The sequence below is a fragment of the Rhodovulum sp. ES.010 genome, assembly GCF_900142935.1.
In the GTDB taxonomy this organism is placed as follows: domain Bacteria; phylum Pseudomonadota; class Alphaproteobacteria; order Rhodobacterales; family Rhodobacteraceae; genus Rhodovulum.
Genome location: NZ_FSRS01000001.1, coordinates 948,179 through 1,002,881 on the forward strand (window position 1 = coordinate 948,179; position 54,703 = coordinate 1,002,881).

Annotated in this window: 53 protein-coding genes, 2 tRNA genes and 3 pseudogenes (1 of these 58 only partly in view); 31 read left to right on the forward strand and 27 right to left on the reverse strand. The window is 67.2% G+C overall.

Going from position 1 to position 54,703, the window contains the following annotated elements; all coding sequences use genetic code 11:
* The first annotated feature begins 47 nt into the window (after nucleotides 1-47).
* From BUR28_RS04750 to eno, 3 genes are all read left to right on the forward strand, one after another.
* Nucleotides 48-461: a Fur family transcriptional regulator gene (locus BUR28_RS04750; protein ID WP_074219086.1), complete on the forward strand. Its 414-nt coding sequence runs from the start codon at nucleotides 48-50 to the stop codon at nucleotides 459-461.
* Nucleotides 462-527: 66 nt separating this feature from the next.
* Nucleotides 528-1,403, forward strand: a complete 876-nt coding sequence (locus tag BUR28_RS04755) for a DMT family transporter (protein WP_074219087.1) — start codon at nucleotides 528-530, stop codon at nucleotides 1,401-1,403.
* A gap of 45 nt (nucleotides 1,404-1,448) precedes the next feature.
* Nucleotides 1,449-2,723, forward strand: a complete 1,275-nt coding sequence (eno, locus tag BUR28_RS04760) for a phosphopyruvate hydratase (protein ID WP_074219088.1) — start codon at nucleotides 1,449-1,451, stop codon at nucleotides 2,721-2,723.
* Between the two features lie 28 nt (nucleotides 2,724-2,751).
* Here eno and BUR28_RS04765 read toward each other — a convergent pair whose 3' ends face one another.
* The gene (locus BUR28_RS04765) at nucleotides 2,752-2,943 is read right to left on the reverse strand and encodes a hypothetical protein (RefSeq protein WP_074219089.1); all 192 of its coding nucleotides are present in this window, start codon (nucleotides 2,941-2,943) and stop codon (nucleotides 2,752-2,754) included.
* Nucleotides 2,944-3,331: 388 nt separating this feature from the next.
* Here BUR28_RS04765 and BUR28_RS04770 point away from each other — a divergent pair, with 388 nt between their 5' ends.
* Nucleotides 3,332-3,766 carry a cupin domain-containing protein gene (locus BUR28_RS04770; protein WP_074219090.1) on the forward strand — a complete coding sequence of 145 codons (435 nt, stop codon included), beginning with the start codon at nucleotides 3,332-3,334 and terminating at the stop codon, nucleotides 3,764-3,766.
* An 18-nt stretch (nucleotides 3,767-3,784) separates the two neighbouring features.
* Here BUR28_RS04770 and BUR28_RS04775 read toward each other — a convergent pair whose 3' ends face one another.
* A complete protein-coding gene (locus tag BUR28_RS04775; protein ID WP_074219091.1) occupies nucleotides 3,785-4,906 on the reverse strand; it encodes an anhydro-N-acetylmuramic acid kinase in 1,122 nt (373 codons plus the stop codon).
* Nucleotides 4,907-4,972: 66 nt separating this feature from the next.
* On the opposite strand from BUR28_RS04775, the gene tyrS reads away from it, so the two are divergent.
* Nucleotides 4,973-6,226 carry a tyrosine--tRNA ligase gene (tyrS, locus tag BUR28_RS04780; protein WP_074219092.1) on the forward strand — a complete coding sequence of 418 codons (1,254 nt, stop codon included), beginning with the start codon at nucleotides 4,973-4,975 and terminating at the stop codon, nucleotides 6,224-6,226.
* Nucleotides 6,227-6,383: 157 nt separating this feature from the next.
* Here tyrS and BUR28_RS19870 read toward each other — a convergent pair whose 3' ends face one another.
* Nucleotides 6,384-6,533 (reverse strand): hypothetical protein, encoded by a 150-nt coding sequence (locus BUR28_RS19870; protein ID WP_175566893.1) that lies wholly within the window; start codon nucleotides 6,531-6,533, stop codon nucleotides 6,384-6,386.
* A 45-nt stretch (nucleotides 6,534-6,578) separates the two neighbouring features.
* On the opposite strand from BUR28_RS19870, the gene BUR28_RS04785 reads away from it, so the two are divergent.
* On the forward strand, nucleotides 6,579-7,511 hold the full coding sequence (locus tag BUR28_RS04785; protein WP_074219093.1) for a lipid II:glycine glycyltransferase FemX: 933 nt from the start codon (nucleotides 6,579-6,581) through the stop codon (nucleotides 7,509-7,511).
* A 166-nt stretch (nucleotides 7,512-7,677) separates the two neighbouring features.
* Here the strand turns inward: BUR28_RS04785 and BUR28_RS04790 are convergent, their stop codons facing one another.
* On the reverse strand, nucleotides 7,678-7,995 hold the full coding sequence (locus tag BUR28_RS04790; RefSeq protein WP_254813686.1) for an FmdB family zinc ribbon protein: 318 nt from the start codon (nucleotides 7,993-7,995) through the stop codon (nucleotides 7,678-7,680).
* 33 nt (nucleotides 7,996-8,028) lie between these two features.
* Here BUR28_RS04790 and BUR28_RS19875 point away from each other — a divergent pair, with 33 nt between their 5' ends.
* Complete coding sequence (locus BUR28_RS19875; protein WP_074219094.1) at nucleotides 8,029-8,490, forward strand: hypothetical protein; 462 nt, start codon at nucleotides 8,029-8,031, stop codon at nucleotides 8,488-8,490.
* Nucleotides 8,472-9,149, forward strand: coding sequence for a purine-cytosine permease family protein (locus BUR28_RS20740; protein WP_074219095.1), 678 nt, complete (start codon nucleotides 8,472-8,474; stop codon nucleotides 9,147-9,149). Before BUR28_RS19875 ends, BUR28_RS20740 begins: the two co-directional genes overlap by 19 nt.
* A 50-nt stretch (nucleotides 9,150-9,199) precedes the next feature.
* On the opposite strand, the gene BUR28_RS04805 is transcribed toward BUR28_RS20740, so the two are convergent.
* Nucleotides 9,200-10,389, reverse strand: a protein-coding gene (locus BUR28_RS04805) for an IS3 family transposase (protein WP_139307446.1) whose coding sequence is annotated in 2 segments (ribosomal slippage) — nucleotides 9,200-10,137 and nucleotides 10,137-10,389 — 1,191 coding nt in all. Because the reading frame shifts where the segments join, the coding sequence is not laid out codon by codon here.
* Between the two features lie 156 nt (nucleotides 10,390-10,545).
* Between BUR28_RS04805 and BUR28_RS19880 the strand changes: the two genes are divergently transcribed.
* From BUR28_RS19880 to BUR28_RS20555, 6 genes and pseudogenes are all read left to right on the forward strand, one after another.
* Nucleotides 10,546-10,944, forward strand: a complete 399-nt coding sequence (locus BUR28_RS19880) for a purine-cytosine permease family protein (RefSeq protein ID WP_074219096.1) — start codon at nucleotides 10,546-10,548, stop codon at nucleotides 10,942-10,944.
* A gap of 52 nt (nucleotides 10,945-10,996) precedes the next feature.
* The gene (locus BUR28_RS19885; RefSeq protein ID WP_175566894.1) at nucleotides 10,997-11,110 is read left to right on the forward strand and encodes a histidine kinase dimerization/phospho-acceptor domain-containing protein; all 114 of its coding nucleotides are present in this window, start codon (nucleotides 10,997-10,999) and stop codon (nucleotides 11,108-11,110) included.
* Nucleotides 11,111-11,425: 315 nt separating this feature from the next.
* A pseudogene (locus tag BUR28_RS20545) lies at nucleotides 11,426-11,632 on the forward strand (sensor histidine kinase); the annotation flags it as partial.
* 221 nt (nucleotides 11,633-11,853) lie between these two features.
* Nucleotides 11,854-12,405, forward strand: a pseudogene (locus BUR28_RS20550) (response regulator); the annotation flags it as partial.
* Nucleotides 12,395-13,054, forward strand: coding sequence for a response regulator (locus tag BUR28_RS04835; protein WP_139307484.1), 660 nt, complete (start codon nucleotides 12,395-12,397; stop codon nucleotides 13,052-13,054). The pseudogene BUR28_RS20550 and the gene BUR28_RS04835, both read left to right, overlap by 11 nt.
* Nucleotides 13,055-13,067: 13 nt before the next feature.
* A complete protein-coding gene (locus tag BUR28_RS20555; RefSeq protein ID WP_139307485.1) occupies nucleotides 13,068-13,241 on the forward strand; it encodes a helix-turn-helix domain-containing protein in 174 nt (57 codons plus the stop codon).
* A 272-nt stretch (nucleotides 13,242-13,513) separates the two neighbouring features.
* Here the strand turns inward: BUR28_RS20555 and BUR28_RS04840 are convergent, their stop codons facing one another.
* A complete protein-coding gene (locus tag BUR28_RS04840; RefSeq protein ID WP_175566895.1) occupies nucleotides 13,514-14,599 on the reverse strand; it encodes a GGDEF domain-containing protein in 1,086 nt (361 codons plus the stop codon).
* Between the two features lie 496 nt (nucleotides 14,600-15,095).
* On the opposite strand from BUR28_RS04840, the gene BUR28_RS04845 reads away from it, so the two are divergent.
* Together BUR28_RS04845 and BUR28_RS04850 are read left to right on the forward strand one after the other, a co-directional pair.
* Nucleotides 15,096-18,152, forward strand: a complete 3,057-nt coding sequence (locus tag BUR28_RS04845) for a chemotaxis protein CheB (RefSeq protein ID WP_074219100.1) — start codon at nucleotides 15,096-15,098, stop codon at nucleotides 18,150-18,152.
* A 250-nt stretch (nucleotides 18,153-18,402) separates the two neighbouring features.
* Nucleotides 18,403-20,565: a putative bifunctional diguanylate cyclase/phosphodiesterase gene (locus BUR28_RS04850; RefSeq protein ID WP_074219101.1), complete on the forward strand. Its 2,163-nt coding sequence runs from the start codon at nucleotides 18,403-18,405 to the stop codon at nucleotides 20,563-20,565.
* A gap of 338 nt (nucleotides 20,566-20,903) precedes the next feature.
* On the opposite strand, the gene BUR28_RS04855 is transcribed toward BUR28_RS04850, so the two are convergent.
* From BUR28_RS04855 to pdxH, 5 genes are all read right to left on the reverse strand, one after another.
* Nucleotides 20,904-24,563, reverse strand: a complete 3,660-nt coding sequence (locus tag BUR28_RS04855) for a vitamin B12-dependent ribonucleotide reductase (protein WP_074219102.1) — start codon at nucleotides 24,561-24,563, stop codon at nucleotides 20,904-20,906.
* Nucleotides 24,564-25,022: 459 nt separating this feature from the next.
* Nucleotides 25,023-25,099: transfer RNA gene (locus BUR28_RS04860), tRNA-Pro, on the reverse strand.
* Between the two features lie 42 nt (nucleotides 25,100-25,141).
* On the reverse strand, nucleotides 25,142-25,618 hold the full coding sequence (locus tag BUR28_RS04865) for a DUF192 domain-containing protein (RefSeq protein WP_074219103.1): 477 nt from the start codon (nucleotides 25,616-25,618) through the stop codon (nucleotides 25,142-25,144).
* Nucleotides 25,582-26,124, reverse strand: a complete 543-nt coding sequence (locus tag BUR28_RS04870; protein WP_074219104.1) for a cold-shock protein — start codon at nucleotides 26,122-26,124, stop codon at nucleotides 25,582-25,584. The genes BUR28_RS04865 and BUR28_RS04870 overlap by 37 nt, the downstream gene beginning before the upstream one ends.
* 119 nt (nucleotides 26,125-26,243) lie before the next feature.
* Nucleotides 26,244-26,849 (reverse strand): pyridoxamine 5'-phosphate oxidase, encoded by a 606-nt coding sequence (gene pdxH / locus BUR28_RS04875; RefSeq protein WP_074219105.1) that lies wholly within the window; start codon nucleotides 26,847-26,849, stop codon nucleotides 26,244-26,246.
* A 99-nt stretch (nucleotides 26,850-26,948) separates the two neighbouring features.
* On the opposite strand from pdxH, the gene fabI reads away from it, so the two are divergent.
* The 7 genes from fabI to trpE all read left to right on the forward strand — a co-directional run bounded on the left by fabI (nucleotide 26,949) and on the right by trpE (nucleotide 34,129).
* Nucleotides 26,949-27,767 (forward strand): enoyl-ACP reductase FabI, encoded by an 819-nt coding sequence (gene fabI, locus BUR28_RS04880; RefSeq protein ID WP_074219106.1) that lies wholly within the window; start codon nucleotides 26,949-26,951, stop codon nucleotides 27,765-27,767.
* A 4-nt stretch (nucleotides 27,768-27,771) separates the two neighbouring features.
* Nucleotides 27,772-28,374: a LysE family translocator gene (locus tag BUR28_RS04885; RefSeq protein ID WP_074219107.1), complete on the forward strand. Its 603-nt coding sequence runs from the start codon at nucleotides 27,772-27,774 to the stop codon at nucleotides 28,372-28,374.
* A gap of 12 nt (nucleotides 28,375-28,386) precedes the next feature.
* Nucleotides 28,387-28,998: a LysE family translocator gene (locus BUR28_RS04890; RefSeq protein ID WP_074219108.1), complete on the forward strand. Its 612-nt coding sequence runs from the start codon at nucleotides 28,387-28,389 to the stop codon at nucleotides 28,996-28,998.
* A gap of 11 nt (nucleotides 28,999-29,009) precedes the next feature.
* Nucleotides 29,010-29,510 carry a xanthine phosphoribosyltransferase gene (gene gpt, locus BUR28_RS04895; RefSeq protein WP_074219109.1) on the forward strand — a complete coding sequence of 167 codons (501 nt, stop codon included), beginning with the start codon at nucleotides 29,010-29,012 and terminating at the stop codon, nucleotides 29,508-29,510.
* Between the two features lie 3 nt (nucleotides 29,511-29,513).
* Nucleotides 29,514-30,692: an aminotransferase gene (locus BUR28_RS04900; protein ID WP_074219110.1), complete on the forward strand. Its 1,179-nt coding sequence runs from the start codon at nucleotides 29,514-29,516 to the stop codon at nucleotides 30,690-30,692.
* Nucleotides 30,693-30,762: 70 nt separating this feature from the next.
* Complete coding sequence (locus BUR28_RS04905) at nucleotides 30,763-32,610, forward strand: SurA N-terminal domain-containing protein (RefSeq protein ID WP_074219111.1); 1,848 nt, start codon at nucleotides 30,763-30,765, stop codon at nucleotides 32,608-32,610.
* A 4-nt stretch (nucleotides 32,611-32,614) separates the two neighbouring features.
* On the forward strand, nucleotides 32,615-34,129 hold the full coding sequence (trpE, locus tag BUR28_RS04910) for an anthranilate synthase component I (RefSeq protein WP_074219112.1): 1,515 nt from the start codon (nucleotides 32,615-32,617) through the stop codon (nucleotides 34,127-34,129).
* 71 nt (nucleotides 34,130-34,200) lie between these two features.
* On the opposite strand, the gene BUR28_RS04915 is transcribed toward trpE, so the two are convergent.
* From BUR28_RS04915 to BUR28_RS04925, 3 genes are all read right to left on the reverse strand, one after another.
* Nucleotides 34,201-35,601, reverse strand: a complete 1,401-nt coding sequence (locus BUR28_RS04915) for a DEAD/DEAH box helicase (protein ID WP_074219113.1) — start codon at nucleotides 35,599-35,601, stop codon at nucleotides 34,201-34,203.
* Nucleotides 35,602-35,743: 142 nt separating this feature from the next.
* Nucleotides 35,744-36,334, reverse strand: coding sequence for an exopolysaccharide biosynthesis protein (locus tag BUR28_RS04920; protein ID WP_074219114.1), 591 nt, complete (start codon nucleotides 36,332-36,334; stop codon nucleotides 35,744-35,746).
* A gap of 201 nt (nucleotides 36,335-36,535) precedes the next feature.
* The gene (locus BUR28_RS04925) at nucleotides 36,536-37,639 is read right to left on the reverse strand and encodes a hypothetical protein (protein ID WP_074219115.1); all 1,104 of its coding nucleotides are present in this window, start codon (nucleotides 37,637-37,639) and stop codon (nucleotides 36,536-36,538) included.
* A 272-nt stretch (nucleotides 37,640-37,911) separates the two neighbouring features.
* Between BUR28_RS04925 and BUR28_RS04930 the strand changes: the two genes are divergently transcribed.
* Entirely contained in the window at nucleotides 37,912-39,399 is a 1,488-nt protein-coding gene (locus BUR28_RS04930; protein WP_175566896.1) for a tetratricopeptide repeat protein, read from the forward strand.
* Between the two features lie 18 nt (nucleotides 39,400-39,417).
* On the opposite strand, the gene BUR28_RS04935 is transcribed toward BUR28_RS04930, so the two are convergent.
* Both BUR28_RS04935 and BUR28_RS04940 read right to left on the reverse strand, forming a co-directional pair.
* Nucleotides 39,418-41,025, reverse strand: a complete 1,608-nt coding sequence (locus BUR28_RS04935; RefSeq protein ID WP_074219117.1) for a peptide chain release factor 3 — start codon at nucleotides 41,023-41,025, stop codon at nucleotides 39,418-39,420.
* Between the two features lie 42 nt (nucleotides 41,026-41,067).
* Nucleotides 41,068-41,898, reverse strand: coding sequence for a universal stress protein (locus tag BUR28_RS04940; RefSeq protein WP_074219118.1), 831 nt, complete (start codon nucleotides 41,896-41,898; stop codon nucleotides 41,068-41,070).
* A gap of 147 nt (nucleotides 41,899-42,045) precedes the next feature.
* Here BUR28_RS04940 and BUR28_RS04945 point away from each other — a divergent pair, with 147 nt between their 5' ends.
* Entirely contained in the window at nucleotides 42,046-42,672 is a 627-nt protein-coding gene (locus BUR28_RS04945; protein WP_074219119.1) for a ParA family protein, read from the forward strand.
* 74 nt (nucleotides 42,673-42,746) lie between these two features.
* Nucleotides 42,747-43,526 carry an SDR family oxidoreductase gene (locus BUR28_RS04950; RefSeq protein WP_074219120.1) on the forward strand — a complete coding sequence of 260 codons (780 nt, stop codon included), beginning with the start codon at nucleotides 42,747-42,749 and terminating at the stop codon, nucleotides 43,524-43,526.
* Between the two features lie 208 nt (nucleotides 43,527-43,734).
* On the opposite strand, the gene BUR28_RS19890 is transcribed toward BUR28_RS04950, so the two are convergent.
* The 5 genes from BUR28_RS19890 to BUR28_RS04965 form a co-directional block, all read right to left on the reverse strand.
* Nucleotides 43,735-43,872 (reverse strand): hypothetical protein, encoded by a 138-nt coding sequence (locus BUR28_RS19890; RefSeq protein WP_175566897.1) that lies wholly within the window; start codon nucleotides 43,870-43,872, stop codon nucleotides 43,735-43,737.
* Nucleotides 43,869-44,039 carry a hypothetical protein gene (locus BUR28_RS19895; protein WP_175566898.1) on the reverse strand — a complete coding sequence of 57 codons (171 nt, stop codon included), beginning with the start codon at nucleotides 44,037-44,039 and terminating at the stop codon, nucleotides 43,869-43,871. Before BUR28_RS19895 ends, BUR28_RS19890 begins: the two co-directional genes overlap by 4 nt.
* A gap of 64 nt (nucleotides 44,040-44,103) precedes the next feature.
* Nucleotides 44,104-44,292 carry a winged helix-turn-helix domain-containing protein gene (locus BUR28_RS04955; protein WP_254813687.1) on the reverse strand — a complete coding sequence of 63 codons (189 nt, stop codon included), beginning with the start codon at nucleotides 44,290-44,292 and terminating at the stop codon, nucleotides 44,104-44,106.
* A gap of 337 nt (nucleotides 44,293-44,629) precedes the next feature.
* Nucleotides 44,630-44,914 carry a hypothetical protein gene (locus BUR28_RS04960; RefSeq protein ID WP_139307486.1) on the reverse strand — a complete coding sequence of 95 codons (285 nt, stop codon included), beginning with the start codon at nucleotides 44,912-44,914 and terminating at the stop codon, nucleotides 44,630-44,632.
* A gap of 97 nt (nucleotides 44,915-45,011) precedes the next feature.
* The gene (locus tag BUR28_RS04965; protein ID WP_074219123.1) at nucleotides 45,012-45,356 is read right to left on the reverse strand and encodes a S24 family peptidase; all 345 of its coding nucleotides are present in this window, start codon (nucleotides 45,354-45,356) and stop codon (nucleotides 45,012-45,014) included.
* 111 nt (nucleotides 45,357-45,467) lie between these two features.
* Between BUR28_RS04965 and BUR28_RS04970 the strand changes: the two genes are divergently transcribed.
* Nucleotides 45,468-45,830, forward strand: coding sequence for a hypothetical protein (locus BUR28_RS04970; protein WP_074219124.1), 363 nt, complete (start codon nucleotides 45,468-45,470; stop codon nucleotides 45,828-45,830).
* A gap of 104 nt (nucleotides 45,831-45,934) precedes the next feature.
* A protein-coding gene (locus tag BUR28_RS04980) for an IS3 family transposase (protein WP_371441609.1) occupies nucleotides 45,935-47,090 on the forward strand; the annotation gives its coding sequence in 2 pieces (ribosomal slippage) (nucleotides 45,935-46,177 and nucleotides 46,179-47,090; 1,155 coding nt in all).
* 559 nt (nucleotides 47,091-47,649) lie between these two features.
* Here the strand turns inward: BUR28_RS04980 and BUR28_RS20745 are convergent.
* Both BUR28_RS20745 and BUR28_RS19910 read right to left on the reverse strand, forming a co-directional pair.
* A pseudogene (locus tag BUR28_RS20745) lies at nucleotides 47,650-47,907 on the reverse strand (response regulator); the annotation flags it as partial.
* Between the two features lie 41 nt (nucleotides 47,908-47,948).
* Nucleotides 47,949-48,125 (reverse strand): hypothetical protein, encoded by a 177-nt coding sequence (locus BUR28_RS19910; protein WP_175566899.1) that lies wholly within the window; start codon nucleotides 48,123-48,125, stop codon nucleotides 47,949-47,951.
* A 39-nt stretch (nucleotides 48,126-48,164) separates the two neighbouring features.
* Between BUR28_RS19910 and BUR28_RS04990 the strand changes: the two genes are divergently transcribed.
* Nucleotides 48,165-49,040 carry a M48 family metallopeptidase gene (locus tag BUR28_RS04990; protein ID WP_175566900.1) on the forward strand — a complete coding sequence of 292 codons (876 nt, stop codon included), beginning with the start codon at nucleotides 48,165-48,167 and terminating at the stop codon, nucleotides 49,038-49,040.
* 251 nt (nucleotides 49,041-49,291) lie between these two features.
* Here the strand turns inward: BUR28_RS04990 and BUR28_RS04995 are convergent, their stop codons facing one another.
* The 4 genes from BUR28_RS04995 to BUR28_RS05010 all read right to left on the reverse strand — a co-directional run bounded on the left by BUR28_RS04995 (nucleotide 49,292) and on the right by BUR28_RS05010 (nucleotide 53,338).
* Nucleotides 49,292-49,777 (reverse strand): bacterioferritin, encoded by a 486-nt coding sequence (locus BUR28_RS04995; protein ID WP_074219127.1) that lies wholly within the window; start codon nucleotides 49,775-49,777, stop codon nucleotides 49,292-49,294.
* A 219-nt stretch (nucleotides 49,778-49,996) separates the two neighbouring features.
* Entirely contained in the window at nucleotides 49,997-51,328 is a 1,332-nt protein-coding gene (gene tig / locus BUR28_RS05000; protein ID WP_074219128.1) for a trigger factor, read from the reverse strand.
* 26 nt (nucleotides 51,329-51,354) lie between these two features.
* A tRNA-Leu gene (locus BUR28_RS05005) sits at nucleotides 51,355-51,439 on the reverse strand.
* A 252-nt stretch (nucleotides 51,440-51,691) separates the two neighbouring features.
* A complete protein-coding gene (locus BUR28_RS05010; RefSeq protein ID WP_074219129.1) occupies nucleotides 51,692-53,338 on the reverse strand; it encodes a bifunctional ADP-dependent NAD(P)H-hydrate dehydratase/NAD(P)H-hydrate epimerase in 1,647 nt (548 codons plus the stop codon).
* A 176-nt stretch (nucleotides 53,339-53,514) separates the two neighbouring features.
* On the opposite strand from BUR28_RS05010, the gene BUR28_RS05015 reads away from it, so the two are divergent.
* Entirely contained in the window at nucleotides 53,515-53,853 is a 339-nt protein-coding gene (locus tag BUR28_RS05015; RefSeq protein ID WP_074219130.1) for a P-II family nitrogen regulator, read from the forward strand.
* A 71-nt stretch (nucleotides 53,854-53,924) separates the two neighbouring features.
* Nucleotides 53,925-54,703, forward strand: the 5' portion of a protein-coding gene (glnA, locus tag BUR28_RS05020; protein WP_074219131.1) for a type I glutamate--ammonia ligase. It continues 628 nt past the right edge of the window; 779 of the gene's 1,407 nt are visible here — the first part of the coding sequence; the start codon lies at nucleotides 53,925-53,927; its stop codon lies off the right edge, out of view.

Here is a 54,703-nt window from a genome sequence, read left to right on the forward strand (position 1 = left end):
CCCGGCGCGATCGCCTAAAACCCCCGCCAGGACCGGGAGCGAGGCGCATGAACGACACCATCGAAGCCCGCGCCGAGGCCAAGGGCCTGCGCATGACCGACCAGCGCCGGGTGATCGCCCGCGTGCTCGACCAGAGCGACGATCACCCCGATGTCGAGGAGCTCTACGGGCGCGCCAGCGCGGTGGACGCCCGCATTTCCATCGCCACCGTCTACCGCGCGGTCAAGCTGTTCGAGGAAGCGGGCCTTCTGGAAAAGCACGAATTCCGCGACGGTCGCGCCCGTTACGAGGATGCCGAGCGCGACCACCACGACCACCTGATCGACATGAATTCGGGCGAGGTGATCGAGTTCTGCGACCCCGAGATCGAGGCGCTTCAGGAGAAGATCGCCGAGAAGCTCGGCTACCGGCTGAAGGGGCACCGGCTGGAGCTTTACGGCGTACCGCTCAAGAAGAGCTGATTCCGGCTTTCCCCGGCCCGGGCCGCGGGGTATGCGGGGTTTGAAACCCCCGGACGGATCGACCCGATGGACAACCTGCGCGGCATTGCGCTGATGGTGGCCGCGATGGCCGGCTTCGCGCTTGAGGACATGTTCGTGAAATTCGCGGCCCAGCGTCTGCCGGTGGGGCAGATCCTGGTGATCCTCGGCACGGGCGGCGCAATGCTCTTTGCCGCGCTGGCGCTCCGGCGGGGCCAGCGGCTCTGGGGGCGCGCACTGCTGTCGCGGCCGGTGCTGCTGCGTAACGCGGGCGAGGTGATCGCCACCTCGGGTTTCGTCACCGCGGTCGCTCTGACGCCGCTTTCGTCGGTCTCGGCGATCATCCAGGCCACGCCGCTGGCCGTCACGCTCGGCGCCGCGCTGTTCCTGCACGAACCCGTGGGCTGGCGGCGGTGGAGCGCGATCGTCGCGGGCTTCGCCGGCGTGCTGCTGATCGTGCGGCCGGGGCTCGAAGGGTTCGAACCGGCATCCCTCTTCGCGGTGCAGGCGGTCTTCGGGCTTGCGCTGCGCGACCTGGCCACGCGCGCGACGCCCCGCTCCGTCGGGTCGCTGCAACTGGCCACATGGGCCTTCGCGATCCTGGTGCCGCTCGGCGCCGTCATGGTGGTGTTCGCGGGCGGCCCCGTGCCCGTCGGCGGCGCCGATGCCGGGCGGCTGGCCGCGGCGCTGCTGTTCGGGGTGCTGGGCTATTACGCCATCGTCGAGGCGATGCGCGGGGGCGAGATCGCGGCCATCATCCCGTTCCGCTATTCGCGGCTGGTGTTCGGCATGGGGCTGGGCATCCTGGTCTTCGGCGAACGGCCCGACGCGCTGACCTACGGCGGCGCGGCGCTGATCATCGCCTCGGGGCTCTATACCTTCTGGCGGGAACGCGCCCTTTCCTTGGCCCGCGCCCAGAGGTAGAAGACCCGCGACTTTGCAAGTGCAGCAACCGAGGGACCTACCCCCATGAGCACCATCATCGACATCGTCGGCCGCGAGATCCTGGACAGCCGGGGCAACCCCACCGTCGAGGTGGACGTGATCCTGGAGGACGGCACGATGGGCCGCGCCGCGGTGCCTTCGGGCGCGTCGACCGGCGCGCATGAGGCGGTGGAACGGCGCGATGGCGACATGAGCCGCTACAAGGGCAAGGGCGTGCTGGAGGCCGTGGCCGCAGTGAACGGCGAAATCGCCGAGGCGCTGGCGGGGATGGACGCGAGCGAGCAGGTCGCCATCGACGAGGCGATGATCGAGCTCGACGGCACCGAGAACAAGGGCCGGCTGGGCGCCAACGCGATCCTCGGCGTCTCGCTCGCTGCGGCCAAGGCGGCGGCCGATTTCTCGATGCAGCCCTTGTTCCGCTACGTGGGCGGCACCTCGGCGCGGGTGCTGCCGGTGCCGATGATGAACATCATCAACGGCGGCGAACACGCCGACAACCCGATCGACATCCAGGAATTCATGATCATGCCGGTCAGCGCGGGCACCATCCGCGACGCGGTGCGGATGGGCGCGGAGGTGTTCCACACCCTGAAATCGGAGCTTTCGGCCGCGGGCCACAACACCGCCATCGGCGACGAGGGCGGGTTCGCCCCTGCCCTGAACTCCACCCGCGACGCGCTCGACTTCATCCTGAAGAGCATCGAGAAGGCGGGCTACAAACCGGGCGAGGACATCTACCTCGCGCTCGACTGCGCCTCGACCGAGTATTTCGAAGGCGGGAAGTACGAGATGAAGGGCGAAGGGCTGAGCCTGTCGGCGGCCGAGAACGTGGACTACCTGGCCAAGCTCTGCGCCGAGTACCCGATCATCTCGATCGAGGACGGCTGCGCCGAGGATGACTGGGACGGCTGGAAAGCGCTGACCGAGGCGCTGGGCGCCAAGGTGCAGCTGGTGGGCGACGACCTGTTCGTGACCAATCCCAAGCGGCTGTCGGACGGGATCGCGAAGGACGTCGCGAACTCGATGCTGGTGAAGGTGAACCAGATCGGTTCGTTGACCGAAACGCTGGCCGCGGTCGAGATGGCGCACCGGGCGGGCTATACCAACGTCATGTCCCACCGGTCGGGCGAGACCGAGGATGCGACCATTGCCGACCTCGCCGTGGCCACAAATTGCGGGCAGATCAAGACCGGCTCGCTCTCGCGCTCGGATCGGCTGGCGAAATACAACCAGTTGATCCGCATCGAGGAACTTCTCGGCGAAAGCGCACGCTATGCGGGGCGGTCGATCCTGAAGTGACGCAGCCGGGCGCGCGAGCGCCGGCCGCTCAGCCCACCAGGCGGTAGGCGCCGTAGCGCGTCTGCTGCATCAGCGTCTCGATCAACGCCCGGCCTTCATGGGTCGGGCGGTCGTGTTCGTCCAGCCACCCGCGCGACCGGGCCGCTGAGGCCGGGTCGGTCGCATGGCCGCACTGCCGCACGAAGGCGACGATGTTGTCGGTCAGTTCGTCGTTCGACATCTGCGATCTCCTTGTTTCACACACCACTACGCCGCAGGGCCACGCCCGGATCGTTTGTGCGGGTCACGTCCGCGCGAGCACGTTGCCGACCAACCACCGGAACCACGTCGCGGGTCGCGGCCGTCGACAACGCGACACCGGGGCGCGAAACCGGCACCGGGGCGACCCTGGGCGACTCAACGCCCGGTCCGCGCCAGCGCTGACGGCCGATCCACGCGAAGCCTTGCGAGTTTTCTGCGATGCAGCAATTGTCGGCTGCAATACACACCGCATTGCGGCATTTCCATAGCCGATGCTGTGACTTTTTGTGTCACCTGCAACCCGACTGCCCGGAACTTGCGCAGGTGGCGCACCTTGCGGCCCGGATGCGCCCGGCTACACTGCGCGCATGACCGCCGACGAGATCATCACCGCCCTCGGCCTCGCCCCGCATCCCGAGGGCGGCTGGTTCCGCGAAACCTGGCGCGCCCCGGCCGAGCCGGGGATGCGCGCGCCGGGCACCGCGATCTACTATCTGCTTGCCGCCGGCCAGCGCAGCCACTGGCACCGGGTGGATGCCGGCGAGGTTTGGCATTTCTACGCCGGCGATCCGTTGGAACTTTCCATGGCCGCGACGGCGGACGGCCCGGCGAGCGCGCAGCGCCTTGGGCCCGACCTGGCCCGCGGGGACCGGCCGCAACTGGTCGTTCCGGCGCATCACTGGCAGGCCGCGCGGCCGCTGGGGGCCTGGACGCTGGTCGGCTGTACCGTGAGCCCGGGCTTCACCTTCGACGGGTTCGAGATGGCACCCGAGGGGTTCGACATCCCCCGCGCGAGCGGTTGAGCCCGTAGCCAGGGCGGCCTAGTCCGGCACGCTGCGCGCGGACGGCGCCGGGGCGCTGACCGTGCCGCCCCCCACCGCGGCCCGCACCCCGGTGCTGGCCGGACAGGTGGTCGGAAGACCGCGCGCCACGCGCACCGCGAGATAGCCGAAGGCCTGCGCCTCGAGCATGTCGCCATCGAGCCCGACGACCTCCACCGGCTCGACCGCCAGCCTCGTGCGCAGGCGCAAAATGTCCATCAGGACGGGGTTCTTTCGCCCGCCCCCCGTGACCAGCAGGCGGTCGGGCCGCCGCGGGCAGTGTTCAAGCCCGCGGGCGACCGACGCGGCCGCCGCCGCGGTCAGCGTCGCGGCGGCGTCGGCATCGGACAGCCGCGCAACATCCGCCGACAGCCGCGCAAAGGCGTTCCGGTCAAGCGATTTGGGCGGCATCTTGAGGAAATACGCGTCCTGCAGCAGCCGCCCGATCACCGCCTCCGCCACCCTGCCCCGCGCCGCCAGCGCCCCGTCCCGGTCGCAGGGCCCAAGCCCCCGCGCGCGCATCAGATCGTCGATGGGGGCGTTCGCGGGGCCGGTATCGAAGGCCAGAAGCGCGCCGGCCGCCTCGGGGCGCGGGCGCGTCGGATCGACCCAGGTCAGGTTGCCCACACCGCCGAGATTGACGAAGGCCAACGGGGCCTGGGCGCCGATCCATTTCGCGCAGGCGAAGTGGAAAAATGGCGCGAGCGGCGCGCCCTCGCCGCCCAGCCGCACATCCATCGCGCGGAAATCCCACACCACGGGCACGCCCAACACGCCCGCCAGCACGCGGCCGTCGCCCGCCTGGTGGGTGCCGCGCCCGCGTGGTTCATGCGCCAGCGTCTGGCCGTGGAACCCAGCGATGTCGATGCTAGCGAACCCGGCCATCACCTCGGCATGGACAAGCTCCACGATCTCGTCCGCCGCCGCGACCCCGGCCTCTCCCGGCCAGCGGCCGAGCGCGCCGCCCAGCACCGCGCGCTCCTCCTCGGCATAGGCGCGGTAAGCGGTCTCGCCGAAGCCCGCTATGGCCTCGCCATCGGTGACGACCACGGCCGCGTCGACCCCGTCGAGCGAGGTGCCCGACATGGTGCCGAGCGCCCGCACCGGACCCGGTTTCAACATGGCCTTCCCCTTCCCTTCCGTCACCGATATATCACTGTCCAAATCCACCCCCAGGGACAAGAGGCGATGACCTACCAGCCGAAATCGGACTTCCTGCGCGTGATGATCGAGCGTGGCTACCTGGCCGACTGCACCGATTATCAGGGCCTCGACGAAGCGCTGAGCCAGGGGGTGGTGACCGCCTATATCGGCTATGACGCCACCGCGGCCTCGCTGCATGTGGGGCATCTGCTGAACGTCATGATGCTGCGCTGGCTGCAGCGGACGGGGCACCGGCCGATCACCCTGATGGGCGGCGGCACGACCAAGGTGGGCGATCCCTCGTTCCGCGCGGACGAACGCCCGCTGCTGAGCCCGGCGCAGATCGACGCCAACATCGCGGACATGAAACAGGTCTTCGCCAAGTACCTGAGCTATGGCGACGGCCCGACCGACGCGCTGATGCTGAACAACGCGGAATGGCTGGACGGGCTGAACTACCTCGACTTCCTGCGCGATGTGGGCCGGCATTTCAGCGTCAACCGGATGCTGAGCTTCGAAAGCGTGAAATCCCGGCTCGATCGCGAACAGTCGCTGAGCTTCCTCGAGTTCAACTACATGATCCTGCAGGCCTACGACTTCCTGGAGCTGAACCGCCGCTACGGCTGCCGGTTGCAGATGGGGGGCTCCGACCAGTGGGGCAACATCGTCAACGGCATCGACCTGACGCGGCGCATCCTCGACGAGGAGGTGTTCGGCCTGACCTCGCCGTTGCTGACCACCGCGGACGGCGCCAAGATGGGCAAGACCGCGGGTGGGGCGGTCTGGCTGAATGCCGAGATGCTGTCGCCTTACGAGTTCTGGCAGTTCTGGCGCAACACCGCGGATGCCGATGTGGGCCGGTTCCTGAAGCTCTATACCGAGCTGCCGCTGGAGGAATGCGCGCGGCTGGGCGCCCTTGAAGGCGCGGAGATCAACGAGGCCAAGATCGTGCTGGCCAACGAGGTGACCGCGCTCTGCCACGGGGCGGAGGCGGCGGCCGCGGCCGAAGCCACCGCCCGCGAGGTCTTCGAGAAGGGCGGCACCGGCGAGGACCTGCCCACGCTGGCCGTCACCGCCGAGGAACTGGCCGAGGGGATGTCGGTGGCGCAGCTCATCACACGGTCGGGGCTGGCGAAATCGGGCAAGGAGGCCAAGCGGCTGATCGCCGAAGGCGGCGCGCGGCTGAACGATGCACCGCTTTCGGATGCGGGGCTGATGGTCGATGCGGGAATGCTGGCGGAGCCGATAAAGCTCTCGGCGGGCAAGAAGCGCCACGCCCTGGTGCGACTGGCGGGGTGAGGCGCCTGCCGGCCGGGGCGCTCCCGCCCCCGACCCGCGCGGGGCATGCGCCCCGCTTGTCCGGCCTTGGGCGTGGCGCCCGGCTGCGCCGGGCGCGCCTCCGGCGGGAGTATTTCGGCCAAGAAGAAGCGCAGGAGTGCGGCTGACCGGCGGCGGGCTAGAACCAAAGCCACCGGAGCAGGTGGACGGCCCCGTAGAGTACGGCAAGCGGCAGCGTGACGACGAGGGCGAGCCAGAAGGCCCCTGCCGCCGTGGGTTTCGGCGGCGGGGCGTGGACGCCCATGACGGGTTTTGCTCGATTCGACATGGGTCCGTTTACCATCCATTAGCCTTGCATCGGGTTAACAGGGGCATGGTGAGTTGGATCGAAAGCGCCTGCACCGTCCCGCCAGAGGCGGCCGCCCTGCCGATGCAGCAGCATCCCGCCTATGGGGCGGCCTGCCGCGCGCTGGGCAGCGCGGCGGTGTGGCTGGAGGCGCGGACGGGCGGGCAAAGGATCGGGACAGCGCAGGTTCTGCGCCGCCGCTGGCCGCTGTTGGGGGAGTTCGCGCTGCTCTCCCGCGGGCCGGTCTTTTCCCCGGACCTTGACCCGCACCGGGCGCGCGCGGCGCTGATCGCCCTGATGGAAACGCTCGGGCGCGGTCACCGCGGGGTGCTGGCGACGCCCGAACCGATTGCCGGGCAAGACCCGCTGGCCGGCGCGGGGCTGCTGCGCATGGTGAGCCCCGGCCAGACCGCGCTTGTCGACCTCGCCCCCCCGCCCGACCGGCTGCGCGCGGGGCTGCACCAGAAATGGCGCAACCGCCTGGTTCGAGCCGAGGCCGCGGGGCTGGAGGTGCGCGAGAGCCCGTTGCCCGCCGATCACTGGCTGCTCACGACGGAGGCGGCGCAGGCCCGCGCCCGCGGCTATGCCCGCCTGCCCCCGCCCTTTGCCCGTGCCTGGGCCCGTGCGGGCGATACCCTGCTGCTGGAGGCACGGGCCGATGGGCGGCCCGTGGCCGCGATGCTGATGCTGCTCCATGCGCCCTGGGCGAGCTATCACACGGGCTGGAGCGACTCGGCCGGGCGCCGGCTGAACGCCCATACCCTGCTGCTGTGGCGCGCGATGCTCGGCCTGCGGGCGCGCGGCATCTCGACCCTCGATCTCGGCGGGCTCGACACCGTGTCGACACCCGGCCTTGCCCGGTTCAAGCTGGGCAGCGGCGCCCGGCCGCGCCCCTTGGGCGCCACCTGGATGCGCGCGCCGGGCAGCGGCCTCGTGGCGCGGCTTGCGCGTGCGGGATGAGGGGGCGGCGACCACCGACAGGCCGCGACACGCCGCGCCGGCCAATGACCGTCGCCCGTCGGGCATCGGCCGAAAAAACGGTATGCGCCGAGGCGGTTGCACGGGGTTTCGACGAAGCAGCGGCGGTCGCCGCCCGGCGTCCCGTCAGGGGAGCCTCAATGCGAGATCATCCACGGACGCTTGCCCGGAAAACTCTTCGACCCGTCGGGGCGGTGCAGCGTGCCGGATTTCTTCTTCGTTCCGCCTGAGCAGCAGGAACAGCCCGCGCCGTGGCCCGAACGTTTCGGCTCGTGCTGCGCGGTTCGTTGGTTTCGTGCGCCTGGCCGGTGGCGCTGCCGACGATGGCCAGCTTGGGCGGGGTGAAGAACGCGCGGCGCGTCGCCGCGCCGCAATCGGGACAGGCGGTGGGCTTGTTGAATTCGGCCATGGCGGCGAAACCGGTGAACGGACCGCAGGCATCGCAGCAGTAATCGTAATAGGGCATCTGGATCTCCGTAAGGCGGTCGGGGACCGCGTGATGCCGCGGCCCCCGGAACGGGCTCAGAACTCGGGCGCGAGCGGCACGTCGATGGACCCGTCGAGATATTTTGTCGGGCCATCGGCGCCCGGTTTCACGTCGAACTCGAAGATGTCGGTCGGCAGCCAGAGCGTCGCGCAGGCATTGGGGATGCACGTTCCGTTCAGCGCGACCGGGGGCCGGCGCAGCTACAACCGCTGGGTCGCCAACGAAACGATGGAGGATTTCGCGCTGCGCTTCACCGCGCGGCGGGCCCGGCGCTGGAGCCGTGCGCGCGTGGCCAATACCGCGCTGGGGTCGATCTCGTTCCTGGCGCTGGAGGCGATCGGCGGCGCGATCACGCTGACCTACGGTTTCGATGCGGCGATCATCGCGATCATGCTGGTGGGCTCCTCCTGTTCCTCACCAGCCTGCCGATCAGCTATTACGCCGCGCGCTACGGGGTGGACCTCGATCTTCTGACGCGGGGGGCGGGCTTCGGCTATATCGGCGCGACAGTCACCTCGCTGATCTATGCCAGCTTCACCTTCATCTTCTTCGCGCTCGAGGCGGCGATCCTGGCGCTGGCTCTGGAGCTTTGCTTCGGGATTCCCGTCTCCATCGGCTATATCCTCTCGGCGCTGGTGGTGATCCCGCTGGTGGTGACCGGATTTTCCAAGATATCGGCCTTCCAGACCTGGACCCCGCCGTTCTGGGTGGTGCTGCACCAGATGCCGTTTGCGTTCCTGGTCTGGGCGGACACGAACCTCGGCGTCTGGACCGGGTTCGACGGCGCTCGGGGAAAGGAGGGGGCCACCATTCTGATGATCGGCGCGGCCTCGGGCGTGGCACTGTCGCTGATCGCGCAGATCGGCGAGCAGGTGGATTTCCTGCGCTTCCTGCCCGAACCGAAGACGCAGGCCGAGCGGCGCAAATGGTGGGCGGCTCTGCTGGCCGCGGGGCCGGGCTGGTCGGTGCTGGGGGTAGCCAAGATGCTGGCGGGCTCGTTCCTGGTGACGCCGGTTGTCACGGCGGGCGTGTCGGCGAAGGACGCGACCGACCCCACGCGGATGTACCTGACCGCCTTCGAGCAGGTGCTGGCCTCGCCCGCGCTCGGCCTGTCGCTGACGGCGCCTTCGTGATCCTGAGCCAGCTCAAGATCAACGTGACCAATTGACCTGCCACTGATCTTTCATCCAGCCGCGACCGGAGCCCGGTTGGTGTTTACGCCAAATGGCGCGGGTTGAGCAATCGCCCGACGCGCGGAGCTCTCATCTCGCGCAGCGGGTCGGGCGATTGCGGTGGTCAGGGTCTGCGCGTAGTCAGCCGGGGTCTGATAGCCCAAGGCCGAATGGGGGCGCTCGGTGTTGTAGTCGGCGACCCAGGCGGCGATCAGGTCGCGGGCATGGGCGAGGTTACGAAACAGCGTCTCGTTCAAGAACTCGTCCCGCATCCGGCCGTTGAAGCTCTCGACAAAGCCATTCTGCATCGGCTTGCCCGGCGCGATGTAGTGCCATTCGATCCGGTTCTCGGCGCACCACTTCAGGATCGCGTTCGAGGTCAGTTCCGTCCCGTTGTCCGACACGATCATTCCCGGCTTGCCGCGACGTTCGATCAGCGCCGTCAGCTCCCGCGCGACGCGCCGGCCGGAGATCGACGTGTCCGGGATCGCGGCGAGGCATTCGCGCGTGACGTCATCGACGATGTTCAGCACCCGGAACCGCCGCCCGCACGCGAACTGGTCATGGACGAAATCCAGTGACCAACGGGCATTTGCGCGCGCCTCGACCAGGATCGGGGCGCGGGTGCCGATGGCCTTGCGCCGCGCGCGCCGCTTGCGGACGGTCAGCCCTTCCTCGCGGTAAAGCCGGTAGATACGGTTGATCCCCGAGGGCTCGCCCTCCCGCCGGAGCAGGACGAAGAGCCGCCGGTAGCCGAACCGCCGACGCTCGTTGGCAAGCTCCCGCAATCGGCCGCGCAGTTCCGTGTCGGGTGCGCGTTGCGACCGGTAGCGGATCGTCTTCCGATCCGCGCCGGCAATCTGGCACGCCCGTCGTTCCGACAGCCCGAACCGGGCCTTCAGATGCGCGACCGCCTCGCGCTTCACGACGGGCGTCACCACTTTTTTGAAACCAGCTCGCGCATCGCGGCCAGATCCAGCATCTGCTCCGCCAGCAGCTTCTTCAACTTGGCGTTCTCGTCCTCGAGCGCCTTCAGCCGTTTGGCCTCTGACACCGTCATGCCGCCGTATTTGGCTTTCCAGTTGTAGAACGTCCCCTCCGACATGCCGTGCTTGCGGCACAGATCGGCACACTTCGCCCCGGCCTCATGCTCGGCCAGGATGCCGATAATCTGCTCTTCGCTGTATCTCGTTCGCTTCATTGTCCGTCCCCTCCTTGGGTCGGACTCTAATCGCAGGTGGAGGAAAAATCCCGTGGCAGGTCACAATGCCTATGCCGGCTCCATCGCCTGGTCGAACTTCTTGTCCCGGCTGACCCACAGCCACCCAAGCCGCGTCGTCTGGCTGGTCTTCAACGTATGGCCATCGCGCTGATGCTGATGGAACTGGGCGTGTTCGGGGCGCTGGAACACATTCTGGGGCTCTACTCCCATGTCGCGCTGGCCTGGATCGGGGCGCTGACCGCCGATCTGGTCATCAACAAGCCTCTCGGGCTCAGCCCTCGGGGCATCGAATTCCGCCGGGCATATCTTTACGACGTCAACCCGGTCGGCATGGGCGCGATGGCCGGTGCGGTGGTCATCGCCTTCGTGGCCCATGGCGGGCTGTTGGGCGAGACGGCCGACGCGCTGTCGGCCTTCATCGCGCTCGGCTCCGCCTTTGCCATGGCGCCGGCAAGCGCATGCGCGACAGGCGGGCAGTTCTACATCGCCCGCCCACTGCCCGAGGCCCCCGCCACGCCCCCGAGGCGGGGATGACATGCACCTGTTCCATCTGCGAATACCGCTTCGACTCCGAGGACATGACGCATTGCAGAAGGCCAAGGAGAAGGCCGAGGCCGCGAACCTCGCCAAAACGCGCTACATGGCCGGGATCAGCCACGAGTTGCGCACCCCGTTGAACGCGATCTACGGATTTGCGTAACTCCTCGAGAACGCGCCGGAAATCCCATCGGCCCGTCCGGACGCCGTCCGAGCGATCCGGCGCGATTCCGCACACCTGGCGGGGCTCATCGAGAACCTGCTCGACGTTTCCAAAATCGAGGCGGGGCGGCTGGAACTTTACCGCGACCGGATCAACCTGCCGATCCTGCTGCGCCATGTCACCGCGATCTTCGAGGGTCCGGCGCGCGAGAAGGGCCTGGATTTCGGCATACGGACCAGCGGCAACCTGCCCGAATGGGTCGACTTCGACGAGAAACGGCTGCGCCGGATCATCGTCAATCTGCTTTCCAACGCCATCCGCTACACCGAAAAGGGCTCGGTCTCGTTGAACATCCATTACCGCAACGAGGTCGCGGTGATCGAAATCTGCGATACCGGGATCGGCATCGCCCCCGACCAGATTGACCGGATATGGAAACCCTTCGAACGGCTCTCGCAGAAGGGGCCGTCGGGATCGGGACTGGGGCTCACGATCACGCGGCTGCTGGTCGACATCCTGGGCGGCGAGATCACCATTGAAAGCGTGCCGGGCGAAGGCACCACCTTTGGCGTCAAGCTGATGCTGCACTCGGTGATGCCCGAGGCCGACCAGCCGCGCGCCGCCTCCTCGGCGCCCGAACGGCTGACCGCGCGCGGCTATGTCGGCCCCCGCAAGACGATCTTGGCGGTCGACGACGACCTCGACTACCTGCGGCTGCTGCACACGGTGCTGAAACCGATGGCTTTCTGGTTCAGGCCGTGCCGGATGCCGAGACGGCGCTCGAGGTGCTCGGCGATTGCGCACCCGACCTTTTCGTGCTGGATATCGACATGCCGGGGATGGGCGGCTGGCAGCTCGCACAGCGCCTGCGCGACCGGCCGGAATACCGGGCGACGCCCATTGTCATGGTCACCGGCCACGCGCTGGAGGCGCGAATGCCGGTTGACCGCGAAGGGCTATACGACGCCTTCGTGGTCAAACCCTATTCGCTGCGCGACGTGCTGGTGCGGCTGGCCGACCTCATGAAGGTCGAGCTTGTCTTCGAGGACCCGTTCAGCGCCGAAAGGGCGCCGGACACGCGTCGCTCCCCGCGCACGGCACCCGAAACGCTGGCACGCCTGAAAAGCCTCGCCGGGATCGGCCATGCCGCCGGCGCCCGGCGCGAGCTCGACACGCTTGAGGCGTCCAGCGCGCTGGACCCCGACGCGCTGGCCCGGCTGCGCGACCGGCTGGACGAATTTGACATGACCGGTCTCCTGCGCCTGCTGAAGGAGATGACACGTGATGCTGCCTGAGCCCCCGCTGCCCGTCCTGCCCGCCCGGTCCATCGCGCTGGTGATCGACGATGCACCGGAAACGCTGGGGCTGATCTCGTCCGCGCTGGAAGACAACGGAATGACGGTGCTTGTCGCCCGGTCGGGCGCCGAAGGAATCGAACTTGCGCGCCGGGTCCGGCCAGACGTGATCCTGATGGACGCGATGATGCCGGAGATGGACGGGTTCGAGACCTGCCGGGCGCTGAAATCCGGCCCCCGCCCCGAACCCGCGCCGGTGATCTTCATGACCGGGCTGACCGAGTCCGAGGATATCCTCAAGGGACTGCGCGCCGGCGGCGTGGACTACATCACCAAACCCTTGGTGGTGGACGAGTTGATCGCGCGGATCATCATCCACGTGCTGAACGCCCGCGCTATCGCCTCGGCCCGCTCGGCGCTGGAGCATGCCGGCCAGAGCGTTCTGGCCTTCTGCGAGGATGGCAGGCTCGCCTGGGGGGGCGCCCGGCGCGCTGGCGCTTCTGGAAACGCCCGAGGCTCGCACGCTGATCAAGAACGCCCGGGCCTCGAAGGCGCTTGCCAAATGGCTCGCGAGCTTGTCGACCCAGCCGATCTCGGGCGCCCAGCCCTTCACGGGCAGCGGCTTCGCGCTGAAATACCTTGGAAATAACCCGGGCGAGATCATGGTCCGGATTCGCCGCCACAACGAGGGCGAAAACGAGGCCCAGCTTGCGGTCGCGTTCGGACTGACCGACCGCGAGGCCGAGGTGCTGTTCTGGCTGACACGCGGCAAGACGAACCGCGACATCGCCGAGATACTCGACCTGAGCGCGCGCACGGTGAACAAGCACCTCTAGCAGGTGTTCCACAAGATGGGCGTGGACAACCGCACCTCCGCGGCCGTTGTCGCGGATCGGATATTGAACACCTAGTCGCCATCGGGCGTTTCGCTGATGCGACGGGACGTGCAGGCGGTGCATACCGACTGCATGTCGCGATCGCGCCTGACAGGTTCAGGAGGGCATGCGGCGCCACCGAAGGTTCGGGCCCGCCGCTTCGCTCGACTCGGCAAGCCCCCCGAAGTGCGCAGCCCGGCGGCTCCGTTTCCCAGCGGACGCCGGCCAAAGCGTCATCTCAGGGTTTCTTCCGCCTGATGCAGGGCCGTCTCCGCACGCTGGAGCGCCCCTTCGATGGTAATCTCCGACGCGTCCACCATGCTCACCCCGAACGAAGCCGAAACCTCGGGGAAGTTCGTTGCGGCCGTCCGAGGCCAGACCGTTTCCAGCCGTTCCTGCAGCCGACGTGCCGTGCGAAACAGTGTATCGATGTTCGGAACATCCACGAATACGAAAAAGCGCCCCCCGCTGCAGCGCGCGAGCAGGTCGTTCCCGCGGAGCGTTTCGCTAATCTTGCGAGCCGTTTCTTTCAGCAATTCATCGGCCATCCGGGGACCGTGCGCCTCGCCGAACTCTTCGAAACCGTCGATCTCGAAAAGGATGACCCCCTGGTTCGGAACGCTGGCCGACATATCGGCCAGGCCACGGCGGCTCAAGGCTCCGGTGAGCGGGTCCATCTTGCCGACCTCGTCCAGCGCCAATCGAAGCTGGTGCATGATCCAGCCCAACCAAAACGCGATTGCGATCATCAGGCAGGCGATGACGCCGAAGGCAAGCGGCAACCAGACATTCGCATCCGAGCGGCTGATCCCGAACCGCGAATAGAGGACGTATATCGACAGCGGCAACAGGACAGCCAGGACCAGCACGCTTCGCATCCGAAAGCCCGCGGGCCCGGACGCCAGAACAGCCTTCAGGACTGGCGCGTTTCGGAACCAGATCGCCTGCCCGGCAATCGAGACGGCCACGCAGAGCAACGGCATCGCGGAGGTGCGGCCGTTTCTCATTGCTTCGAGAAAGAACAGATGGAAGCTGAGTATCGTCCCCCCCAGAGTGGCCGCCAAGAGGATCAGCGCGGCCCGGCGACTGTGCAACTCCCCGAGCAGGCTCAGGTGCAATGCGCATAACAGCACGGATGCTGCCACGCCCGACACGGGCCACGTGCCTTGCGCGGCGGGCCAGACCTGGTTCTCGACGAAAGCCCAGTGGCCTTCGGGAAAAACCCGCCAAGTCAGAACCTGGGAGATCGACACCACGAACAGGGCGCTTGCCGCGGAAACCGGCACCGGGAGGCTGCCTTGTGTGGACCGTGCCAGCATGGCGACAGCAAATAGGATGGATCCGACCGCGTGCACCGGCGCCAGGCTGAATGGCCCGTTGGGCTCGGAACCCGCGAACTGGAAGTACAGTCCCGCGATTGAGAGGAACAAGAGTACTGCGGCCGGACCCGCCGAAGGATCGGACCCGGAGCCTCTCCGAAGTATGTTCTGCATTGACGACACCTGGTACACTAAAGAAGAGACCGCAGGCTAAGTTGGAACGCCTGAACGCCGCCCTTGGGCAGCGTTCCATGCGTTCACGAACCGGCAAGCCACCGGAGGCACCTTGCGTCGCGGTCCATTCGAAGCGCCTTTCAGCGAAAACCTCGCGGTCTTGTTCAAGGCGGCCGCGCGTCACGCGCGTATGAGAGGGAGTCGCCACTCACAACTTAGGGTTGCGTTAACGGGTTGGACCTGCAATGGCAGGGAAGCGGGTTTCGACCAACCTTGCCGCGGAGCCCAGACGTAGCGAACCGAAACGACCGGACACAGTGACATGAGCAGTGCCGCGGACGCCGGAACGACCGGAGTTGCCCCGTCGGGGCAGGTCATCAAGAGCGTCATCGGGATCGGCGCATCGGCCGGCGGGCTGTCGGCGCTTGAATCCTTCTTCGAGAACTGTCCGTCCGACTCCGGCGCGGTCTTCGTGGTGATCCAGCATCTGTCACCGACGCATGAAAGCCTGATGGCCGACCTGCTGTCCCGCCGATGCGCGATGCCGGTGCGGATGATCGAAACCGACACGCCGGTCGAGCCCGACCACGTCTACCTCATCCCGCCCAATGCCGTGATGCGGATCGAAGATGACATGCTGCGTCTCGAACCGCGCCACGAGGGTCTTTCGCTGCCGATAGACGTGTTTTTCGAGTCGCTCGCGAGAAGCTATGGCGAGCAGGCCGTCGGGATCGTGCTGTCGGGCACGGGGGCCGATGGCACGCGGGGTGCGATCGCGATCAATGCGGCGGGAGGGCTCGTGCTGATTCAGGACCCGGCCGATGCGAGGTTCGACGGGATGCCCGCCAGTGTTCGCGGCACTGGCGTCGCGGACGCGGTATTGCCGGTGGGCGAGTTGGCGCCGAAGGCAATTGAACTTCAGGACCGGTCGCGGATCGTCGATCTGCCGCGTGACGTGGATATCGCCCCGCCCACGCCTGAAGAGCCCTCCGAGAAAGCCACCGGGCCCAGCACGCTGAACCATATCTTCGAGCTTGTCCGCGAGGCGACCGGGATCGATTTTCGCCTCTACAAGAGTTCGACCGTCATGCGTCGGCTCGGGCGCCGGATGCAGGTTCTCGGCGTTCGCGACCTGCCGGCCTATCTGGCCGTGATCCAAAACTCGCCGGACGAAGTGGCCGCGCTGCACCGGGAACTCCTGATCTCTGTCACGCGGTTCTTTCGGGACAGCAAACCGTTCGAGGAGTTGGAAGGGAGCGTCATCCCCGCGATCATCGACAGCCTCGACCACCACGACACGCTGCGCGCCTGGGTCGCTGGTTGTTCCACCGGCGAGGAAGCCTACTCCATCGCCATGCTCCTGCACGAGGGGCTGCACCGGGCCGGGCGTCACCAGCCGATCAAGATCTTCGCGACGGATGTCAGCCAGCAGAACCTCGAAATCGCGGCGGCAGGCGTCTATCCGGCCTCGATCCGCACCGAGGTCAGCCCGGAGCGTATCGAGCGGTTCTTCCTGTGCGAAGGCGAGTCGCTGAAGGTCTCGGGGGCACTGCGCCAGTCGATCGTATTTGCGCGCCATGATCTGCTGACGAACCCGCCGTTCACGCGGATGCATCTGGTGAGCTGCCGCAACACGCTGATCTACCTGCGCCGGCGCGGCCAGGAGACGGCGCTGCGTCGCCTCAAATACGCAGTTCAGAAAGGAGGTTATCTGTTCCTCGGAACGAGCGAAACGATGTCGGGGGACCAGCGGGGGTTTCATGTCTGCGATGGCAAGAACAAGATCTTCCGCCGCGTCGCCGAGGGCTACCCGGATGCCGGCTCGATGACGGTGCCGATAACGCAATCGGACGACCGCGTCGCCCGATCCCGGCGGGAGAAGTCCAGCCTCGACGCGTCGCTCGCAGGATCGACCGGGCGGCCGGCCGCACCCGCGCCGAATCCGGAAAAGGACCTGTTCGATGCGGCGGTGCAATCGCTGCTGGAGGCCTGGGCGCCGCCGTCGATCCTGCTCGACGACAAACAGAATGTCCTGCACTTCATCGGCAATGTCGGGGCGGTCCTTCGGACCCAACCCGGCCGCGCCAGCCTGGACCTGTCGCGCCTGCTGCCCCAGCCGATCGCGTCGGTCGCCAGCGTTCTGGTGCAAAAGGCCATCGACGCGCAGCAGGCCTTCGAGTCCGACCCGATCCAGGTTGATGACGGTGAAAAGGCGTCCACCCTGCACCTGCACGCGATGCCGATCAGGTCGCCCGCACAGCCGACCTGCGTGGTCTTGAGCTTCCACACGGACGATGGCGCCGGCATGGAAGGACCGCACCCCGAACGGATGGACCTGGCCACCGTGGCAAAGACCCGGATCGATATCCTGGAGGCGGATCTGAATGCCACGCGCGCGGATCTTCAAGCGACGATCGAAGCGCTCGAGACGTCGAACGAGGAACTGCAGGCCACGAACGAGGAACTGATGGCCTCGAACGAAGAGCTGCAGAGTTCGAACGAGGAGCTTCAGTCCGTCAACGAGGAGGTGAACACCGTCAATGCCGAGTTCCAGGAGAAGATGGAACAACTCAATCGGGCCAACGCCGATCTGAGCAGCATGATCCGGGCGGTCGGCGTCGCGACGGTCTTTCTCGACGAAACGCTTCTCATCCGGCGCTTCTCGCCCGATGCGACCCGTATATTCAACTTGCGCGAAGGCGATATCGGCCGGCCGCTGGGCGACATCTCGCACAAGCTCCGATATCCTGATCTTCTGGACAACATCCGCGAGACGATTCAGAGCGGCACGCTGCTGGAGCGCGAAATCGCTGCCGGCGACAGCGAACTCTTCCGTCTGCGCATCTCGCCCTATGCTGTTTCGGGAACGACGCATCGGGGCGTGGTGCTGACGCTGACCGATGTCACGGTCCATCGCACGCTCAAGCGGCTGCAATCGGTGATCGACGCCCTGCCTGAGCATGTGGCGGTGCTCCATTTCGACGGCACGATCGCGATGGCGAACTCCGCCTGGAACCGGTTCGCGGCGGCCAACGGCGATCCCGGCCTGCAGACCTGCGGCGTCGGCGCAAACTACTTCGAGGCGTGCGAGGTCGGGCTGTCCTTACCGAATGGCGACGAGGACTCGGAAGACAGCCGCATCGCCACCTGCGTGCGCAGAGGCCTTGGCGAAGTCCTGTCCGGCGCGCGCAGCAGGTTCGCGATCGAGTATCCGTGCCATACGCCCGATGAAGAACGCTGGTTCTACATGACGGCCGCCCCGGTGAGCGGCTCGGAATTCGCGGCCGTCGTCAGCCATATCAACATCACGTCATGGTATCGGAAGATCGAGGCACAGTTTTCCGGCGACATGGAAGGCAAATCCCCCTCGCCCGACTAATCGACTGATCGCAATGCGCTTTCCGAAGCTCTCGCGCTCCGCGTTTACCGGATGTTAGGCCAAGCCGCACAAGAATGCCGTCGGCAAAAGAACATGGGCATCCTGGGACAGACCTTCGGGCATGGGACGAAACGATGGGCACGCCGAGGACCGTTCGGGCGTTCGGGAAACGGACGCGCATGACACCGGTTCACCTGCAGGGCCAGAGGACTGTGCATCGCCCCCCCCAGCGGAAGACCCTCTCGCGGAGGTGCTTGTCGCGTTCAAGGACGAACTGACCGAGTCCGAACCGGCGCGCCTTTCCAGAACGGAACTCGAACTTCAGAACCAAGAACTCCTGGCGTCCTGGGCGGCGACGCAGGACGACCTTCACCGATATCTGACGATCTTCGAGAATCTTCCGCTCCCCGCCCTCGTCTTGGATCGTCGCGGTGTCATCAGAGAATCGAACGAGGCAGCCGCCCCCCTGTTCGGCGTGGTCGCCGCGGACTTTCTGGCGAACCGCTCCATCTATCGCCACATGGTCCAGGAGGCACGCGGCCGACTGCACGCAGTGCTCTCGGCGATGCCGCACGCAACCTCTCCAACTGTCGCGCGGCGCCTTGTCGAAAGGCGGCTGGACGGGACGGTGCTCAGCTACGACGCCCACATCACCCCTCTGCCGGCCGGGGCCGACGAAGACCGGCTTGCTCTCATGGTGTTCGTGGACCAGACGGCCACGAACCGGCTGGAGCACGAAGGCCACCTCTGGAAAAGCGTCGGCGAAGCGACCTCAACCCTGATCTACGCCTTCGACACGTCCGGCAACCTCATCTTCGCGAACGCCGCCACGCAGGACCGAATTGGTCGCCCGGGGCGCCTGACCGGCCAGCACAGGTCGAAATACGAGAATCTTGTCGGCTCGTGGACGCTCGATGTCGAGGTTCTGGTGTCGGGACAGCCACGAAACACATTTGGCGCGTATATCGACGCGGCCGGACACGCGCGCACCATCCACATACACAAGTTTCCGCTGCTGGATGAGGGCGGCAGGACCTACGCGATCGGAGGCATATCCACCGACGTCTCGGACATGGACCACGCCGTGAATCCGCAGCAGGCGCTTGACCGGTTCGCGGAACTGTCCATGCGCGACCCTCTGACCGGCCTCTACAATCGGCCCGTCTTCCTAGAGAAGCTCCGAGACCAGATCGAAACGTCACGCGGGCGTGGCGGCCAGATCGTTGTCGGATTCGTCGATATCGACGGGTTCAAGGACGTCAACGACAGCATGGGGCACGATGCGGGCGATGGCGTGCTGTGTGCCTTTGCCCACCAGCTCAGCGCCGCGATCGGGGACCGCGGCCATGTCGCGCGCTACGGCGGGGACGAGTTCATCCTCTACCTGGTCGACATGGCACCGTGCGAGGCGGAACGCCTGCTGCAGTCGGCGCTCGATGAAATCCGGTCGACGACCGAAATCGACGGCATCCGCATCCTGTTGACCTTCAGCGCCGGCCTGAGCCATTTCCCGGAGGACGCGCGCTGCGCGGAGGACCTGCTGAACGCGGCGGACAACGCGCTTTATTCCGCGAAGCTCGGGGGGCGCGACAGGATTTCGCGATTCAGCAAGGAGTTGCGGGTCGCGAGCGAACGGCGCCTGCGGGTGCTGAGCGCGCTTCGCCAGGCACTTGCCGAAGACCGTTTCCGCCTGATGTATCAACCGAAATTCGAGATCTCGGGCACAGGCCGGATCGTCGGTGGCGAGGCGCTGTTGCGCTGGCGGGACCCGATCCTGGGGGAAGTCGCGCCCTCGGAATTCGTCCCCTTGGCCGAGACGAACGGCCTGTACAAGGCACTCGACCTGCGCGTCCTGAAACTCTTCGCGGAACAACAGCGCGTATGGTTGGGGCAAGGTCTGCGGATTCCGGTTTCCGTGAACATCGCGGCACGATCTCTCCAATCAACCGATTTCGTGCCTACGGTGCTGTCCTTGCTCAACCTGTACGATGTCCCAGGCGACTTGCTGTCGCTGGAAATCACCGAAACCGGGTTGATGAACAGCCCGCTGGAAGCTGCGAAGGCGCTGGCCATTCTCGCGGAGGCGGGCATCAGGATATCGATCGACGATTTCGGGACGGGCTACTCGTCGCTGTCCTACCTGCAGAAACTCAATCCCAGCGAACTCAAGATCGACCGGAGCTTCATTTCCAAGCTCGACCAGGACGAGGGCCGGTCCCATGCGATCGTGCGTGCCATCCTGGCACTGAGCGAAAGCCTCGGCCTACAATCGGTTGCGGAAGGAATCGAGACCGAGGGCCAACTGGCATGGCTGGCCGACAACGGATGCGACCTGGGCCAAGGGTATTTGGTCAGACCCGCGCTGGAGGCAGACGAATTCGCGGCCTTCCGGTCCGACACGAGCCCCAAGTAGTCCACCGCACCGCGTTTTCGCGAACGACCTGCTCCAAGGCGCCAACCGGCCCCCGGACCAATGCGCGGGTTCCAGCTGTGCGCGCAGCGGTCGCGTGGTGTTGGCAGCCGTGCACAAAAGAAAGGCCCCCTCCGATGCGAGGGGGCCAGGGTCGTCGATCAGGCTCTGTCCTTACCGCTCGATGCTCTCTGGCTTTGCCTGGGCCTTCTCGACGTCAGAGGCGAGCGCACCCGCCTCGGATCCTTGTTCACGGCTACAGCAACCGACGTCCGACCGCGTTCTCATTGCGGAGCCGGTTCGGGGCGGGCGCTCGCCGGAGCGGCACCCGGCACCCAGCCTCAGCTACACCCGCTCGTCGCCCCGCAGGTGTTACACTTCATGCAGGTGCCGTTGCGGACCAGAGTGTAGTTGCCGCATTCGCCGCAGGGGTCGCCCTCGTAGCCCTGCATCTTGGCCTTGGTGCGGGCGTCGATTGCGGTTCCGACGGCGGCCCCAGTCTCGGGCACCATGGTCTGCAGCGCGGCCACCGGGTCGGCGGCGCTGTCCAGCGCCGTGGCACCCATTCCGCCCTGGAGCACCACCAGTTCCTGCGGCAGGCGCTTGCGCAGGTAGCCGGTCGAACTGATCTGTTTCAGCACTTCCAGCGATTTCGACGCCGCACTGTCCGACACCGGCGAGACGTTGCTGACCTTGCCTTCCTGGTCGCCCCCGCCAAGCTCGTCGAACGCAGCGCCCGTGGGTTTGACATGTGCCAGGTCCGTGCGGTCGAGATAGCTCACCGCCAGTTCGCGGAAGATGTAATCGAGGATCGAGGTGGCGTTCTTGATCGTCTCGTTGCCCTGGACCATGCCGGCGGGTTCGAACCGGGTGAAAGTGAAGGCCTCGACGAACTCCTCCAGCGGGACGCCGTATTGCAGGCCCACGGAAACCGCGATGGCGAAGTTGTTCATCATCGCCCGGAAGCCGGCGCCCTCCTTGTGCATGTCGATGAAGATTTCGCCAAGGCTGCCGTCCTCGTATTCGCCGGTGCGCAGATACACCTTGTGGCCGCCGACGATGGCCTTTTGCGTGTAGCCTTTGCGGCGCTCGGGCAGCTTTTCGCGGTGGCTGCGCACAACCTCCTTGACCACCACCTTCTCGACGATCTTTTCCGCGACCACCTGCGCCTTTTCCGGGATCGAGCCGGTGGCCAGCACCTCTTCGGCCTCCTCGTCGTCCTCGACGAGGCTGGCGGACAGCGGCTGGCTGAGTTTCGAGCCGTCGCGGTAGAGCGCGTTGGCCTTCACTCCCAGCGACCAGGACAGCTCATAGGCGTTCAGGCAATCCTCGATGGTCGCGTCGTTGGGCATGTTGATCGTCTTGGAGATCGCGCCCGAGATGAAGCTTTGCGCTGCGGCCATCATGCGGATGTGGCTGTCGACGGAGAGGAACCGCCGGCCCTTCTTGCCGCAGGGATTGGCACAGTCGAAGATGTGGTAATGTGTCGGGTCCAGATGCGGCGCGCCTTCAAGCGTCATCGTCCCGCAGACATGGTCGTTGGCGGCCTCGATTTCGGCCTTGGAAAAGCCCAGGTGGCGCAGCAGATCGAAGGCGGGATCGTTCAGTTTCGCGGCCGGAATGCCAAGGGTCCGGGTGCAGAACTCTTCGCCCAGGGTCCACTGGTTGAAGACGAAGCGGATGTCGAAAGCCGAAGGCAGCGCCGCCTCGATCTTGTCGAGTTCCGCCTGCCCGAAGCCGTGGCCGATCAGCGCCGTGTGATTGATGCCCGGGCAGTTCCCGAGCGAGCCGTGGCCGACCGCATAGGCGATGATCTCCTCGATCTGCGCGGGACCGTAGCCCAGCGTTTCCAGCGCGGCCGGCACCGAGCGGTTGATGATCTTGAAATAGCCGCCGCCGGCGAGCTTCTTGAACTTCACCAGCGCGAAATCGGGCTCGATGCCGGTGGTGTCGCAATCCATCACCAGACCGATCGTGCCCGTCGGCGCGATGACCGAGACCTGCGCGTTGCGGAACCCGTGCCGCTCACCCAGTGTCAGCGCCTCGTCCCAGGCGCCCATGGCAAGCTCCACCAGCCCGGCATCGGGGCAATTGGCGATGTCCAGCGGGACTGGCTTGACCGCAAGCTCCTCGTAGCCCTCGGACTGGCCATGGGCCGCGCGGCGGTGGTTGCGAATCACCCGCAGCATGTGGTCGGCGTTCCGGCCATGGCCCGGGAAGGCGCCCAACTCGCCGGCAATCTCGGCCGAGGTGGCATAGGCGATGCCGGTCAGGATCGCGGTCAGCGCGCCACAGAGCGCCCGGCCCTCCTCGCTGTCATAGCCGAGCCCCATGTTCATCAGGAGCCCGCCGATATTGGCGTAGCCAAGCCCCAGCGTGCGGAAGTCGTAGGAAAGCTGCGCGATCTCCTTCGAGGGGAACTGCGCCATCATCACGCTGATTTCCAGCGTCAGCGTCCAGAGCCGGGTGGCGTGCACATAGTCCTCGGCCTGGAACACGCCGTCCCGCTGGAACGTCAGCAGGTTCATCGACGCCAGGTTACAGGCCGTGTCGTCGAGGAACATGTATTCCGAGCAAGGATTGGAGGCGCGGATATCCCCGTCCGTCGGGCAGGTGTGCCAGGCGTTGATCGTGTCGTGGAACTGGATGCCCGGATCGGCGCAGGACCAGGCGGCGTGGCCCACCTGGTCCCACAGTTCGCGGGCCTTCACGGTCTTCGCGACCTTGCCGTCGGTGCGCCGAACCAGTTCCCAATCCGCGTCGTCCTTCACGGCCTTCAGGAAGGCATCGGTGACGCGGACCGAGTTGTTGGAGTTCTGGCCCGAGACGGTGGCGTAGGCGTCACTGTCCCAGTCTGTATCGTAGGTGGGGAACTCGATCGACGAATACCCCTGCCGCGCGTAATCCAGCACGCGCTTGACGTAAGCCTCGGGGATCAGGGCCTTCTTGGCGGCCCGGATCGCCGATTTCAGCCCCGCGTTGGCCGCGGGGTCGTAGGCGTCTTCTTCCTTGCCGTCCCACGCGCGGATGGCATCGAAGATCTCATTGAGGTGTTTCTCATGGGTCTTGGAGCCCGCCACCAGGCTCGCGACCTTCTGTTCCTCGATGATCTTCCAGTTGATGAAGTCCTCGATATCGGGGTGATCCATGTCGCAGATCACCATCTTCGCTGCTCGACGGGTCGTGCCGCCCGACTTGATCGCGCCCGCGGCCCGGTCGCCGATGCGCAAGAACCCCATCAGGCCGGAGGACTTGCCCCCGCCTGACAGGGCCTCGCCTTCGGCACGCAGGGAGGAGAAGTTTGTGCCGGTCCCCGAGCCGTACTTGAACAGCCGCGCCTCGCGGACCCAGAGATCCATGATGCCGCCCTCGTTCACGAGATCGTCCTGGATCGACTGGATGAAGCACGCATGCGGCTGGGGATGTTCGTAGGCCGATTTCGACTTCACCAGCTTGCCGGTCTTCCAGTCGACGTAGAAATGCCCCTGCCCCGGCCCGTCGATCCCATAGGCCCAGTGCAGCCCGGTGTTGAACCACTGGGGCGAGTTCGGCGCGGCCATCTGCCGGGCCAGCATGTGGCGCATCTCGTCGTAGTAGGCGCGGGCGTCGGATTCGGCGGTGAAATAGCCGCCCTTCCAGCCCCAATAGGTCCAGGCGCCGGCCAGCCGGTCGAACACCTGACGGGCCGAGGTTTCACCTCCGTAGCGGTCTTCCTCCGGCAACTCCGCAAGCGCCGCTTCGTCGGGGATCGAACGCCAGAGGAATTCCGGCACATCCTTTTCGCGCACCTTCTTAAGCCGCGCGGGCACGCCCGCCTTACGGAAATACTTCTGCGCGATCACGTCCGAGGCGACTTGGCTCCAGCCCGCGGGCACCTCGACGGCGTCGAGGCGAAACACCACCGTTCCGTCGGGATTGCGAATCTCGGAGGTGGTCGTGGTGAACTCGATCGCGCCATAGGCGCCGGCTCCCTCGGTGGTGAATCTGCGTTCGATCTTCATATGTCTGCCCCGTTCCGTCAGTCTTCGGCCTTCCCGCGCGTGCGGCGTCGCGGCCCCGTGATGCCCGTGCCGCCGGGCAAGGACCGCCCGGCCCCGGCCGCGCCTTGCGGCCGGGAGAAGCGCCCTGTCTTCGGGCGCCGACTTGGTCCGGTTTCCGTGTCCCGCCCTGCGCTGCCACCATAATTAGTGTTATCGCGCTCGGCCTATACAAGTTGACGGATTCCAGCCCCGAGCGTCAACGAAATTTTTAGAGGTATCCGCAAGTTTTTGGGGTTGACGCCTTGGGTGCCACAAGAGCTTGTGCTCGGGCGCCATCCGGGCCCGGAGACTCCATCGCGAAAAACCGCTACGGGCGAGCAGCTTACACGCCATGGTTGTGATTCCGCTTCGGCGTTAACTGAAATGAACGCGGCGGCTACGGATTCCGCCTCGAGGTCAAAAGGTTAACAGATCCGTGCCTGGTCGGGGCGGCGGGATTCGAACCCACGACCTTCGGTACCCAAAACCGACGCGCTACCAGGCTGCGCTACGCCCCGTGGCCGCCTGAATAGCGCCCGCAGCGCCGCAAGGAAAGCGATTTACGGACAGGGCCACGCCGCGTCCGGCCCGAAGGCCGGGTGGCGCAGTTCGCTGCCCTGGGCGATGCCCAGCCGCCCGGCCAGTCCGCCATTGATCTCGAGCACCGCAAGGACCCCGTCGCCGCCATGGATCGGCGTGCGGTCGAGCGGCCGCGCGTTCTCATGCACCCTGAGCACGCGCCCGCGGGGCCCGAGGAAGATCATGTCGAGCGGAATCAGCGTATTCTCCATCCAGAAACTGACACGCCCCGGCTCGGGATAGACGAACAGCATGCCCGCCGCGGCGGGAAGCGACTCGCGATGCATGAGGCCCTTGGCCCGTTCGTCGGCGTCGTCGGCCACTTCCACCGAGAACCGGGCCGTCCCCCAGTCCCCGCGCAGGTCCACTCGGTCCCCGTCACAGTCGGCCAGAACCGGTCCGGCCGCCGCGAGCCACAGGATCAGTCCCGCGAGGACGGCGTTATCGCGCTTTCCCATGGTCCTACCATCACTGCCAATTGCCCGCGCTGGCCCTCGGTCACGCGTATCGCGATCGCCTCGCCGGGTTGCAGGTCGGCGAGGCCCGACCGGCGCAGCACCTCGATATGAACGAAGACATCCTGCTGCCGCCCGAAAACGTTGGCGAAGCCGAACCCCTTGACCTTGTCGAACCATTTCACCCGAGCGGGTTCGAGAGGCAGCTTGGCCAGTTCCGAAGGCTCGATGCGCATCGCATCCTCGAAGACCGGCGCATCGCCCGGCTCGGGCGGATCGATCCTCAGCACTTCGGTCGCCTGCAAGCCGCGCTGGGTCTTCTGAACCAGAAGCTCCACGCCCGCGCCGTCGGCCACCGAACTCTGGCCGAAATTCCGCAGCACGTTGGCATGGAGCAGGATGTCCGGGCCGCCCTCGTCCGCGATCACGAAGCCGAACCCCTTGCTGGGGTCGAACCACTTCACGCGTCCCGCGACACGGCGTAGCGCCTCTTCGTTGTCGTTGGCCATTTCACCCCAACCGGACTGAACCGACTACCTCCCGGCTCTCCCTTTTCACACAGGAGCCGGACTGTGCAAGCTGCTTCCGCGCCTCTTGGCAGAGCCTTGCCGTTCACGAAGCGCGAATGTCAGGGATATAGTCGCGTCACGCCCCAATCCGACTCAAGCGTCTCCCGTCGCCACTGGAACCGGTCATGCAGCCGGAACTGGCCATCGGCCCAAAACTCGATTTCCAGCGGACGAATGCGGATTCCGCCCCAGAAGGGCGGCCGCGCCGGGGCGGTTCCCTTCTTCGCCGCGACCCGTCCCACCTCGCCCATCAGGGCCGCCCGCGAGGGCAAGGGACGCGACTGCCGCGAGGCCCACGCGCCCAGCCGACTCTTCAGCGCGCGCGATGCGAAATAGGCATCGGCCTTCGCTCCCTCTTCGCGCTCCGTCATACCGCGCACCCGCACCTGACGCCCCAACGATTTCCAGTGTAACACGAAAGCGGCCTTGCCCGTTGCGGAAATCTCGGCCCCCTTGGCGCTGTCGTAGTTGGTGTAGAAGACGAACGCATCGGGCTCGATCTCCTTGAGCAACACCATGCGTACGTTGGGCAGCCCGTCTGCATCGACGGTGGCCAGCGCGATGGCGTTGGGATCGGCCGGTTCGGCCTTCTCCGCCTCGGTCAGCCATGCCTGTGCGATCCGGAACGGGTCGTCGCCGGCGAAAATACCTGCTCTGTCGGACATGCTCTGTGCGCTCCTGCCTCGGTCGTGGCGCCCTTGATGGGTCGGTGCATTTGCCCTACACCGGCGTCACTTTTCGCATAGGTGGTCGAGGGGCACCGGATGTCAACGAAACTGATGGAAGGCAAGCGCGGGCTTATCATGGGGCTTGCCAACGACAAGTCCATCGCCTGGGGCATCGCGCAACAATGCGCGGAACACGGGGCGGAGCTGGCGTTTTCCTACCAGGGCGACGCGCTGAAAAAACGGGTGGGGCCGCTGGCCGAAAGTCTCGGCAGCGACTTCGTGCTGGAATGCGACGTCGCCGAAGAGGGCTCGCTTGACGCGCTCTTCGACGGGTTGGCCCGACGCTGGGACCGGCTGGACTTCATCGTCCATGCCATCGGCTTTTCCGACAAGGAACAGCTGCGCGGTCGCTATGTCGACACGACGCGCGACAATTTCGCGACGACGATGGACATCTCGGTCTACTCCTTCACCGCGGTCGTCCAGCGGGCGGCCAAGATGATGACAGAGGGCGGCTCGGCGCTGACGCTGACCTATTACGGGGCCGAGCGCGTGATGCCGCATTATAACGTCATGGGCGTGGCCAAGGCCGCGCTCGAGGCGTCCGTGCGCTACATGGCCGAGGATCTGGGCAAGGAGCGTATCCGCGTCAACGCGATCTCGGCCGGCCCGATCAAGACGCTGGCCGCCTCGGGCATCGGCGATTTCCGCTACATCATGAAGTGGAACGAGCTGAACTCACCGCTCCGCCGCAACGTGAGCCAAGAGGAGGTCGGCAAGTCGGCGCTCTATCTGTTGTCAGACCTCGGCAGCGGGGTGACCGGCGAGGTGCACCATGTCGATGCGGGCTATCACGTGGTTGGCATGAAGGCGGTGGACGCCCCCGATATCGACGCGGTGACCGGCCGAAAGTGACGCGATGGAGCCCGCCCACCTGATCGCCTTCAATCTGACGCTGCTGGCGGCGATGGCGGCGCCGGGTCCGGCGCTGCTTTACGCGCTGCGGCAGGCGATCGCGGGCGGATTTGCCACCGGCGTGGCGACCGGCGCGGGGCTGGGGTTCATGGCGGCGGCTTGGACGAGCGCGGCGCTTTTGGGGCTGGATGCGGTGTTCCGCGTGTTTCCCTGGGCCTATGCCGTACTGAAAGTTGTGGGCGCGGGCTATCTGCTTTACATCGCTTGGGGCATGTGGCGCGATGCGCGCAAGCCTGTCGCCGACAGCGCCCATCCGGGCCGCCGGGCCTTCCTCGGCGGCGTGCTGGTGAACCTCGCCAACCCGAAATCGATGCTCTTCGCCGCCTCGGTGCTGGTGGTGATCTTCCCGCCCGACATGGGCGCGGCCGCCAAGGCGCTGGTCGTGGCAAACCATTTCGCGGTCGAGGTGATCGTTTACGCCCTCTTCGCGGCGCTCCTGTCGGGGCGCGGCGCGCGGATGGGCTACCTGCGGGCCAAGCCGGTGCTCGACCGGATCGCCGCCGCGGTGCTTGGCGCGCTGGGGCTGCGCCTGCTGCTGGGCCGCTGAGGAAAAAAGACTATGACGCTTGCCGCCTTCCTCTCAGTCTGCCTGATCCACCTGATGGCCGCGATGAGCCCGGGCCCCTCCTTCGTGGTCAGCGTGCGCACCGCCGCGTCCGAAGGGTTCAGCACGGCCGCGGCGCTCGCACTAGGCTTCGGGCTGGGTGCGGCACTCTGGGCGACAGCGGCGATGGCCGGGCTTGCCCTGCTCTTCGAACTCGTGCCCGCCCTTTTCGTCGCGATGAAGCTCGCCGGTGCCGCCTTCCTGGTCTTTATCGCGGTGATGATGTGGCGCCACGCGCGCGAGCCGCTGCCGGAGCTTGGCAGCCTGCACCCGCGCAGCACGCGCGCTGCGATCCGGTTCGGCTTCCTCACCTTCGCGACCAACCCCAAGACCGCGATCTTCTTCGGCGCCGTCTTCGTCGGGCTGGTGCCGACCGATGCGCCGCTGGCCGTCCGCGCCGCGCTCATCGCGGTGATCTTCTTCAACGAAACGCTCTGGTATCTCTCCGTCGCCCGCGTGTTCTCCTTCCCCAAGGCGCGTGCGGTCTATGCAAGGATGAAGACCGCGCTCGACCGGCTCTTCGGCACGCTCATCGCAGGGTTCGGCGCCAGGATTGCGTTCAGCTAGGGAACGACAGGATGAAAGACCGTTTGCCCCACGAGAAAGGCTTTCACGTCAGCTGGGACCAGTTGCACCGCGACGCCCGCGCGCTTGCGTGGCGGATCGACGGGCAAGGGCCCAACGAAGGCCGATGGCGCGCGGTGGTGGCGATCACGCGGGGCGGCATGGCGCCGGCGATGATCGTCTCGCGCGAACTCGACATCCGCATGGTCGACACGATCAGCGTGAAATCCTACAATCACCAGACCCAGGCCGCGCCCAGGATCATCAAGACCCCCGACATGGAGGTGGTGGGCGACGGCACCGGCGTGCTGATCGTCGACGACTTGGTGGACACCGGCCGCACGCTGGAGGTTGTGAAGGCGCTGATGCCCAAGGCGCATGTCGCGACGGTCTATGCAAAGCCCAAGGGCAAGCCGATGGTCGACACCTACATCACCGAGGTCAGCCAGGACACCTGGATCTTCTTCCCCTGGGACATGGCGCTGCAATATGTCGAACCCTATCGCGGCGCCTGAGCGATGATACGCCCGCTCAACCCGCGCATGGCTGCCACCGTCCCGCCGCCAGTGATGGCGGCACGGCGCTGGCTCGACGGCATCACCTTCCCCGAGGACCGGCCGCTGATCAATGTCAGCCAAGCCGCTCCGATGGACGCCCCGCCCGAGGGGCTGCGCGCGGCCATCGCCGAGGCCGCGCTGACCGAAACCGCCGCCCATCTCTACGGCCCCGTCCTCGGCCTGCCGGAGTTGCGCGAGGAACTGGCCGCGCAATGGTCCGCCGGCTATGGCGGAGAGATAGCGCCCGGTCAGGTCGCCATCACCCAGGGCTGCAACCAGGCGTTCTGCGCGGCGATCGCGACGCTCGCCGCGGACGGCGATGAAGTGATCCTGCCCACGCCCTGGTATTTCAACCACAAGATGTGGCTCGACATGGCCGGCATCCGCGCCGTGCCGCTGGCCACCGGCGACAGCCTGATCCCAGAGGTGCAGCGTGCGGGCCGTCTCATCACCGACCGCACGCGGGCCATCGTGCTGGTCACGCCGAACAATCCCGCCGGCGTCGAATACCCCGCCGAGGTGCTGGCAGCGTTCACGGCGCTGTGCCGCCGCCACGGGATCGCGCTGATCCTCGACGAGACCTATCGCGACTACCATTCGGGCAAGGGTGCGCCGCACGCCCTGTTCAAAGACCCCGACTGGGCCGACACGCTGATCCATCTCTATTCCTTCTCCAAGGCCTACCGTCTGACCGGGCATCGCGTCGGCGCGATCTTCGCGCACCAGGACCGGCTCGCCGAGGTCGAGAAATTCCTCGACACGGTGGCGATCTGCCCGAACCAGCTCGGCCAGCGCGCCGCGCTCTGGGGGATGCGCAACCTGGGCGACTGGCTGGCCGGGGAGCGGCAGGAAATCCTTGCCCGCCGCGCCGCGATCGAGGCGGGATTCCCCGCGCTTGAGGGGTGGCACCTCTTGGGCGCAGGCGCTTATTTCGCCTATGCCGCCCATCCCTGGCCGGTGGCGTCGGACGACCTTGCGCGGCGGCTGGTCGAAGAGGCTGGGGTGCTGCTGCTGCCCGGCACGATGTTCCACCCCGAAGGCGACACCGGGGCGCGCAAGCAGCTGCGTATCGCCTTCGCCAATATCGACGCAGGCGGCATCGCGCGTCTCTTCGAGCGGCTGTCCGCCTTCCGCGCCTGACCCTTGCGGGCAGGCCCGCGAAGACCTACACACCGTCGGAAACCCATGCAGCGAGGGAGGCACCGCGCCCATGTCCAAATCCGTCGGCAAGCAGGCCTCGAAGGTCGCCGTCTGGGTGCTGATGGGTCTGCTGATCCTCGGGCTCGGCGGCTTCGGCATCTCCAATTTCGGCGGCTCCATCGACGCCATCGGCGAGGTCGGGGACGAGGAGATTTCCGTCGACGCCTATGCCCGCGCATTGCGCCAGGAACTGAACGCCCAGCAGGCCGCCACGGGCGACGCGGTCACCTTTGCCGAGGCGCAGGCGGCCGGCCTGGTCGAGCGCGTGCGCGCGCGCGTGATCGCCGATGCCGCCCTCGATAACGAGATGAAGAGGCTTGGCATTTCGGTGGGCGACGACGAGGTCGCCCGGGAGGTCCTGTCGGTGCCGGCTTTCCAGGGCCCCGATGGGGAGTTCGACCGCGAGACCTATCGCTTCGTGCTGGAACAGAACGGTCTGACGGAATCCACGTTCGAGGCGCAGGTTCGCGCGGACGCCGCCCGCTCGCTGTTGCAGGCGGGCGTGGTCGCGGGGATCGGCCCGCCCGAGACCTATGCCGCGACGCTTTACGGCTTCCTCGCCGAACGGCGCAGCGCGAGCCTCATCCGCCTGACAGCGGCCGATCTCGACGCGCCGATGCCCGACCCGACCGACGCCCAGATCGCCGAGCATTACAAGGCCAATCCCGATGCCTACACCGCACCGCGGACCCGCAGGATCACCTATGCCTGGCTCACGCCGGACATGATGCTCGACCGGATCGAGCCCGACGACCAGATGCTGCGCGAACTTTACGAGCAGCGGATCGACGAGTTCGTCCAGTCCGAGCGGCGCCTGGTGGAGCGCCTCGTCTTCGAAACCGAGGATGATGCGGCAGAAACGATGGAGGCGATCATTGCGGGCGAGACCGGGTTCGACGACGCCGTCGACGCGCGCGGCCTAACGCTGGCCGACGTGGACATGGGGGATGTCACACAAGTTGATATCGGCGGCGACGCCGGCGCGGCGGTGTTCGCACTCACCGAGCCGGGCGTGACGGGGCCGCACCTCTCCGATCTCGGACCCGCGATCTTTCGCGTAAACGCTATCCTGCCAGCGCAGGAAACCTCTTACGAGGAGGCGCGCGAGACGCTGGCCGACCAGGCCGCGCGCGACCGGGCGATCCGCCTGATCTCCGAGCGCATCACCGATTTCGACGACCGTCTGGCCGCTGGCGCCACGCTTGAGGACCTCGCCGCCGAAACCGAGATGGAGCTCGGTCAGATCGGCTACACGGCCGAGAGCGCGTCGGGCATCGCCGCGTATGCCGGGTTCCGCGAGGCGGCGGAAATTCTGGCCGAGGGCGATTTTCCCGAGCTTCTGGAACTCGAGGAAGGCGGGGTCTTCGCGCTGCGCCTCGACGAGGAGGTGCCGCCCAAGCTGCGCCCGCTGGAAGAGGTACGCAGCCAGGTTGCCGAAGACTGGCGCGCCACCCAGACGCGCGCGCGGCTGACCGAACGGGCCGAGGCGCTGCAGGACCTGCTGAAGGAAGGCGTCGCGATGGACGGGCTTGGCCTGCCCGTCGAGCACGAGGAGGCGCTGTCGCGCGGCGGCCTGACCCCGGCGCCGCTTTCCGAGGCGCTGTTCGCGCTGGAGGACGCGGGCAGAACCGCGGTGGTGGCCGTGGGGGAAAGCGCTTGGCTCATCCGGCTCGACGCGATCCTGCCGCCCGACGAGACCGAACCGGGCGCGGCTTTCCTGCGCGAAAGCCTCGCAGCCCAGGCCGGCCAGGGGATCGCGCAGGACCTCTACCTGTATTTCGCCGAGGCTCTGGTGAACAGCGCCGGCCTTTCGCTCGAACAGGCGGCGCTCAACGCCGTTCACGCGCAGTTCCGGTAAGCCGATGGCCAAGCTGATCCCCGATTTCGCGGGTTTCCAGGCGGGCTACGACGCCGGCAAACCACAGATTGTCTACGCCCGGCTCGCCGCCGACCTCGACACGCCGGTCTCGCTGATGCTCAAGCTCGCCGGCGCGCGGCGCGACAGCTTCATGCTGGAGTCGGTCACGGGCGGCGAGGTGCGCGGACGGTATTCCGTCGTGGGGCTTAAACCCGACCTCGTCTGGCAATGCCGGGGCGACGGCAGCCGCATCAACCGTAATGCCCGGTTCGATGCGGACGCCTGGGAGGAGATGCCGGGCCACCCGCTTGACACGCTGCGCCAGGTGCTGGCCGAAAGCGCGATCGATATGCCAGACGACCTGCCGCCGATCGCGGCCGGGCTGTTCGGCTATCTCGGCTACGACATGATCCGGCTGGTCGAGCGCCTGCCGAACGTCAATCCCGATCCGCTCGCCCTCCCCGACGCGATGATGCTGCGTCCCTCGGTCGTGGCGGTTCTGGACGGGGTGAAAGGCGAAGTGACGATCGTCTCCCCTGCCCGGCCCGAATCGGGAGTTTCGGCCAAGGCCGCCTATGCTCAGGCCGCCGAACGGGTGATGGACGCACTGCGCGATCTCGACCGGGCGGTGCCCGCCGAGACAAGGGATTTCGGCGAGGCGGCCGAAGTGGGCGAGCCGGTGTCGAACTTCACCAAGGCGGCCTACATGGCGGCGGTGGAAAAGGCCAAGGACTACATCCGGGCCGGCGACATTTTCCAGGTGGTTCCCGCCCAGCGCTGGGCGCAGGGTTTCCCGCTGCCGCCTTTCGCGCTCTACCGCTCGCTCCGGCGCACCAACCCCTCGCCCTTCATGTTTTTCTTCAATTTCGGGGGCTTCCAGGTCGTGGGTGCATCCCCTGAAATCCTCGTGCGCCTGCGCGGGGGCGAGGTCACGATCCGCCCGATCGCCGGAACGCGGCCACGCGGACCGACGCCGGAAGAGGACCGCGCGCTGGAAGCCGATCTGCTGGCCGACCAGAAGGAACGCGCCGAACACCTCATGCTGCTGGACCTCGGCCGGAACGACGTGGGCCGGGTTGCCAAGATCGGCACGGTTCGCCCGACCGAGGAGTTTATCATCGAGCGATACAGCCACGTCATGCACATCGTCTCGAACGTGGTGGGCGAGATTTCCGACGATCACGACGCGCTTTCGGCGCTGCTCGCCGGGCTGCCCGCGGGTACGGTCTCGGGTGCGCCCAAGGTGCGAGCGATGGAGATCATCGACGAACTGGAACCCGAAAAGCGCGGCGTCTATGGCGGGGGCGTGGGCTATTTCGCCGCCGGCGGCGACATGGACATGTGCATCGCGCTGCGCACCGCCGTGGTGAAGGACGAGACGCTCTATATCCAGGCCGGCGGCGGCGTCGTCTATGACAGCGAGCCAGAGGCGGAGTGGCAGGAAACCGTAAACAAGTCGAATGCCCTGCGCGCCGCCGCCGCGGAGGCCGCGCGGTTCGTCAAACGCGGCAACGGCTGAGGGCGCACACGACCGGTCAGCGGGGTCTTACCACCCCGCCGAGCCGACGAATCGTTCCGATACGCTGTGCCCTACCCGTCCGCCGGTTCCTCGGTGGTCTCGGATTTCGGCTTGAACGACCGGGTGAGGAAGGCGGGGACGTGATCGCCCATACCGACCACAGGCTCGTCCCGGCCCTTGCCGCCACGCTTGCCGCGCCCGCCCTTCTCCTTCGGCGCCGGTTCGGGCGCCGCTGCGATGGAAGTGTCGGGCGCCGTGCGCTTCTCGCCGGCAGTCTTTTCCTTGCCCCCACCGCGCCGGGGCCTTTCCCTTTCAGGCGGCGCCTTCAGCGGGCTCTCGACACGGGGGATTTCTTTCTCAACGAGCGCCTCGATCGCGCCGAGCCATTTGGTGTCGTGGGGCACACAGATCGTCAGCGCCTTGCCCTGCCGCCCGGCGCGGCCGGTGCGGCCGATCCGGTGCACGTAATCCTCGGCATGGCTGGGCACGTCGTAATTGAGCACGTGGCTCACCGCGGGAATGTCGAGCCCGCGCGCGGCCACGTCCGAGGCGATCAGCAGGCGCAGCTCGCCGTTGCGGAAGGCTTCCAGCGTGCGGGTCCGCTGCGACTGGTCGAGATCGCCATGGATCGGCGCCGCGTCATAGCCGTGCTTCTTCAGCGACTTGGCGACGACATCCACCTCGGTCTTGCGGTTGCAGAAGACGATCGCGTTCTTCAGACCCTCGCCCTCGCGGTCGATCAGCGCGCGCAGGAGTGCCCGCTTTTCGCTGGCCTGGCGATCCTTGCGCGAGGCGGTATATTCCACCACGCCCTGTTCGATGCTTTCGGCGGTGGTCGCGCGGCGCGCGACCTCGACCTTGGCCGGCGCCGAGAGGAAGGTGTTGGTCACCCGCTCGATCTCGGGCGCCATGGTGGCCGAGAAGAACAGGGTCTGCCGGGTGAAGGGGGTCAGCTGGAAGATGCGCTCGATATCGGGGATGAACCCCATGTCGAGCATCCGGTCGGCCTCGTCCACCACCATGATCTGCACGCCCGTCAGCAACAGCTTGCCGCGCTCGAAATGGTCCAGCAAGCGGCCGGGCGTGGCGATCAGCACGTCCACGCCCTTGTCGATCAGCGCGTCCTGTTCCTTGAACGACACGCCCCCGATCAACAGCGCCTTGGATAGCTTGGTCTTCTTAGCATAGGTGTCGAAGTTCTCGGCCACCTGCGCGGCAAGTTCGCGCGTGGGGGCCAGCACCAAGCTGCGGGGCATGCGCGCCCGCGCCCGCCCACGGCCCAGAAGCGTGATCATGGGCAGAACGAAACCGGCGGTCTTGCCCGTGCCGGTCTGGGCGATCCCCAGCACGTCGCGCCCCTCGAGCGCGGGTGGAATGGCCCCGGCCTGGATGGGCGTTGGCTCGTTATAGCCCGCGTCGGAAATGGCGGAAAGCACCTTGGGGTCCAGCCCCAGATCGGCGAATGTGGTCATCAGGGTCCTTGGCGTGGTTGCGGCTCTACTCGGCCGCTCCTGTCCGCGCGGCCCGACCGGCCGGATTGCCGGGTCATTCCTCTTGCGTCGGTGATTAGGCGATGCACGGCCCTTCGTCAAGGCACGCAGCGGGCCCCGCACGTCAGAGGAACACTTTCCAGATGAACAGGACCTCCGGCACGAGCAGCGCGTAACCGAGCAGCGCAACCAGGCCGTCGCGCGAGGACAGCGCGATCCCGAGAAGCAGCACGTGAAGCGACAGCACGAAGGGCAGCCCGGGGATGAAGCCCACCAGCAGGATTACCGCGCCGGTGACCATCAGGATCAACGCGACCACACGGCTCATCACCGCGCTGGAGACGAGGAAGGCCAGGCGCGGCGCGACGAGCGGGCGCAGCCTGAGCGCAACGGGCTGGGCGCGGGCGACCGAGGCCGCCAGGACATGCCCCGAGAAGCCCACGCGCCCGAGGCGGGCGGGGATCCAGAGCGTCGTCTCGCCGGACATCATCCGTCCGCCCACGAGGATCAGCAGAATCGAAACGACCGCGGGGATACCGGGAAGGATTCCCACGGGCAGGATCAGGAAGGCCGACAGCACGACGAGAAGCGGGCCGAAGCCGCGTCGACCCATGGTCTCGACCAGTTCCGCCACGCTGATGCGGTCGCGCGACAGCGCAAGCGCGGCAAGGTCTTCGAGCAAGCCCGAGATGATCCAGTCGTCGTCAGAACTCATCGCGCGCGGCCGTCCCGCCTCGGGGTGCCGGGAGCCCGGCGAAAGGGAGGGGCACATCCCCTGCCCCTTCCAAGATGTCGCCGCACCGCCGCGTCAAATCAAGTATGTCGCGGGATCGGCCCCGAGCGACGCGCCGCGAGACCGTTCCGAACGAGAAACGGGCGCCCGAAGGCGCCCGCCTGACAATCGGTTATGACCGGATCAGCCGCGGTTGCGGCGCCGGAAGGCCAGCGCACCCACGCCGCTGAGCAGCAGCAGGCCGGAGGCCGGCAGCGGGATGACCCCGTCGGTGCCGTCGGTGAAGCGATCGGCCTCGGTCGCGACGATGCCGCCGTCCACCAGCCCATAGGTATCGAAGCTGGCTTCGCCCGCGGCGAGCCGGGTGAAGGTCACGTCGAAGGTGAAGCTGCGGGCCACCGAGCGATCATAGCTGCCTTCCGCGGTGTCGCCCACGCAGGAGCCGACATCGGCGCTGGTGCACACGACCGACACATCGATGAACGGAAGACCATTGCCCAGATCGTCGACGGTCACCTTTTCGTATTCGGCAAAGCTCGCGGTGATGCCGGCGATGATCGAATCGACGACGTCGCCCGTGCCAGTGCCCGTCGCGAAGGACGTGCCACCGAGATCCTCGACCGACTGGGTGAACGTCGTATCATCCGAATCCGGGTCGCTTGCACTGAAGTTGCTGAAGCGAAGGCCTATCAGCGACACGTTCGCGGCGTCCAGCGCGGCAATGGCCTGCGCATCGGTCGTCAGATCGTTCTTCCACGACGCGTCGCCGAGCGCGACGATAAAGCGGTTCGACCCGGGGCGCCACGACACGTTGTCGGCCGCCAGTTTCACGGCGTCCTGCCCGCGCTCGGGGAAGTCGCCGCCGCCATCGGGATTGCCGAGCGTGATGGCGTTGATCGCCGATTGCGCGGTCGCGGCGCTGGTCGTCAGATCCTGGTTGACGACGTTTCCGGGCGCCGCATTCGTCAGGTTGGCACCTTCGGAAAAGGCCCCCACCCCAACGGCAAGGTCCCCGCCGAAACCGGACAGTCCCGTCAGGATCGCACCGGCATCGGTCTTGGCCGCACCGATCGCGCCGCCCATGCTGCCAGAGGTATCGAACAGGAAGTGGACGTCGAGCAGCGCCGACGAGGCACTTTCTTCGACTACGACCGTCTTTTCGATGGTCACGCTCTCACCGACGCTCAGCGTATCGCTGTAGCTCGCTGGCGAAATCGAATCCGCGTAGGCGACCCCGCCGAACGCGAAAGTCGCGACCGAAGCGGCCGCACAGAGTCTTATAGTCATAGCTTCCCCACCTTGCACAATAATGTTCGCCGATATCGGCAGTAAAATCGTCACCCCCTGCCACCCCCGTTGAATAAACCCTCGGTTACGGGCCGGTGACTCGTTTATATTGGTACCATCCGCCGCCCCTCTTTGTCCATCCTCCGGTCCCCGGACCGCACAGCCCGACGGGCTTGGCAGCCCCCTCGACAGCGCTCTCGCGGCACTGGACGAAGCCCGGCGCGCTACCTAGCATGGCAATCGCCGAACGGGATCAGGCATCGGAGGATGACGTGACGGGACAGATTCGATTTGGTGGCCTTGCACTGGCGGTCTCGGCCGCCATTCTCGCCGGCGGGGTTGCCGGCGCCGGCACCATCGGGCTCGACAGTCTCCTGCCGCCCTCCGACACGGCGCAGAGCGAGACGCTGGAGAAGGGCCGCACCGCGCTGCAGGAGGGCCGGTTCGCCGAGGCGGAGGCCCTGTCCCGCGATGTGACGCGAAGCGCACCCGACCTGGCGGACGGCTGGTATCTTCTCGGCCTCAGCCTCGCCAATCTCGACCGCGTGGACGAGGCGCTCGTGGCGCTGCGCAAGGCGGCCAACCTCTACGCCTCCAACGCGCAGCCGCTGGTGGTGATCGGCGACCTGCTGCGCAGCACCGGGCGACTGAACGAAGCCGAGGCAGCCTACACCGAGGCGGTCGAACGCGACCCGGGCACCTGGCCGGCGCAGGATTCGCTCGGCCAGCTGCTGGAGGCGAAAGGCGACCTCGACGCAGCGATCGAGCGTTTCCGCGCCGCGGTCGACGCGGCCCCGGCAGAGGCGCCCGAGCCGGCGCTGAACCTGGCGCGGGCACTTGCGAAGGCGGGCCGGCCAGGAGAGGCCGCCGCCGCCTTGGGTCCGCTTGCCGCGCGGCCCGACGCGCCGCTGCCGGTGCTGGAAACCGCCGCACGGGCCGCCCTTGCCGCCGGCGAGCGCGACACCGCGCGCGCCCATCTCGAACGAATCGCCGGGCGCGCCCAGAGCCCCTCGGGCCGGCTGGGCCTGGCGCAACTGGCCTTGCAGGACGGCAATACCGCCGCGGCAAAGACGCAGCTGACCGCGGCGCGCGAGGAGTTTCCCGAATCCCCCGCCGTTCTGTTGCAGCTCGGCAATCTGCAAGGTGCAATGCGAGACTACGAAACCGCCCTTGCAACCTATTCCGAAGGGTTGCGCCTGGCCCCGGAGAATCCCGCGCTCACCAAGGCCGCAAGCCTCGCCGAAATGCGTCTGGGCCGGCTTGACGCCGCCGCAGCCCGGGCCGAAACGCTTGTCGCGCGCCCTGGCGCGACGGCTGCGGATTTTGCCTGGCTGGCGACGCTCAGGGAAATGCAGGGCCAGCCGCAGGACGCGCGCAAGAACTACGAGCGCGCGGTCGAAATGCAGCCCGACAACTGGATCGCACTCAACAACCTGGCGGCGCTGATCGCCGAAACGGAACCGTCCGCCGCGGCGGAACTGGCCCAGCGCGCGGTCGAGCTGGCCCCCGAGATCCCCGACGTGAAGGAGACGTTGGCTTGGTCGATGTTTCAGGCCGGGGACCTGGCCCGCGCCGCGGACGTGTATGCCGCGCTGCATGCCGAGACGCCCGGTGATGCCGTCGCCGCCTATCGTTTCGGGCTGGTGCGCCTCGCTCAGGGCCGGGAGGACGAGGGCCGCGCGTTGATCGAGGCGGCCCTGGCCGCCGATCCCGAGTTCAAGTATGCTGAACAGGCGCGTGACACGATCGGCGCCGACTGAGGCGCCAGCCGCCCGGCGTCAGACCTGCATTTCCTTGGTCGCGCTCAGCGTCAGGTCCGGGTGGTCGCGGGCGACCCGGTCGATATCCCATTGCAGCCGCGTCATGTAGACCACGTCGCCGTCGTTGTCGGTGGCCATGTGCTGCTTGTTCTTCTGCGTGAAGGCGTCGACCGCGGCCCTCTCGCCATGGACCCAGCGCGCCGAGGTGAATTGCGTCGGCTCGAACCGCACCGGCAGGCCGTATTCCATCTCGATCCGGCTGGCCAGAACCTCGAATTGCAGCTGGCCCACCACCCCCACGATGAAGCCCGCCCCCATCATCGGCTTGAACACCTTGGCCGCGCCTTCCTCGGCGAACTGCATCAGCGCCTTGTCCAGGTGCTTGGCCTTCATCGGGTCGCCCGCCCTGCAGGCCTGAAGCAATTCAGGCGCGAAGCTGGGGATCCCGGTGACGCGCAGGCTTTCGCCCTCGGTCAGCGTGTCGCCGATACGAAGTTGCCCGTGGTTCGGGATGCCGATGATATCGCCAGCCCAGGCCTCTTCGGCCAGTTCCCGGTCCGCGGCGAGGAACAGCACCGGGTTGGACACCGTCATCGGCTTCTTGGAGCGTACATGGGTCAGCTTCATGCCGCGCTGAAAATGGCCCGAGGCCAAGCGGACAAACGCCACGCGGTCGCGATGCTTCGGGTCCATGTTGGCCTGCACCTTGAAGACGAAGCCCGCCACCTTGGATTCTTCGGGGGCGATCCGGCGCGGTTCGGCCGCCTGCACCTGCGGCTCGGGCGCGTAGGCGCCGATGCCCTCCATCAGTTCCTTCACCCCGAAGGAGTTGATCGCCGAGCCGAACCAGATCGGCGTCATGTGGCCTTCCAGCACCGCCTGCGGGTCCAGGCTGGGCAGCAGTTCGCGCGCCATCTCGACCTCTTCGACCAGCTTTTCGCGCAGGTGGTCGGGCACGTGCTCGGCCAGTTTCGGGTCGTCCAGCCCCTCGATCTTGATCGACTCGGCCACTCGGTTACGGTCGGCCCGGTCCATCAGTTCCAACCGGTCGTGCAACAGGTCGTAGCAGCCCAGGAAATCGACACCCATACCGATCGGCCAGCTGGCCGGGGTCACGTCGATGGCAAGGTTTTCCTGGATCTCGTCGATGATGTCGAAGGTGTCGCGGCTCTCGCGGTCCATCTTGTTGCAGAAGGTCAGGATCGGCAGGTCCCGCAGCCGGCAGACCTCGAATAGCTTGCGGGTCTGGCTTTCCACCCCCTTCGCGCCGTCGATCACCATGATCGCGGCATCCACCGCGGTGAGCGTGCGATAGGTGTCTTCCGAAAAATCGCTATGGCCGGGCGTGTCGACGAGGTTGAACCGGAAATCCTTGAAATCGAAAGACATCGCCGAGGCCGAGACCGAGATGCCCCGGTCCTGCTCCATCTTCATGAAGTCCGACCGCGTGCGCCGCGCCTCACCCTTTGCGCGCACCTGGCCCGCCATCTGAATCGCGCCGCCGTAGAGCAGGAACTTCTCGGTCAGCGTCGTCTTGCCCGCATCTGGGTGCGAGATGATGGCAAAGGTGCGCCGCCGGGCGATTTCCGCGGGCAGCTCGGGGCGGTTGGTGGGGGCGTCCAGCATGGCCGCGGATATAGGCGAGCGCGCCGGTGCACGCAATCGGCCTTACCGCGCGATCAGCAGGTCGCAGGGCGGGTTGCGCATCATTTCGTTAGCGAGGCTGCCGAGCAGCGAGGGCGCCGCCCCGGCCCGGCCATGGGCACCCAACGCCAGCAGGTCGGGGGTCAAAGCGGCGACACGCTCGGCCAGAACGTGATGCGCCGCCCCCTCGACGATGGCGACCTCTCGCAGGCGGTCGGGCAGCGGGTGACAGTCGCGCCAGCTGGCAAGCCGCGCCTCGGCGTCGTGGCGGAATGGGGCGGCCGAGCCTCCGCTCGCCTGCGGCGCAACGAAACCCCGGTAAGGCACGTGCAGGGCATGGACGCCGTGAATGTCGGCCTCTGGCGCGATCTCGGCGGCGAGCGTCAGCGCCGCGGTCGAGGCCGGCCCGAAATCGAGCGCGGCAAGGACCGTGGCATAGGCATGATCCACCGTGTCGTGCACCAGCAGAAAGGGCCGCGTCGTGTGGCGCACGATCCGTTCCATCGTGGTCTCGCGCAGCGCGTCAAGCAAGGACCGGCGCCGATGCACCCCGAGAATGACCAGATCGACGCCGAGTTCCGCCGCCAGGGCCGGGATCGCGGCAGCGGGATCGCCGGCGACCACCCGGGTGTCGTGGGCGACCTCGCCGGAATGCGGCACCGAGGCGGCGAAGCGGGCCAGACGGAGTTCGACGGCCTCTGCCAGGGGCTTGGCCACCTCGCCCGGCAATTCCTCGTCGATGACACTCGCCAACATCAGATCGGCGCCCAGCCAGCCCGCCAGGCGAAACGCGCGTTGAACGGCGCGGTCGGCGCGCGGCGACAGGTCGGTGGCAACGAGAAAGGTCTTGGTCATGCGGGCCGCATCCCCCTCTGAACGCGCTTGCAGGATCGGCCGGCGCAGCGGCGGAAGTCAAGCGTTCGGCGCGCCGCCGCGTATATACATTGCATAGGCAATCGATCCCGCTATGCTGGGCTTGCACCGGGCAAGGAGGGCGAGGGCATGAAGACCGTTCTGATCGCCAATCGCAAGGGCGGCTGCGGCAAGACCACGATCGCGGTCACGTTGGCCGCCGCGCTGGCCGATGGCGGCTGGAAGGTGGCGCTGGCCGATGCGGACCCGCAGAAATCGGCGTGGCGCTGGCTAAAGCGCCGGCCGGACGGCGCGACACGGATCGACGCGCTGGACTGGACGGCGGCTGGCGCCTTCGACAAGGGCGCGAAGGGCACGGACTGGCTTATCGTGGACGCCCCCGGCTCGATCTACGAGGAAGACGCCGCGGCACTTGTGGCCGCCGCCAAGGCCGTTGTGGTGCCGGTCTTGCCCTCATTCTTCGATGCCGATGCCACGCGACGGTTCCTCAGGGAGATCGCCGGTCTCAAGCGTATCCGCAAGGGCAAGGCCGGGGTGGAGTTGGTGGCCAACCGGGTGCGGTCGCGCGGGCGCGACGCGGCACGGCTTGCAGCATTTGCCGAGAAGATCGGACAGGCGCCGGCCGCCTCGATCTCCGAGCGGGTGGCCTATGGCGATCTCGCCGAGGCCGGGCTGACGGTGTTCGACAAGCCACAGAAGGTCTATGCCCCGATGCGCGCGCAATGGACGCCGCTGCTGAGGGCGCTGACCGCCTGAAGCGCACCCGGGCTTTCGGGCGATGCGCCGTGCTGCTATGGCGGGCGGGGCCGGAACCGACGGGGGGATATGCCATGGAACTGGGAATCGCGGGAAAGCGGGCGCTTGTCTGCGCCTCGTCTCGGGGGCTCGGCCGGGGCTGCGCCGAAGCGCTGGCGGCAGCTGGCTGCGAGTTGGTGATGAACGCACGAGGCGCCGACGCGCTGGAAGCGACCGCCGCTGCGATCCGCGAGAGCCACCGGGTGCCGGTCGCGACGATTGCCGCAGACATCACGACCCAAGAGGGCCGCGCCGAGGTGCTGGCCGCGGCCGGCGCCGTCGACATCCTGGTGACCAATGCCGGCGGGCCGCCCCCGGGCATGTGGAGCGACTGGGACCGCGACGATTTCATCGCCGCGCTCGACGCCAACATGCTGGCCCCCATCGCGCTGATGACCGCGCTCTTGCCGGGGATGATGGAGCGTGGCTGGGGCCGCGTCGTCAACATCACCAGCCAGTCGGTCAAGGCGCCGATTCCCGTGCTGGGCTTGTCCAACTCTGCCCGGGCGGGGCTGACCGGCTATGTCGCGGGCACAGCCCGCCAGGTCGCGCCCCGCGGCGTGACGATCAACAACCTGCTGCCCGGCATTCACGCCACCGACCGGGCCGACGCTCTCGACCGCGGCGCGGCCGAGTCGGACGGCATTTCCCTCGACGAGGCGCGGGCGCGGCGCGCGGCCACGATCCCGGCCCGGCGTTATGGCACGCCCGAGGAGTTCGGCGCGACCTGTGCCTTCCTGTGCTCGGCCCATGCGGGCTTCATCGTTGGGCAGAACATCCTGCTCGACGGCGGGGCGGTCAACGCCACGCTTTGACCGCCGTCCCGCGGGACCGGCGCCCCCTCAGCCGCGTCGTTCCCTCGGTGCCATCGGCAAAGCGACGCACACCTCGCCCCCTCTGCGCGTCCCGGCACGGGGGAATGAACCTCCAGCGTCGCGGCGCTGCGCCCGGCAATCGTGCGCACAACAGCAAGGCCCAGGCCGCTGCCCTCGGTCGTCCTGGCCGCCCAGGCGAAGCGGGCGGTCAGACGGTCATGGCAATGGTGAGGTCCCCGCGCCGGGCGCGATCGTAGAAGATCCGGTGGTCGGCCGTGTCGACGAACCCCTCGCGGTCCAAGGGCGGAAACAGCGACGGATCGGCCGCTTCGGAACTCAGGATCACCCGGTCCGGGCCAGGCGCACGACACGCTCGGCCCCGACACCCTCGCGGGGCGCGTCATGCGGGTCCCGTCCGCTCCGCATCACCAACGGCAGAATGCGGTGCGCGGCGTCGAAGACCGCGTCCATCTCGGGGCGCAGCCGCTCGGCGGTGATCGCCGCCGCAGACATCCAGAGCAGCAGGACCGCGAGGCCAAGCCCCAGCGCGAGCCGAAGCTGGAGGGAGCGCGGCCCCTCATCCCTTGCCCAGCCGATAGCCGTGGCCGCGCTCGGTCGCGACGCCGTCGCGGCCGAGCTTCTTGCGGAGTCGGCTGACATGAAGCTCGATCATGTTTCTCTCGATCAGATCGTCGAAACAATAGAGATGCTCTTCCAGTTGCGCCTTCGACAGGAGCCGGCCGCGGGCCTCGACCGGCGCTTCCAACAGTGCCTATTCGCGGGCGGTCGGCGTCACTGTAGGGGGGTGTTACCTTCTGCACGAGTGCGAGTGAGGGACAAGACCGCCCAAGGCATTGAAACCAAGCCGGAAACGGCCACTGCGGATCATGGGCGGGGGTGACAGGGGGCGGGAAGCAGCGGGGCGGAATTGCGCATTTGCTGCGCAGGAGATTGCGTTTCGGGAGCGAAAGCCGCGCAGACTGCAACATATTGGCGCGTAAGGGCAAAAATGGGCCGGCCGCCCAGCGAGCCCGGCACCCACCGGGCAAATTCTGCGGTGCGAGGTCGGACATGGTGCGAACTGCGGGATCGCGTTTCGGGCGTCAGGATTGCGGCCCGAACGGGCGGTCCTGACGGCCCTTGGCCCTGGAGATCGCCGCCTCGAGCTCGGCGAGCGACCTGGTGGGGCCGGTGGCGGCAGGGGTGTCAGGATCGGTCTCGGCGGCCCCTTCGACCGGCGCGAGGATGGCCCGGCCGGATACCAGGGCATCGCGGATTTCGGTCAGGCGCGTCAGGGCGAGATCGATTGCCAGGCAGGCCACGCCGCTGACGGTCGCTACCGCGCCCCAGATAGCGGGCTCCACAACCTCATCTGCATCGCGAACCATACGAGGCCGAGCACCGCCGCAAACGACCCCCACGCAAAAATCCTTATCGCTAGCATCTCTTTTCCGCTTTACCGTGCTGATAAGACCGTTGCGCCATTCATGGCGCCCTGCAGTAATAGACCACGCGCCCGACGATGCGGAGCTGGTCGATCATGTCGCGGCCGACGGTTTCGGGGGCGTAGGCGGGGTTGTCGGAGATCAGATCGAGCAGGCCGTCGAGGCGGCGGCGGATGCGCTTGACCAAGAGATCCTCGCCCACGTTGATGACCATCATATGGCCGTTCCGGATCTCGGTCTGGCCGTGATCGACGACCAGGAGCGCGCCGTCGGGAATGGCCGGCTGCATCGAATCGCCCGAGGCCGCGATGATCGAGCAGTTTTCGGGGTTGGCGCCCTGGGCGCGCAGGAAGGCGCGCTCGAAGGCCAGCGCGCCCAGCTGCACCTCTGGCCCCACGGGCCCGCCGAGGCGTCGATATCGAAGAGGGGCAACTGGACAAATCCCGAGGGCCCGGTCGCAACCGGCCCCGGTACGCCCGTGCCCGTCGCTGCGCGCATGGCGCGTTCGTACATCGCCCGGTCCTGGGCGAGGAGCGGTTCCCAGGGCGAGCGGGGCACGTCCGCCGCGGCGCAGGTCGAGGCGGCGCTGGAAAGCGTCTCGGCCGAGACCCGGGAAGGGGCCGCCGCGGCCACACACTATTCCGGGGCCATCGAGGCGAGCGCCGCAAAGGCCCGCGCCGCGGCCGTCGCCGTCCAGGGCGCGGGGGTGCAGATGCGGCAGGAGGGGGCCGCCAGCGCGCTGAGCGCGGGCCGGGTGGCCAACGTGACGGCGCAGTTCAACGATATCGGCATGATCCTGATGGCCGGGCAGAACCCGCTGCAGCTGGCGATCCAGGAGGGCACGCAGATCACCCAGTGAACCGCTCCGAGTTTGCCGGAGGCTCCGACTCCTGAGTAGGATGGAGCATCATGAGCAAGACCACGAACAAGTTTTCCGCTGAAGTGCGCGAGCGCGCCGTGCGGATGGTTCTCGATGGCGAAGGCCAGCACGGTTCTCGTTGGCAGGCGATCACGTCGATTGCCGCAAAGATCGGGTGCTCGCCGAACACGCTGAACGACTGGGTCAAGAAGGCCGAGGTCGACAGTGGCAGGCGCGCAGGCATCCCCTGCGACATGGCTGAGAAGATGAAGGCGCTCGAGAGGGAGAACCGGGAGCTACGCCAGGCCAACGAGATACTTCGTAAAGCCTCGGCGTATTTTGCGATGGCGGAGCTCGACCGCCGGTCGAAGTGATGGTGGATTCGGGCTGTCGGAACGACGGGCGTGCCAGATTGCCGGCGCGGATCGGAAGACGATCCGCTACCGGTCGCAACGCGCACCCGACACGGAACTGCGCGGCCGGTTGCGGGAGCTTGCCAACGAGCGTCGGCGGTTCGGCTACCGGCGGCTCTTCGTCCTGCTCCGGCGGGAGGGCGAGCCCTCGGGGATCAACCGTATCTACCGGCTTTACCGCGAGGAAGGGCTGACCGTCCGCAAGCGGCGCGCGCGGCGCAAGGCCATCGGCACCCGCGCCCCGATCCTGGTCGAGGCGCGCGCAAATGCCCGTTGGTCACTGGATTTCGTCCATGACCAGTTCGCGTGCGGGCGGCGGTTCCGGGTGCTGAACATCGTCGATGACGTCACGCGCGAATGCCTCGCCGCGATCCCGGACACGTCGATCTCCGGCCGGCGCGTCGCGCGGGAGCTGACGGCGCTGATCGAACGTCGCGGCAAGCCGGGAATGATCGTGTCGGACAACGGGACGGAACTGACCTCGAACGCGATCCTGAAGTGGTGCGCCGAGAACCGGATCGAATGGCACTACATCGCGCCGGGCAAGCCGATGCAGAATGGCTTTGTCGAGAGCTTCAACGGCCGGATGCGGGACGAGTTCTTGAACGAGACGCTGTTTCGTAACCTCGCCCATGCCCGCGACCTGATCGCCGCTTGGGTCGCCGACTACAACACCGAGCGCCCCCATTCGGCCTTGGGCTATCAGACCCCGGCTGACTACGCGCAGACCCTGACCACCGCAATCGCCCGACCCGCTGCGCGAGATGAGAGCTCCGCGCGTCGGGCGATTGCTCAACCCGCGCCATTTGGCGTAAACACCAACCGGGCTCCGGTCGCGGCTGGATGAAAGATCAGTGGCAGGTCACCCGGCCTATCTCAGCGCGCTTCGGGGCCACCGGTCTTCGCAGTGCGACCATCCTGAGACTGAGTTGCGCCGGCGCCCTGTCAAAGGCGGCAGTATGCCACTCTATCGTCAGTGCCTTTCCTGTGGTGCGTCGCATGGACAGGCTGTTGCGGAGACGCCCGAAAACGCGAACGCCCCCGCATGGGACGACACACTCTCCAAAGCGTACCAGAAGGACCGCCAATACCGTTGGGAACAGGTTCTCCGAGACTTCTGCCGACGGGCGACGGTCGCAGGGCTGAAGGCCGCGGAGGATCGGGATGAGTGGCGCCATAGGTATGCGCCCTGCGAACAGTGCCGATTCTCGGCCGGGGGTACGTTCTGCTCGCGGTTCGAAGTCCCTAGCTTTGTCGCTCTTTCGGCTGACGGGGAATGCGGGCCCTCCGCTTCTGCGTTTGAGGGGCTGCGGTAACTGCTCAAGGCGTTAGCACTTCTGTCCGGACGCCGCATCATAACGGCAAGATTGGCGTGCAAAAGCCGTCGCCGCGCCGTGCACAAGCCGCCGCCGCGCTACAGTCACCGCCCTGCCCGCGCGCCGGACGCTGCGGCCCGCCAGGTCGACCTCGAGGTCAGCCAGATGGAGCAGCGGGTTCGGCTTCCCCGCATAGCGCCGCGCGACCGAGCCGATGCGTGCGGAGAGTTCCGACAGGTCGAAGGGCTTGACCATGTAGTCGTCGCCCCCCGCGTTGAGGCCCGCGATCCGGTCCGGCACCTTGTCGAGCGCGGTCAGCACGATCACCGGCGTCGTATCGCCCCGCGCGCCCGCCACGCAAAACCCTGCCGGCAGTCCTCGCGGCGCGCCTAGCGCATCTTGCGGGTGGCGTTGATCCACTCAACCATCTCGACATCAAGCGCCTGCAGGATCTCGGCCGCACGCTCTGCATCGCCACGATTGACGAGTTCTTCCAGAGCCATGTGCACGCCGCGATGCATCCGCTGCACCCCGTCGATCGCCTCGCGGTTCGCCACCGGGTTCATGCCAACTCCTTCAGCCTGCCCTCACGCGCGGCGGGCAAGATGGCAGAGCTGCCCCAACACGGCAACACCCCGCTCCTGCACCCCCGCCGGAACCGGCACGATTGCACCGGAAACGCCCGCTGGCTACAGACGGAGACGACGCAACCGGAGGACGCCGCCATGGCCTGCACCTGCCTCACCCGCCGCCGCTTTCTCGCCGCGACCGCCGCGGGGTCCGGCCTCGCGCTCATGGGCTGCAACACCGAGCCGCCAACGCTGGTCTCGGCCGACCAAGTCGACGCGATGGGCCGCAACGCATGGTCCCAATTGCGCGCCGAGGTGCCGGAATCCCGCAATGCCGAGTATCGCGAGGTGCTGTCGGGTGTGTCGGGGCGGCTCCTGCGCCAGATGGGAGAGTCCCCTGGCGACTGGGAAATCCGCGTCTTCGCCACCCCAGAGGTCAATGCCTTCGCCCTGCCCAGCCGCAAGGTCGGCGTCTACGAGGGCATGTTCGGCGTCACGCAGAACCCCGACCAGCTGGCGGCGGTGGTCGGCCACGAGATCGGGCACCTCAAGGCAAACCACCCGCAGGAACGGGTCAGCGCCGAGGTTGCGACCGACATGGGGCTGCGCGTAATCTCGGGCCTGCTAAGCGCAGGCGAGATCGGCAATGCCGACACGATCTCGGCGGCGCTGGGGCTGGGCGCGCAGGTGGGCCTGTTGTTGCCCTATTCCCGCCAACAGGAGTTGGAGGCCGATGCCTTCGGCCTGGGCGCCATGGAACGGGCGGGATACGAGGGGCGCGAGGCGATCGCCCTGTGGCGGCGGATGGACGCGACAGGCGGGGCGCGGGGGCCCGAATTTCTTGCCACCCATCCGGCCCCCGCCTCGCGCATCGAAGCGATGGAACGGGTGCTCGCAAGCCTTCCGGCCTGACGGCGCGTCGCGACGGCCCGTACCGGCCGAGAGCCGTTGGTGACGCGCAGACGTGACCGACAGGCTGACATTCTTGCGGGCGCCCGCAACCAGTCGGCCGCAGTCGGCGATCACAAGCCGCGCGAACGCGCTCTCGAAGAAGAAGAACAGCGAGGACGCCTTGGCCGGCACCCTCGCACGGCTCCACCGCTTTCCTCAGAAGACCGGTGCCTGGAGCGCGTCTGCGCGTCGTCACCGCCGGTGCGGTCACATCAACCTTCGGCGCTCTCGCCGCTCATGTAGATCGACATGAAGGCGGGCTCGCCCATCCGGTCGAGCGTCGCAAGCTGGCGGTCGAGCCAGTCCCAGTGGCCCTCTTCGTCCAGGACGATCTTCTCGAACAGCGTCCGCGTGCCGATATCGTTCGCCTCGGCGGCGTCGCGGGCGGCCTTGCTGTAGAACTCGATGGCACCCTGCTCCTCGGACTTGTCGTCCTGGAACAGCCTCTTGAGCGTTTCGGCCATCTTCGGTGTCTTGGTAGGCGTGAGTTCGGGTGTCCCGCCGAGGAACATGATCCGCTCGATGAACTGGCCGGCATGGCCCAACTCTTCCTGCATCTCCTCGCGCATCCGCTGGGCCAGCTTGTCCAGCCCCCAATCCTCCAGCGTATGCGCGTGCAGCAGGTACTGGTTGACTGCGGTCAGTTCCATCGCAAGCGCGGTTTGCAGGTTCTCGATGCTCTTGCTGCGGTCGCTCATTGGTCGTCCTCCGTGTCTGTTGCAATTCACCCCTGACCTAACCACGCGCGGCCAAGGTTGAACCGGGGCGCGGCAAAGCGTCTCGAAGCTCGACGCAAGCGGCCGGGACGCGTTGCGGCGCAGGCCGGCCTTCAGCCTGTTTTGCGGCCCCCAAATGCAAACGGCGCGGACCCAAGGCCCGCGCCGTGAAACAGGATCGCACCCGCAAGGGTCGGCGACTCACTCCTCCTCGAGCTTCTCCACCGCCTCTTGCAGCTCGTCCTTAGAGACTTCCTTCTCGCTCACCTCGGCCAGTTCGGCGATGTAGTCGACCACCTTGTCCTCGAAGATCGGCGCGCGAAGCTGCTGCTGCATCTGTGGGTTCTGGCGGACGAACTCGAAGAACTGCTGCTCTTGGCCCGGGTATTGGCGCGCCTGCGCCATCACCGCCTGGGTCATCTCGTTGTCCGAGACCGTCACCTCGGCCTTGCGCCCGATCTCGGCCAGCAAGAGGCCCAGCTTGACCCGACGCTCGGCGAGCGTCTGGTGCTCTTCGGTCGGCTCGATCTCGCCATGGTCGTGGCCTTGAACCTCCGGGTGCTCCTCATGCCAAAGCTGGTGCGCGATCTGCTTGGCCTCGGCTTCCACCAGGCTCGGCGGCAAGTCGAAGCTCACCTTTTCGTCCAGCACGTCCAGCAACTGGCGTTTCATGACCGCGCGGGCCGCGCCGGCGAACTCGGCCTCAAGGCGCTCGGCCACGGTCTTCTTCAGCGCGGCGAGGTCATCGGCCCCGAACTGCTTGGCCAGTTCGTCGTCGATCTCGGCGGGCTTGGGTGCTTTCACCGCCTTGACTGTCACGTCGAAGGTCGCCTCCTGGCCCTTCAACTTCTCCGCTCCGTAATCCTCGGGGAAGGTCACGGTGACGGTCGCCTCCTCGCCCGCCTTGGCCCCGATCAACTGCTCCTCGAAACCGGGGATGAAGCTTTGCGAGCCCAGAACCAGCGGGTAATCCTCGGCCGCGCCGCCCTCGAACGGCTCGTCGCCCAACTTGCCGACGAAATCGATGACGACCTGGTCGCCCTCCTTGGCCTTGGAGCCCTTGCGGCGGTCCTGGAAGTTCTGGGCACTCTCGGCCAGCTTCTCCAGCGCCTCGTCGATCTCACCGTCGCCGGCCTTGACGACCAGCTTCTCGAGCGCGATCCCCTTGAGCTCAAGTTCGGGAATCTCGGGCAGCGCCTCGTAGGTCATCTCGACGACGACGTCGTCGCCCTCCTTCCAGTCCTCGCCGACCATCTTGACCTCAGGCTGCAGGGCGGGCCGATCGCCGGTTTCCTCGAAATGCGCGTTCATCGCGCCATCGATGGTTTCCTGCATAACCTCGCCCATGACACGCTGGCCGAACTGCTTTTTCAGCAGCGGCATCGGCACCTTGCCCTTGCGGAACCCCTTCATCTCGACCTGGGGCTGGGCCTCGGCGAGTTTCTCGTTAACCTTCTCGTCGAGTTCGGCGGCGCTCACGGTGATCGTGTAGCCGCGCTTGAGGCCGTCGTTCAGGGTCTCGGTGACCTGCATCCTGTCCTGTCCTTCTCATCCGTTCATGGTGCGGGTGGAGGGACTTGAACCCCCACGCCTTGCGGCGCTTGGACCTAAACCAAGTGCGTCTGCCAATTCCGCCACACCCGCGAAAGCCGAAGGGGCCGCCCGTGACGCGCCGGGCCGCCCCCGAAAATCCGCGCCCTTCTAACAAAGCCCCGCAGCCGATGCGAGCGGAAAAAGCGCCCCCGACGGCCCGCGAAACCGGCCCTTTGAGCCCGGATCGCTCGCAGCGGAACGTCCGCCCCGCCCGGGGTCGCGTCCGCTGAGAGCCGGCGCGCGCGAGTGTCCCCGAAGGCCCCCGCCCGGCACTGGCCTTCGCGCCCAACGCGGGAGAGCCGATCACAGGCCGAGCGCGAAGAACACCCGCGGCAGCATCTCGGGCAAGTCCTCGGCGATGAGTCCTGGCCCGAAGACGCGGGCGGCCTCCACGTGCAGCCACGCCGCGGCCTCGACGCGCCCGTGGATCTCGCCGGATGCGCCGGGCGCGGCGAGAAGCCCCGCGATCATGCCGGACAGTACGTCGCCCGCCCCGGCGGTGCCGAGCCAGGGCACCGAGCGGTCGTATAGCGCGGCGTGGATCGAGGCCACGCCGCCCGGACTGGCGATCACCGTGTCGGGTCCTTTCAGCAGCACCGTGCAGCCGGCCCGGTCGGCCGCCCGGCGCGCCGCGTCCACCTTGGACATGCCCACGCGGCGGCGCGCGGCATGCGAAAGGTCGGGGAACAGCCGTGCGAACTCACCCTCATGAGGCGTCATTACGCACGTTCGATGGGTGAGCGCGAAGAGCGCCTCCGCGTCGCCGGCAAAACTCGTGAGCGCATCGGCGTCCAGCACGACGCGGCGGCGCTCCGCATCCGTCCGGCCCGTCACCGCGTCCACGGCGGTCGCGACGAGCGCACGGGTCGCCGCCCCAACGCCGAGCCCCGGCCCCAGGCACAGGGCGGTCAGCCGGTCGTCGGCCAGCATCTCCGCCAGCGCCTCGGGCCCGGCGAGCGGACGCAGCATGATCGCGGTCAGTTGCGCGGCGTTCTCGATCAGCGCTGCGGGCGGGCACGCCACGGTCACGAGCCCCGCGCCCACCCGAAGCGCCCCGCGCGCGGCCAGCCGCCCCGCGCCCCCGCACCCGACGCCACCGGCCAGCACCACCGCATGCCCGCGCGCATACTTGTGCGCAGCGGGACCGCCCGCAGTGAACAGGCTGCCCGGCCACGACCCATGCCTGCCCTCGGCCCGGCTCACGCGCCGCACGCGCGCGGGATCGGGCGGCGCATCCGGCGGCACGGACGGGCGGTCATGCGGTTCGAGACCAATATCAACGACGACCACCTTCCCAGACGGCATCGGCGGCGGCCCAAGATAGTGCCCGACCTTGGCCCGGTGAAACGTGACGGTAAGGTCTGCCGCGACCTGCCCCGCAGGCGGCGGCGCGCCCCGCCCGCCGGGAAGAGCCGGCAAAAGCATCTCGCCCGTATCGCAATTCAGGCCGGACGGGCAGTCCACTGCCACGCCCCGGCACTGCGGCGCGTCGCGCCCGCGCAGCGCAAGGAGTGCGCGCAGCGCCACCTCGGGAATCGGCCGGCTCAGCCCTGTCCCGAACAGTGCGTCTACCAGCAAGTCAGGCGGTGCGCTCCCGTCCGGCGCGTCCGTGTCAAGCGCCCGCACGGCGCCCATCCGAGCCCAGCGGTCGTGATTGGCCCGCGCGTCCGGGGGCAGCTTCGCCGCGTCGCCCAGCAGCCACAACTCGACCGCCCAGCCCTTGTCGCGCAGACACCGCGCGACGACGAACCCGTCGCCGCCGTTGTTGCCCGGCCCGCACAACACCACGGCCCGATGCGCGCCACGCGACAGCTCCGGCCATTCCGCGAGCACCGTCTCGACCGCGCCGCGGCCCGCCCGCTCCATGAGTTCCAGCCCGGTGACCGCACCGGAGGCGATCGCCGCTTCCTCGATGGCGCGCATTTGGGCAGATGTCACGAGTTCGGTCATGCTTTACGCCCAAGATGTTCACAAACCGCCGCCCCACCGGGCAACCTGATTAAATAATGGGCAGCAGCCGGAATTTCGGAAAGCGGCCCCTCGGGACCCCAGCCTAGCCAATTGTGCGCCCTCGGCGAAAGTGGTCTGTCGGGCCTCGAACCGCCACCGAGAGGGAGTCGCGCGCCGTGAAAAAGATCGAGGCGATCATCAAGCCCTTCAAGCTCGACGAGGTCAAGGAGGCGCTGCAGGACGCCGGCGTCCAGGGTCTCAGCGTCATCGAGGTCAAGGGCTTCGGCCGCCAGAAGGGCCATACGGAACTGTATCGGGGCGCCGAATACGTCGTCGACTTTCTGCCCAAAGTTAAAATCGAGGTCGTCCTGCCCGACGACCATGTCGACGCGGCGATCGAGGCCATCGTGGCCGCCGCCAAGACCGAGAAGATCGGCGACGGCAAGATCTTCGTCTCGCCCGTCGAGCAGGCAATCCGCATCCGCACCGGCGAGACCGGCGAGGACGCTCTCTGAGAAACAGCATGTGAACGGCCGGCGCGCGCCGGCACCGACCATTACCTAAACGAGAGGGGAAGAAAGGTCACATGAGCAAGGACAAGGTTCTCAAGACCATCAAGGACGAGGATGTCGAGTATGTCGATATCCGCTTCACTGACCCGCGCGGCAAGCTGCAGCACGTCACCGTGATGAGCCACCTCGTCGACGAGGATTTCCTCGACGAGGGCTTCATGTTCGACGGCTCGTCCATCGCCGGCTGGAAGTCGATCGAAGCCTCGGACATGAAGCTGATGCCCGACACCGAAAGCGCCTATCTCGACCCGTTCTACGCCGAGAAGACGATGTGCATCCACTCGTCGGTCGTGGAACCCGATACGGGCGAACCCTACAACCGCGATCCGCGCGGCACAGCCGAGAAGGCCGAGGCCTACCTCAAATCGTCGGGCATCGGGGATGTGGCCTATTTCGGCCCCGAGGCGGAGTTCTTCGTCTTCGACGACGTCCGCTACTCCACCTCGATGAACAAGGTGTCCTACGAGGTCGACGCGCTCGACGCGGCCTGGAACACCGACACCGAGTACGAGATGGGCAACACCGGCCACCGCCCGGGCGTCAAGGGCGGCTACTTCCCGGTCAACCCGGTCGACGACGGCATGGACCTGCGCTCCGAGATGCTGTCGACGATGAAGCGCATGGGCATGAACGTCGACAAGCACCACCACGAGGTGGCGTCCTGTCAGCACGAACTGGGCCTTATCTTCGGCAGCCTGACCCGTCAGGGCGACCACCTGCAGATGTACAAGTACGTCATCCACAACGTGGCCCAGGCCTACGGCAAGTCGGCGACCTTCATGCCCAAGCCGAT

What these genes read in the sequence shown, in the direction of transcription:
- tig (WP_074219128.1), bottom strand. Translation starts at nt 51,328, where the DNA reads ATGCAGGTCACCGAGACCCTGAACGACGGCCTCAAGCGCGGCTACACG.
- BUR28_RS19895 (WP_175566898.1), bottom strand. Translation starts at nt 44,039, where the DNA reads ATGTCTGCGGCGGCGATCACCGCCGAGCGGCTGCGCCCCGAGATGGAC.
- BUR28_RS19880 (WP_074219096.1), top strand. Translation starts at nt 10,546, where the DNA reads ATGGCCATCGCGCTGATGCTGATGGAACTGGGCGTGTTCGGGGCGCTG.
- BUR28_RS04915 (WP_074219113.1), bottom strand. Translation starts at nt 35,601, where the DNA reads ATGACCACATTCGCCGATCTGGGGCTGGACCCCAAGGTGCTTTCCGCC.
- BUR28_RS04865 (WP_074219103.1), bottom strand. Translation starts at nt 25,618, where the DNA reads ATGGGAAAGCGCGATAACGCCGTCCTCGCGGGACTGATCCTGTGGCTC.
- BUR28_RS04995 (WP_074219127.1), bottom strand. Translation starts at nt 49,777, where the DNA reads ATGAGCGACCGCAGCAAGAGCATCGAGAACCTGCAAACCGCGCTTGCG.
- BUR28_RS04920 (WP_074219114.1), bottom strand. Translation starts at nt 36,334, where the DNA reads ATGAGTTCTGACGACGACTGGATCATCTCGGGCTTGCTCGAAGACCTT.
- BUR28_RS05010 (WP_074219129.1), bottom strand. Translation starts at nt 53,338, where the DNA reads ATGACCGAACTCGTGACATCTGCCCAAATGCGCGCCATCGAGGAAGCG.
- BUR28_RS04925 (WP_074219115.1), bottom strand. Translation starts at nt 37,639, where the DNA reads ATGACTATAAGACTCTGTGCGGCCGCTTCGGTCGCGACTTTCGCGTTC.
- BUR28_RS19875 (WP_074219094.1), top strand. Translation starts at nt 8,029, where the DNA reads ATGCCGCGGCCCCCGGAACGGGCTCAGAACTCGGGCGCGAGCGGCACG.
- BUR28_RS04935 (WP_074219117.1), bottom strand. Translation starts at nt 41,025, where the DNA reads ATGCTGGACGCCCCCACCAACCGCCCCGAGCTGCCCGCGGAAATCGCC.
- BUR28_RS04950 (WP_074219120.1), top strand. Translation starts at nt 42,747, where the DNA reads ATGGAACTGGGAATCGCGGGAAAGCGGGCGCTTGTCTGCGCCTCGTCT.
- trpE (WP_074219112.1), top strand. Translation starts at nt 32,615, where the DNA reads ATGGCCAAGCTGATCCCCGATTTCGCGGGTTTCCAGGCGGGCTACGAC.
- BUR28_RS04855 (WP_074219102.1), bottom strand. Translation starts at nt 24,563, where the DNA reads ATGAAGATCGAACGCAGATTCACCACCGAGGGAGCCGGCGCCTATGGC.
- tyrS (WP_074219092.1), top strand. Translation starts at nt 4,973, where the DNA reads ATGACCTACCAGCCGAAATCGGACTTCCTGCGCGTGATGATCGAGCGT.
- BUR28_RS04775 (WP_074219091.1), bottom strand. Translation starts at nt 4,906, where the DNA reads ATGTTGAAACCGGGTCCGGTGCGGGCGCTCGGCACCATGTCGGGCACC.
- BUR28_RS04835 (WP_139307484.1), top strand. Translation starts at nt 12,395, where the DNA reads ATGCTGCCTGAGCCCCCGCTGCCCGTCCTGCCCGCCCGGTCCATCGCG.
- BUR28_RS04790 (WP_254813686.1), bottom strand. Translation starts at nt 7,995, where the DNA reads ATGCCCTATTACGATTACTGCTGCGATGCCTGCGGTCCGTTCACCGGT.
- BUR28_RS20555 (WP_139307485.1), top strand. Translation starts at nt 13,068, where the DNA reads ATGGTCCGGATTCGCCGCCACAACGAGGGCGAAAACGAGGCCCAGCTT.
- BUR28_RS04750 (WP_074219086.1), top strand. Translation starts at nt 48, where the DNA reads ATGAACGACACCATCGAAGCCCGCGCCGAGGCCAAGGGCCTGCGCATG.
- BUR28_RS04940 (WP_074219118.1), bottom strand. Translation starts at nt 41,898, where the DNA reads ATGACCAAGACCTTTCTCGTTGCCACCGACCTGTCGCCGCGCGCCGAC.
- BUR28_RS04900 (WP_074219110.1), top strand. Translation starts at nt 29,514, where the DNA reads ATGATACGCCCGCTCAACCCGCGCATGGCTGCCACCGTCCCGCCGCCA.
- BUR28_RS04905 (WP_074219111.1), top strand. Translation starts at nt 30,763, where the DNA reads ATGTCCAAATCCGTCGGCAAGCAGGCCTCGAAGGTCGCCGTCTGGGTG.
- BUR28_RS04960 (WP_139307486.1), bottom strand. Translation starts at nt 44,914, where the DNA reads ATGGTTCGCGATGCAGATGAGGTTGTGGAGCCCGCTATCTGGGGCGCG.
- BUR28_RS04770 (WP_074219090.1), top strand. Translation starts at nt 3,332, where the DNA reads ATGACCGCCGACGAGATCATCACCGCCCTCGGCCTCGCCCCGCATCCC.
- BUR28_RS04765 (WP_074219089.1), bottom strand. Translation starts at nt 2,943, where the DNA reads ATGTCGAACGACGAACTGACCGACAACATCGTCGCCTTCGTGCGGCAG.
- pdxH (WP_074219105.1), bottom strand. Translation starts at nt 26,849, where the DNA reads ATGTCCGACAGAGCAGGTATTTTCGCCGGCGACGACCCGTTCCGGATC.
- BUR28_RS04970 (WP_074219124.1), top strand. Translation starts at nt 45,468, where the DNA reads ATGGCGCGTTCGTACATCGCCCGGTCCTGGGCGAGGAGCGGTTCCCAG.
- BUR28_RS04945 (WP_074219119.1), top strand. Translation starts at nt 42,046, where the DNA reads ATGAAGACCGTTCTGATCGCCAATCGCAAGGGCGGCTGCGGCAAGACC.
- BUR28_RS04755 (WP_074219087.1), top strand. Translation starts at nt 528, where the DNA reads ATGGACAACCTGCGCGGCATTGCGCTGATGGTGGCCGCGATGGCCGGC.
- BUR28_RS04890 (WP_074219108.1), top strand. Translation starts at nt 28,387, where the DNA reads ATGACGCTTGCCGCCTTCCTCTCAGTCTGCCTGATCCACCTGATGGCC.
- fabI (WP_074219106.1), top strand. Translation starts at nt 26,949, where the DNA reads ATGTCAACGAAACTGATGGAAGGCAAGCGCGGGCTTATCATGGGGCTT.
- BUR28_RS19910 (WP_175566899.1), bottom strand. Translation starts at nt 48,125, where the DNA reads ATGAACCCGGTGGCGAACCGCGAGGCGATCGACGGGGTGCAGCGGATG.
- eno (WP_074219088.1), top strand. Translation starts at nt 1,449, where the DNA reads ATGAGCACCATCATCGACATCGTCGGCCGCGAGATCCTGGACAGCCGG.
- gpt (WP_074219109.1), top strand. Translation starts at nt 29,010, where the DNA reads ATGAAAGACCGTTTGCCCCACGAGAAAGGCTTTCACGTCAGCTGGGAC.
- BUR28_RS19870 (WP_175566893.1), bottom strand. Translation starts at nt 6,533, where the DNA reads ATGTCGAATCGAGCAAAACCCGTCATGGGCGTCCACGCCCCGCCGCCG.
- BUR28_RS04785 (WP_074219093.1), top strand. Translation starts at nt 6,579, where the DNA reads ATGGTGAGTTGGATCGAAAGCGCCTGCACCGTCCCGCCAGAGGCGGCC.
- BUR28_RS04885 (WP_074219107.1), top strand. Translation starts at nt 27,772, where the DNA reads ATGGAGCCCGCCCACCTGATCGCCTTCAATCTGACGCTGCTGGCGGCG.
- BUR28_RS04870 (WP_074219104.1), bottom strand. Translation starts at nt 26,124, where the DNA reads ATGGCCAACGACAACGAAGAGGCGCTACGCCGTGTCGCGGGACGCGTG.
- BUR28_RS04845 (WP_074219100.1), top strand. Translation starts at nt 15,096, where the DNA reads ATGAGCAGTGCCGCGGACGCCGGAACGACCGGAGTTGCCCCGTCGGGG.
- BUR28_RS04840 (WP_175566895.1), bottom strand. Translation starts at nt 14,599, where the DNA reads ATGCTGGCACGGTCCACACAAGGCAGCCTCCCGGTGCCGGTTTCCGCG.
- BUR28_RS04990 (WP_175566900.1), top strand. Translation starts at nt 48,165, where the DNA reads ATGGCAGAGCTGCCCCAACACGGCAACACCCCGCTCCTGCACCCCCGC.